The organism is Kitasatospora sp. NPDC003701 (assembly GCF_053587085.1).
This window is the reverse complement of sequence record NZ_JBSFNM010000069.1, coordinates 8,629-50,865: the sequence shown is the minus strand read 5'-3', so window position 1 is coordinate 50,865 and position 42,237 is coordinate 8,629. Positions and strand designations below refer to the sequence as shown.

Here is a 42,237-nt window from a genome sequence, read left to right as displayed (position 1 = left end):
GGGGGGGGGGGGGGGGGGGGGGGGGGGGGGGGGGGGGGGGGGGGGGGGGGGGGGGGGGGGGGGGGGGGGGGGGGGCGCCCGCCCGCGGGGGGGCCACCCGGGGGACGGGCGATCAGTTGGGCTGGTTGACGGCCTTGGCGTACGGGGTGGCGAGGTAGGGGAACGCGGTGCCGAACGGCTTGTCGGCGGTGTTGACCTTGTCGCCGGCGGCGAGCGCCGGGATGAGGTGGCCGGGCGTGGCGCCCTCCATCACCTGGAGGGCGATGTCGACGACGTCGTCGGTCAGGCGGCGGCCGTTGGGGAAGCCCTGGAAGTCGCCGTTGAGGACGCCGAGCCGGTCGGGCTTGGCGGTGACCGGAGTCGACATGTTGAGCCGGAGCTCCTCGGCGGGCACGAACCTCGACACGTCGATGTCCTGGTTCATCAGCTGGGAGTTGAGGTCCACCGCGAGCGGGCCGTTCGCGGCCTTGGCGATGCCGGTGAGGAAGATCTCCTGCAGGTCGGTGCGCGGGGTGGCGGGCGCCGGCAGGCCGTAGATCGCCTGGATCAGCTGCGGCACCTCGGGGTTCAGGACCTTGGCGACCACGGCGGGCTGGTTGTGGTCCTCGGACGGCGGGAGGGAGTTGAAGGCGTCCTTGAGGCCGGCGGGCAGCACGACCTCGTTGACCAGCGGGTTGCCGAGCCGGGAGACCTGCACGTAGGGGCCGGTGGGCTTCTGGGCGGCGGGGGTGAGCTTCAGGCTCTGCTTCTCGGTGCTGGACCAGACGCCGATGACGGGGTTGCGGCCGGGGTCGCCCTTGTAGGCGAGGCGGCTCTTGGGCACCTGGATGGACAGCGAGTTGACGTTGTACCCGGCGAGGGTGTTCTGGCCCACCTCGGAGAGGTTGCCGCCGTAGAGCAGGTCGAAGACGCGCAGGTCGAGGAAGAACGGGTCGGCGGCCTGGGTGGCCACCGTCCTCCCGCCGCCCGGGAGTTGGACGGTGGCCTGGTCCCGGAGCCGGCCGTAGTCCGGCATGGAGGCCTGGCCCGTGTCGGAGGGCGCGGCGGTGCCGTGCGCGACGAGGGTGACCGGGTCGCAGTCGGGGCGCAGCTCCTGCAGCGTGTAGTACTGCCGGAAGAGCAGCGTCTTGTCGGTCAGGTTGTTCACGACGCCGTTGTTGTAGAGGAAGGTGTTGGTGCCGCGCAGGTCCTCGGTGTGGAAGGTCCAGCGGTAGGTGACGTCGGGGCGGCCGGTGCCCTGGGAGTCGATGTTGATGTCGTAGTGCGCGCCGTCGGCCCAGGGGTAGAAGTTGGGGCCCCCGTTGGGCTCCTGGAAGGGCAGCCAGTTGGCGACCAGGGTGACGGTGTCGGGGTTGTCGGGGCTGGTGAAGGCGTAGACGTCGGTGTTGTCGACCTGGGGGTCGGCGGCGATCAGGGGAGCCTCGCGGTGGCTGGACGCGGTGCTGACGCCGGCACCGGCGCCGAGGAGCGCGGTCGAGGCCAGGGCGAGGCTCATGGCCGTGAGGATCGCCGCGTTGCGGGCGGTGGAGCGCTTGCGGGCAGGTGGGCGGGTGGTGTTGTTCATCTGGCGGGTGTCTCGCTTTCGTGGGGACGGCATCCGCCCCGGGCCGTCTGGGCCTTCGGGGGAGGGGTCCGGTGGGCAGCCGCATGGGCACTGTGAACCGGATCCCGTCGTGCCTTCGCGAGCCGGGCGGGGGTGGCTTGCTCCGCTCACCCGCACGGCGCAGGGGTACCACCCGGCCGGGGGTACCCCCCGCGTCCCCTCCACGGTGCCGGACCCGGCGCGCCACAAGTCATTGCTGGGGATGTGTAGTTGCGCATCCTGTGCAACAAGGGCCCAGTGGTGCGGGCACACCGGGAGCGCGGGGAGGGGTGAGGCCCGTGCCACCCGACGGGACGGCACAACGGGTCAGCCGGGGACGGCCGGTGCGGTCGGTGCGAACGTGCGTCCCAGGCCGATGCCCCGTGCGGGTGATGCCACGACCCGGGCCGGAGTGGTGAACCGCCGCTCGCCGCAGCGGCCGCCAGGGTTACCCGTCGGGCTCTCCGCCCTCAACTCCCCGTCCGGCCGTCTGTCTTCCATGGCTTCTCCCATGGCCACGGCCGACCCGTGATCCCTCCGGAGGACATGACGTGCTGCTCCCGCGATTCCTGATTCGGACGGGCACGGGGGTGGCCGGCGCGCTCTGCCTGCTCGGCCTCGCGGCCCCCGCCGAGGCACACCCGTTGGGGAACTTCTCGCTCAACCACTACCTCGGCTTCACCGTCCGCCCCGACGGCATCGAGGTCCTCGCCGTCACCGACGCCGCCGAGATCCCGACGCTCCAGGAACAACCGCAGGTCGACCGCAACGGTGACGGCACGGCCGATGACGCCGAGCGGGCCTCCTGGGCGGCCGAGCAGTGCTCCCGGACCGCGCAGCGGCTGCAGGTGACCGCGGACCGGTCCGCGCCGGTGCGGTGGAACACGCGGTCGGCGCAGTTCCGCTACGAGGACGGGTCGGCGGGTCTGCGGACCGGCCGGCTGCAGTGCGTCCTCGACTCCGCACTCCGCGTCCCGCCCGGTGGCACCACCGTGCTGGTCGCCAGCGGGAGCGATCCCGGCCGGGTCGGCTGGAACGAGATCACCGCCCGGGGCGAGGGGACGACCCTCGACCCGTCGGACGTCCCGGCGCGGTCGGTCTCCGACGAGCTCCGGGACTACCCCCGCGACCTGCTGAACAGTCCCAGCGGAGTCACCCGGGCGCAGTTCCGGGTCCTCCCCGGCGGGGCTGCGGTGTCCGCGGCCGGGACCGGGGACCCGGGCGGCGCCGCCCGGGGGCCCACGGCCTGGCTCGTCGGCCTCGACTCCCGCCTGGCCGACCTCGGCGCGGCCCGGCACCTCACCCTGCCGGTCGGCCTGCTCGCCGTGCTGCTCTCGGTCGTACTGGGCGCCGGGCACGCGCTTCTGCCCGGGCACGGCAAGACGGTGATGGCCGCTTACCTGGCCGGGCGGCGTGGCCGGACCCGCGACGCGGTGACGGTCGGAGCCACCGTGACGCTGACGCACACGGCGGGTGTCCTGGTCATCGGGCTGTGCCTGACGGCGTTCTCCTCGCTGGCGGGTGACGTCCTGCTCGGCTGGCTGGGCGTCGTCAGCGGTGCCCTGGTCGCCCTCGTCGGTGCCGCCCTGCTGCGCGACGCGGTACGACGCGCCGGCGGCGGACCGGGGCCGGCCGCCGCCCGGGGGCACGCGCAGGAGGTGGCCGTGCCACCGAGGCAACGCGCACGCGCGGCCGTCGCGGCGGTGCCGGCACTCCGTCACGACCACGCGCACCCGCACCCGCACGGTCCTCACGACCATGACCACGACCACGACCACGCGCACCCGCATCCGCACGGCTCTCACGACGACCACCCCCACCCGCATCGCCACGACGAGCACGAGCACCACCACCACGACCACGGCGGCGGGTCCGCCGCCCGGCACCACGGCCAGGAACACGAACACACCCATCGGCACGGCCTCTTCGGGGGCCACCATCACCACCACCCGGCCCCCGGCCGACGTGGACTGATCGGTCTGGGCATCGCCGGCGGCCTGGTCCCGAGCCCGTCCGCGCTGGTGGTCCTGCTGGGCGCGATCGCCCTGGGTCGCACCCTCTTCGGAGCGGCCCTGGTGGTCGCCTACGGGCTGGGCATGGCCGCCACCCTCACCGCGGTCGGCCTGCTCCTGGTCCGCCTCGGCGACCGGATCGCGGGCGCGGCGGACGGCGCGGTGATCGGCCGGCTGCGCCGACTCGCCCCGCACACCGCCCTGTTGACCGCGCTGCTGATCCTCGGGGTGGGCGTCGGGCTGGTGGTCCGCAGCCTGCCCTCCACACTCTGAAACCCTCTCGTCCCCGGAGGTCGACCGACATGCACGCACCCAGCCCGCGCCGAGCCGCCCGTGGTGTCCTCCTCGCCGCCGTGACCACCGTGCTGGTGGCCGGTTGCGGCGCCGAGTCCGACGGAGGATTCGACTCCCAGGACGCCGCGCCGTCCGCCACCTGCATCCAGCACCAGCACCAGAGCCCCGGCCGCAGGTACACGGGCCGGGAGAACTCCGACCCGAGGTCGGTCCTGGAGATGATGCGCTTCTACACGGCCAACGGCACCAAGGCCTTCTGCGACGGCAAGCCGGCCACCGACACCGACCGCCGGTGGACGGAGCTGTACGTGGCGCTCGGCGGCGACCCGAGCCACGTCGCCGTCGCATAGCCCGTCTTGCGCCGCCGTCGGCCGGCGGCGGCGCCGGGAGAGATCCTCGGACCGACCCGTCCGAACGGGCGGGTGGTGGCGAATGACTGGTAGAAGCGTGCGACGGCCGGGCCGACGAAGCCCGAACCGGCGGCCCGATCGAAGGCCGCACGCGTGCACCGCCCCGGTGCCGTCGCGCTCGTCCCACTCCCAGAAGGGAGCGTCCCGATGCGGAAGCTCCTCGTTCCCGCCGCCCTCGCGGCACTCGTCCTGCCCTTCGGCGTGGCCACCACCGCCTTCGCCGACTCCGCCCACGGATCGGCCGCCGACCGCGATCAGCGCAACACCTTCACGTACGCCCTGCTGGTGCCCGTCGCCAACAACCGGGTCCAGGGCATCGGCACCGCCACCGTCGTCCTGCACGGACACCAGGCGAAGATCACCATCCATGTGCGGGGCCTGCTCAACCACGCCCCGCACGCCATGCACATTCACGTCAAGGGGTCGGGCGAGTGCCCCACCGCCGATGCCTCCCGGCTCCACAACGGCCACCTCGCCACCTCCACCACGGACGGTCTGGCGGCCTACGGCGCCATCGGCACCTCACTGACCACCACCGGTGACACCAGCCCGGGCAGCGCCCTGGCCGTCGACCGCTTCCCCTCCGCCGGCACCTACACCTACTCCCGCACCATCGCCATCACCGACGACGTCGCCCAACAGGTCCGCCGGGACAACGCCGTCGTCGTCGTCCACGGCATCGACTACAACAAGAACGGCAAGTACGACGCCGTCCTGGGCGCCAGCGAACTCAACCCGATGCTTCCCCAGGAGGCCACCGCACCGGCCCTCTGCGGTCCCCTCCACTGACTCCACTGACTCCTCTGACTCCTCTGACTCCACCGACCGGCCGGCACCCGGTGCGCGCGAGGCCCCTGCCACGGCGGGCAGGGGCCCCGCGCCGCGCACACCGGCGTCGCCCCGTACAAGTAGAACTCGCTGGACGGCGGCTGCCCGTTCTTCGCCGGCGCCGCCGAGCACGCCCACGTGGAGTTCCCGACACCGGTGGAGGCGGCGACCAAGGTCCGGGTGGCGCCCGCGTCGTTCGACGACCACTTCGGCCAACCGAGGCTGTTCTGGCTCAGCCTCAGCCCGGTGGAACGCGAACACGTCATCGCCGCCTACACCTTCGAACTCTCCAAGGTCTACGAGCAGACCGTCAAGGAGCGGGCGCTGACGGTACTGGCGAACATCGACGCGGCTCCGTGCGCCGAGGTCGCCACCGGCCTGGGCCTGCCCGCCCCCGAACCGGGAGCGTCCGCGCATGCCGACGTCACCCCGAGCCCCGCGCTCTCCCAGACCGGCGCGACCTGGCCGACCACCGGCCGCGTCGTCGGCATCGTCGCCGACGCCACGAGCGACCTCGACGCCGTCCGCCACGTCCGCGACGCCGCCCGCAGGGCCGGACTCCTCCCGCTGCTCGTCGCCCCCACCGGCGAGCCGCTCGCCGAGGACCTCGCCGTCCGGCGCACCCGGCCGCGCCGGTCGAGGCCCGGTCCACGGTCGGCGAAGCCGGCGAGACCATGGCAGGAACGAGCGCGCCGCCCGGTCGGGCGTGGTCCCGGGGGCGGCGCCGGACGGTGAGAGGTGACTCCGTAGCCGTCACCGTGAGAGCGTGCGGGCATGTTTGAGCCGACCGAAGCCGCCGACCGACCGGTCAGACTCCTCGGATTCTGGGGGACGCCGGAGAACCGGACGCTGCCGGACCCCGCCGGCCTCGTCGATCCCGACTGGGACGAGGCGCAGCGGCTGTGGGTCGCGGACTATCTGGCGCACGGGCTGGTCGCCGGGAACTGGATGGGCGCGTCGAGGTGCAGGCTGTGCTCGCGCGCCAATGGCTCCCGCGACCTCACCGACGGCCACTACCTCTGGCCGGAAGGTCTCGCCCACTACGTGCTCGACCACGGGGTCAGGCTGCCGGCCGAGTTCCTCGACCACATCGAACGGCGCTCCCGAGCGCTGGAAGAGCTCGAGAGGGACGGCTCGTGGTGGCAGCGCAACGCTGCCAGGACGTAGGCCGAGCGTCGCTCGCCGGGCCGCCCGGGGTCCGGGCTGCCCCCGGACCCCGGGCGCCACGCCGGTACGTGTGACGCGCGGGGTCCGGAGCGCCCCGGCGGGCTGCCGCGCGGCGGACCGTGCTGCGGTCAGGCGCGCAGCGTGCGCCAGGGGCGGGTGGTGTGCTCGGCCGGTGTGCCGTCCAGGACGCGGGCGGTGCGGGCGGCCGGGTCGAGGAGGACGGTGGCCAGGCTGGCCCAGCGCCGGCCCGTCGGGCCGGACATGTCGGGGAGACAGGTGACCGGGGGCTCCCCGGGGCCGGTCACCAGGTGTTCGACCAGGTCCTGCGCCCGCTCGGCGGGCCGACCCGCGATCCGGTCGCGGAGGAAGGCGTGGCGCTCGCCGGAGTCGGGCTGGTAGAGCCAGGTCTTCTCGTGCTCGGCGGGGACGGCGGTGAGGAAGTGGTTGGTGCGCAGGAGCGTCCCCGGGGAGACTTCGGGGGCCTCGAAGATCCCCGCCGGGCTGAGGTCGAGGAGGAGGGCGTCCTCCTGGTCGAGGAGGGTGAAGGATCCGGACGAGGTGAGGGGCGCGGCGCGCAGGATCTCCAGGGCGTGCCGGGTGTTCTCGGCCTCCTCGAGGACGAGTGCGGCGAGGACGTGGACGGGTATGCCGCCGGCGCGGTCGTCCCGGTGGCCGAGGATGTTGAAGTGCAGCGCGAGCCCGGCGCTGTTGACGCCGATCTTGGCGAGGATGCCGTGCTCGGTGATGCCGACGTACCGGTGGTCGCCGCCGGCGCTGTCGACGGTGTGCCAGGCGGAGCTGAGCTCGACGTGCCAGTCCCAGGTCTGCACGCCGACGGGGGTGGTGGCCCCGGTGGCGGTCGGCAGGCGCCGCACGATGGTGGAGCACTCGCCGGGCGGGACGACCCGGCTGCGGGCGAGGATCTCGGTGCGGGCGTTGAGCGCGGCGATCCGCCAGGGTTCGACGGCGGCTCCGTCGGCGATGCCCTCGATCTGTGCGCGCAGGGCCGGGCGGAAGGCGTCGATGGCGTCGAGGGAGCGGTCGGCGTCGTCGCGGACGGTCGTCGGCCGGATGCCGGCGAGGGTGAAGAGGCGGTCGTAGCCGTCGAGTGCCTCGTGCAGCCCCTCGGCGAGCCGGCGGCCCCGGGACCGTCCGCGCAGGTGGGGATCGGCGGCGTCGACGGTCACGTGCGGGCGGTGGGCGGGGCGGGGGAAGGGCACTGTGGTCACGGGGTCCGTTCCTGGGTGGTGCGCTGGGACTGCGCGGTCTGCTGGGGTGGGGTGCCGGGCCGGGGCGAGGTGGCGTGCCCGGGGTGGGAGGTGCGCTGCGGCCGGGTGGCGTGGTGCAGGACGGAGCCGTCGACGACGGTGGCGAGGACGGGGTTGGCGGCCTGCTGTTCGGGGGTCAGGTCGAGGGGGTTGCGGGCGAACACGGTGAGGTCGGCCAGGTAGCCCGGTGCGATCCGGCCGAGGGTTGCGGCGCTGCCCGCGGCCGCGGCCGGGGCGTGCGTCATTCCGGCGTAGGCCTCCCGGGCGGTGATCCGCTGCCCGGGCTGCACGGGGGCGGTGTCCGGCTCGTCGACCGGTCGGCGCAGCTGGGCGTCGGCGAGGCCGGCGCGCGGGTCGGCCACGCCGATCGGCCAGTCCGATCCGAGTGCGACCACGGCACCGTGGTCGAGCAGGTCCCGGGTGCGCCAGCCGTGGGCGACCCGCTGCGGGCCGATCCGCCGGGACCAGTTGTCGCTCTGGTCGGCGCTGGTCATCCGGGTGGCGTGGGCGGGCTGGAGGCCGGCGACGACGCCGAGGGCGGCGAAGCGCGGGAGCAGGTCGTCGGGGATCGACTCGAGGTGTTCGATCCGGTGCGGGGCGGACGGGGCGTGGCCGGTCTCCTCGATCACGTCGAGCGCGGTGCGCACGGCCTGGTCGCCGATGGCGTGGGTGGCGGTGGGGATGTCGCGCTCGGTGAAGAACCGGACGGCCTCGCGGTAGCCCTCCACGTTCGTCCAGAGCGGTCGGCGGTTCTGCCCGAGGAGGTCCGGGTGTTCGAACCAGGCGGAGCCGTTGTCGGCGGTGCCGTCCAGCATGAACTTGGCGCCCGCCACGTGCCAGCGGCGTCCGGCGAGGGCCTGTTGGGCGGCGACGCCCTCCCAGACGGCGCGGGTGGAGTCGGCCGGTACGAGCGGTGAGCAGCGCACCCGCAGGGGAAGGTCGCCGTCGGCCTCGATCAGCCGGTAGACCTCCTCGGAGGGCGCGGTGAAGTCCAGTGCGTGCAGGCCGGTGAGGCCGGTCGCGGCGAACTCGCGCAGGCGGGCGGCGACGTGCCCGGCCGCCACGGGGAGCGGGACGGCGGGGTAGTGGGCGAAGACGAGGTCCATGGCCTGGAGTTCGACGATGAAGCCGGTGGGCCGCCCGTCCGGTCCGGTGGCGACCCGGGAGTTGTCGTCGAAGGTCTCGGCGCCGGTGAGGCCGACGAGGTCGATCACGGCCGGGCTGACGACGAGGGAGTGCGCGTCGCGGGTCATGAGCGAGACCGGCACGCCGGGGAAGTGCTGCCCCAGGCGGTGGCCGGTGGGTTCGCCGTCGAAGACGTTGATGTCGAGGTTGAACCCGGTGACCCAGCCGGCGTGGTCCCCGTGCGTGCGGTGGCGGTCCGCGAGCCGGGCCGCGATGTGGGCGTGCACCGCGTCGGCGGTGGTGAGGCCGTCGAGGTCCAGGCCGGTGCCGGTCTCGATCGCCCCCCATACCGGGTGGGCGTGGGCGTCGGTCAGCCCCGGGGTCAGGGTCGCGCCGGGGAAGTCCAGCACCTCGGTGCCGGCGCCCGACCACCGGGACGGGATTTCGTCGCCGCCGACGGCGACGATCCTGCCGTCGCGGACGGCGACCACGGTGTCGGTGGCCGGGCCGGGCGCGGGGTCGAAGTTCTCGATCCGTGCCACGTGCAGGATGAGGTCGGCGTTCATGGTCGGTCCTTCAGTGCTGGGCGGTGGTGGGGGGCAGGGTGCCGAGGGCGCGGGACAGGGCCCAGTACAGGGCCGCCGCGCCGACGACGCCGACGGGTACGGCGAGGTTGAGACCGTCCATGGCCGAGGAGAGCGGGCCGGCCCAGGAGGTGGAGCTCGCGCACAGCGTCGCGGCGACGCCGCCGCCGAGCGTGGCGAGCACGCCGGCCCAGTTGACGCCGGCGCGGTACCAGAAGGGGCTGGTGCGGCTCTGGTCGTGGAGCTGTTCGCCGTCGTAGCGGTTGCGCCGCAGGACGATGTCGGTGGCGTAGACGGCCATGCACGGGCCGGTGATCACCACGACCAGTTCCATCATGGTGTTGACGGCGGTGAGGAAGTCGAAGACCAGGAGGGCGAAGAGCGTCATGGCGGTGCCGATGACACCGACGACCAGCACGGCGACCACGCGGTGCAGCCGCACGCCGATGGACTGCATCGACAGCCCGGAGCTGTAGGCGGTGATGCCGTTGTTGGCGACGGTGTTCAGCACCACGGCGGTGACGAAGACGGGGACGAACCACGACGGCATGATGCTCTCCAGCGCGGTCTGCGGGTCGTTCATGTCGAGCGTGGTGGCCGCGAGGGTGCCGATCGCGGTGAACAGGACGCTCGGCAGGAACCCGCCGGCCGCCGTCCACAGCGTGACGGCCCTCCGGCCGGTGGTGCGCGGCAGGTAGCGGGAGAGGTCGGGGCTGTTGGCGTAGGACAGCGGCGCGGAGGCGACGATGGTGAAGCCCGACGCCAGGACGACGAGGTGTCCGAACCCGGTGGGCGGGTCGGCCGGCGCGTACGACCAGTCCGTGTGCGCGAGGACCAGCAGGCTCAGGGCGACGAACACCACCGTGAGCAGGATGCTCAGTGCGCCGTACAGGCGGACGATGGTCGCGTGCCCGAAGATCGCGACGAGGATGGTCGCGCCGGCGATCAGGCAGACCACCACGGCGTCCAGGCCGGGGGAGTCGGGCAGGCCGAGGCGGCTCGTCAGGCCGAGGCCGGCCACGGAGGCCGCCGACCAGTTCAGCGCGAGGTAGAGCGAGGCGATCAGCCACCCGGTGACCGCGACGATCACCCTGTTGCCGACGACGCCGTACATGGCGCGGGAGATCACGGAGCCGGAGGTGCCGGCGGCGGGGCCGCTGACGGCGATGAACCCGGTCAGCAGCCAGAAGAGGTTGCCGGCGACGGTGACGGCCAGCGCCTCGGCCGGCGTCAGGCCCATCAGGACCAGCGTCCCCCCGACCACGAAGCTGAGGTAGCTCACGTTCGGCGCGGCCCAGAGGGCGAAGAGTTCCCGGGCCCTGCCGTGCCGCTCGGCGTCGGGCACGCAGTCGATGCCGCGGCTCTCGGGGGAGCCGACGCGGTCCTGTCCGGGTGGGGTCGCGGCCACGACGGGGTCGGTCGTAGAACACTCCATGGCGGGTTCCTTCGGTGGGGGAGACGGCGGCACCGGCCCCGGTGACCGAGCGGACCGGGAGGGTGCGACCAAGGAGACCCAGTCTTATTGATGTCGACACCAATAGGCTGTTGGTGCGACATCCAATAGTGTGTTCCGCATGACGTCAACCCCTCGGGCCGCACGGACCCGCAAGACCCCGGAGGAGCGGCGGACCGAGATCCTGCAGGCCGCCGCCCGGCTCGCCCTGGAGCGCGGACTGGAGCGCACCACGATGCAGCTCGTCGCCGACGAGCTCGGGGTGCGACCCGGGCTGATCGGCCACTACTTCGCGACCGTGGACGACCTGCTGTGCGAGGCCTTCGCCCGGGCGGTCAGCGGTGAGCGTGACGCCCTCCTCCCGCCGGCCGAGGCCGGCCTGCCGCCCGTCCGGCGGCTGAGCCGCCTGCTGCACCGCCTCGACGGCGAGGACTTCGTCGACCTCGGCAGGTTGTGGCTCAACGCCCGGCACCTCTCCCGCTACCGCCCGAACCTGCGGCGCGTGGTCGCCGAGCAGGAGGCGATCATGCGCGACACCCTGACCGCGGTGATCGAGGACGGCGTGCGCGCCGGCGACTTCGTCTCCGACGACGCGCTCGGCGCGTGCCTGGTCATCCTGGTGGCGATCGACGGGCTCGGCGCCTACGCGAACGACGAGCCGCTGTTCACCCACCCCGCGCTCGAAGCACTCGTCTTCACCACGGCGGAACGCGAACTCGGCCTCGCCCCGGGCACCTTGCGCGACAGCGAGAGTGACAGCGACAGCGACTGACGGGTGCGGGTGGGGGGGCTCGGGGCCGGCATGGGTGCGGGTGGGGGCGCGGAGAAGTACGGTCCCCAGGGCCCTCGGCATGGCGGGGCGCACTCCCCTCCGCCGAGGCGAAATCCCTTTGCCCGGTCGTGTCGCGTGGTTCGACACTGAGGCCATGCTCGGATTCGTCAGGACCGACAACGAAGCCCTCGTCTCGTGCTTGGGTGACCCGCACCGCACCGTGGCGGCCTACTGGGAGCTGCTGCGGCGCAAGGAGGATGCGCTCGGCGCCGTCCGCGCCGGCCTGTCCCACGAAGACGCGGCCGTCCGCGAGGGCTGCTGCCGACTTCTGGACCACCTGGTCGACACGGAGTCCATGGGCCTGCTCATCACCATGGCCGACGATCCCGACGCCCGGGTCAGGATCGCGGCGTTCCACGCCCTGGCCTGCGATCGGTGCAAGGGCGACACCTGCGCACCGGACGCGGACCGGGTGCTCGGACCCGCACTGCGGCACCTGGCCTCCGACCCCGACCCGGGGGTCCGGGCACGGGCCGCCGAGCTCGTCGGCAAGTTCGCCCATGCCGATGCCCGAGCCATCGCCGCTCTGCGGGCGTCCTGCGCCCAGGACCCGAGCCCGGCCGTCCGGAAGAAGGCCAGCTGGTTCATCCCCGGAGGGGCCATCTACGACCGGACCGCCCCACACGCGCCCGGGTAGCGGGACAGCCCTCAGCCTGCGGGGTTCACCTGCGGGAGTCGCCGGATCGTGATCGGAAACACGAAAGTGCCTTCCTCGCCGGGGTGATGGGGCTTCTCCAAGGTCTCCATCGGCTCAGCAGGACGGCACTTTCCACAACACGGTGTCGCATCGGAGCCGGTCCTGCACGGCATTCTCCAGGTGGTGGGCGGTCCTCTTTAATGTCAGATGGACGATAACAATTATCGTCGGAAGGACGATAATCGGGAACGGGCCGGAAGGGTGGGCGAGGAGCCGGGTTGCTGCTCCGATCGGTCGCGGGGGTGTTGCCCCGGCCGGGTGACGGCTCCGGCCGGTCGGCGGTGCCCCGGGTGCGGCAGGTGATGCGGTGGGGCGGGCGGTGCCCGTACCGCCCCACCCGCCGGCCCCGCCCCCAGGAGCTCCCCATGCCGCTGACACGTTCGCGCCTCCGCCCGCTGCTCGCCGTGCTGACCGCCGCCTCCGTGTTCACCCTCGCGCCCGGCACCGTCCCCGCGCAGGCCGGCCAGGCGCACGACGACGCCCGGCTGCAAAGGCGTCTGCAGGAGCTGGTCGCCCGGGCGGACGGCCCGCCCGGGGTCATCGCCGTGCTCCGGCACGGGTCGCACCAGGAGGTGCTCCGGGCGGGCGTGGCCGAGGTGGGGACCGGCCGGCCGCCGCGGTCGACCGACCACATGCGCATCGCCAGTGCGGCCAAGGCCTTCAGCGGAGCGGTGGCGCTCGGCCTGGTCGACCAGGGCCTGCTCGGACTGGACGACACGCTGGCCGAGCGCCTGCCGACGCTGCCCGCCGCCTGGGGTGCGGTGACGCTGCGCCAGTTGCTCAACCACACCAGCGGGCTGCCGGACTACAGCGGCTCGACGGAGTTCCGCGAGATCCTCCAGGCCGACCCGCACCACCAGTTCGACCCCCACTGCCTGCTCGACTTCGTCGCCGGGCAGGCACTGGAGTTCACCCCGGGCTCCCGCTACGCGTACTCCAACTCGGACAACATCGCGGTCGCCCTGATGGCCGAGGCCGCCTCCGGCCGCAGCTACGAGGAGCTGCTGCGCACGGTGGTCTACCGTCCGCTCGACCTGCGGGAGACCAGCCTTCCGTCGGGCTACCGCCTGCCCCGGCCGTATCTGCACGGCTACGCCGTCCAGCCCCCCGCCGCGCCCGAGGACGTCAGCACGCTGTTCGGCGCCTCCGGGGCATGGGCCTCCGGCGGGATCGTCTCCACGCCGGACGACCTGGCGAGGTTCATCGGCGGGTACGCCGGCGGCCGGCTGATCGCGCCGGCCGTCCGACAGCAGCAGCTCACCTTCGTCGACGGCGCCTCCGAGCCCGCCGGACCCGGCCGCAACGAAGCCGGGCTGGCGATCTTCCGCTACACGACCCGGTGCGGCGTGGTCTACGGCCACACCGGCAACACGGCCGGCTACACCCAGCTGGCGGTCGGCACCCCGGACGGCAGCCGCTCGCTGGCCTTCTCGGTCACCACGCAGGTGAACCAGACCAACACCCCGGACCTGCTGGCCGAACTCCGGGACGTCCAGGAGGACTTCGTCTGCGCGCTGCTGGCTGACTGAGGCGACGGCCCGGGCCGCCGGGACCCGCCGGGACTCGCCGGAACCCGCCGGGGCCGGCAGTCCGGTGGCCGCCGGTCGGGGATGCCCGGGTCGGACCGCCGGCGTCCTCCGGTTGCACCGCCACAGCGGGCAACCGGAGGGTTCGCGCCCGCACCCGGCTCACCCCGGCCGGCGCGCGCCCGTCCCCGGTGTGTCCGGCACCGGGCCGGCCGGCGGATCCCGAAGCGGCGGCGCTCGCCGGTGACCCCGTGTGACCCCAGTTGCAGGGAGAGTCCGCGAGCGGAAGCCTGGAACTGCGGGACCGTTCACGAGTGCGGGGTGATCAACCATGGCCAAGTTCGTGCCCAGGTACCAGGAGGAGGACCACCAGATCGAGTTCTGGGAGGTCGAGTTCACCAAGGAGGACTGGGACGAGTTCCACAAGGCACCGCGTGAGTTCCTCCAGCGCATCACCGAGGCCGAGGGGCGGGACGTCAATCGTCTCCTCGTCGACGCGAGGCTGTTGGAGGTCAAGCCCGACGGCAGCATCTGCCACGGGCACATCACGAGCTTCCACATCAGAACCGGGCCGGAGAGGTCGACCACCGGCTACAGCTGCTCCGGGGTCTGGGAGTAGCGCCGGACGTCCCCGGAGCGCGCGATCCGCTCGCGGGCGGCACGACCGAACGGGCAGGCGCGGAGCGCCGGTTGACCCCCGGCGCGCCGCCCCGACCGCTGTCCCCCTCCCACGTTCGGGCGGAGCCGCGAGGGGCCGCGGCGGGCTCAGCCCCGCCGGGGGCGCACCCACGGGGGCGGCTGGGCCGAGTAGCGGGCGTGTCCGGTGTCGGAGCCGGACAGGTGGTAGACCGCGCCCTCGTGCTCCAGCTCCAAGGGCGGGGGGTCGAGGACCGGAGGGACCCAGCGCAGCCGTCCGCCGATCTCGACCCGGGTCTCCAGTCTCGGAGTGCCCCAGAACCGTGCGAACTCCTCGGCCACGTCGGCGTTCCAGCCGCCGCCGAGCTTGGCCAGCAGCGTCGGGCTGTAGACGCCGCGGACCCGCAGGTCCTCCAGGAAGCGGCGCTGGACGACGACCGCGACGTAGCGGCGGTGGTTGCCCCGGTGACGGCCGACCACGGTCACACCCGGGTCCCACGGGTCCCAGCGTGGAGGTGCGATCCAGACCTTGGCGCCCGGGGCGAAGTGCCTCAGACCGACCCGGAGTTCGCGGCCACCGTCGCCGTGGGTGGTCACCCGCGCCACGTTGGCCACCACGCAGAGGCCCAGGGGTTCGGGGCCCGTCCCGTCGTTCGTCATGATCACCATAATGCCCGGGCGCTCCCGCCCACGCACCGGAGTTCCGGGCGGGTGCGGCCGGGTGCCGGTCGCGAGCGTCCCGGTGGCAGCTGGGACGTCGACGTGAGGGCAGCGGGCGCGAGGAGGCGCGACCGGCGTTCTGACACGGCCTCAGAAGTGTTCTGAGGTACCTGCAACCCGTCCTACGTCCCGCTGTCGGCCGACTCCGCGGTGGCGTTCCAGAACTCCGCGACGGGCAAGTGCCTGGGGGTCGTGGACTTCCGCATCGACGACGGTGCGCCGGTGCGTCAGTCCGCGTGGTGCGGTGACACGGCCCAGCAGGGGCGGGTCAGTGACGGTTTCGTCGTCAACGTGTACAGCGGCAAGTGCCTGGAGGTGCCGGGCTGGAGCACCGCGCAGGGGGTGGCGGTCGGCCAGTGGACCTGTCACGGCGGCGCCAACCAGCGCTGGGGGAAGGTCAATGTCGACGGCACCACCATGGCCGTCGTGAACTTCAACAGCGGCCTCGTCCTCGACGTCGCCGGCGGGAACCCGGACGACGAGACCCCGGTGGTCCAGTGGTCCTCGGGTGGTCAGGCGAACCAGCGGTGGGCCCTCGACCCCGCCGGCTGACCCGCACTCGGTCCCCCGGCCCTCACCGGGCCGGGGGACCGACGTGCTCACCGGGCATCGCGGCCGGCCCGGGTTGCCGGCCGGGCAGGTCAAGCCCGTACCGGCCTTCGCCGGGCGCTCGCCCTGGTGGGGGGACGGTGCCCCCTGCGCGGACCGGTCGTCTACGACGTGTTGACGGTCTGTCTACCCGTGCTGCCTAGCGTCCTCCCCATACCCCGGCCCGACCCCGGGCCGTCGCCGAAAGGGAGAACCCGCGTGCTGCGCAAGACCCGTGCCCTGCTGACCGGTTCGGTCGCCGTGCTGGCCTTCAGTCTCATCTCGCCCACCTTCACCGCCAACGCCGCCGGCGACCAGAGCGGCATCGACGCCTGTGCCCGCGAGGCCAAGCTGGCGGGCTTCGCGAAGGACAAGTCCGGCGAGGGCCGCAACGACGACGCGATCTACGCCGTGGCGATCGCCATGGCCGAGTCCGGCTGCAACCGTCTGGCCGTCCACACCAACCTCCCCACCGACCCCGACCCGGGCACCAAGGACCTCGGTGCCTGGCAGATCAACGAGCGCTGGTACCCCGACGTCCACGGCCACGACGCCGGGATCGTCACCGCCGAGAACTGGCAGGACATGGGCTGGTCGGCCCGCAAGGCCTACGCGATCGACAACGACGGCACCGGCCGCGGCTGGGCCTCCTGGGCGGCCTGGCACCTGGGCACCTACCAGCAGTACCTCGGCGACGCGCGCGCCGCGGTCAACCGCGCCTGGCAGTAACGCCCCGCCGCGGGTGACCGCCTGGAGTACCCGCACCCGCCCCGCCGCCCCCGGTGCCCACCCGGCACCGGGGGCGGCGTGCGTCAGCGGACCCGCGCCCGCTCGTGGACCCGCCGCGGCGGGCACGCCGCCATGCCCGCGGGGGCTCTCGGACGACGACCACGACCGGCTCCGCGTGCACTGCGCGGCCGTGCTCGGGGCGATCGGCGGCGAGCCCGAGGCATCGGCCGTCCTCGGCGCCCCGCTTCCGGTCCCGGGGAAGAACGCCTCGCGGTGCGCGCCGCCGGGAACGCAGGGGCCCGCCGCCGGCCCGGCCGCTCCGGTGTCTCATGCCTCTACCGACCCCTAGTTGAACGTGTTCAAAGTCGTGCGCCATGATGATGCCGAACGGGAGCCCCTCGACCCTGACCACGGGATTCGGGCGGCCCCGCCGTGCCCCGCCCTGCCCCGGCGCGCCCACGCCCCGGCAGCGGCAGAAAGGACCGTCCGCCGTGCTGACACCCTGGCAGACCCGGCTCGCCGCCTCCGCGGTCGCCCTGATGTGGGGCTACGAGGGCCTCTGGTGCAAGATCTTCCCCGGCCGCGCCGACCAGCGCGCCATCGTGGAGGGCCTGCCGCTCCTGCCCGAGAGCGCCGTGACGGCGCTGCTGATCGCCATCGGCCTGGCCGAGCTGGCCCTCGGCGCCTGGGTGCTCACCGGGCGCCGGCCCCGGCTCGCCGCGCTCGTCCAGACCCTGCTGGTCGTCGGGTTCAACACCGGCGGCCTGCTGTTCGGCGCCGACCGCATCCCCGAACCGGGCCGCCTCGTCGTCCAGGACCTCGCCTTCCTGGCCCTCGTCTGGACCCTCGCCGCGGCACACGGTCACCGCGCCCGCCCGACCGCGCTCGCCGCGTGAACGCCGCCACCCCCTGGACCGAAGGCCGGCTGCTCAGCCTCCAGACCCGCCGCCCCCGCGTCCTGTTCGGCCGCATGTACGAGGACCCGGCCGTCGAGCTCGCCGCCTTCCCCCCGCCCGGCGCCCGCGTGCTCTGCATCGCCTCGGCCGGTGACACCGCCGCCGCCCTGGCCGCCGCCGGGTACGACGTCACCGCCATCGACCTCAACCCCGTCCAACTCGAGTACGCCCGCGCCCGGCTCACCGCGGGCGCGCCCGCCACCACCGGCTCCGCGGAACACCTGCTCGCGGCCGGCCGGACCGCGGCCGCCGTCCTCCCGGCCTGGCGACCGGCCGCCCTGGAACGCTTCCTGCGGCTGGACGACCCGGCCGCCCAGGCCCGCCACTGGCACCGCCACCTCGACGGCCCCGGCCTGCGGCTGCTGCTCGCCGCGACCCTGCGCCCGGCCGGTACGCTCGCCGCCGCCGTCCGGCCCGCCTTCCGGGACGTCCTGCCCCGCCGCTTCGACACCGCCCTGCACGCCCGCCTGGCCCGCGGCTTCGCCCGCCACCCCAACGCCGACAACCCGTTCGCCTGGCGTCTGCTCCTCGGCCGCGAACTCCCCGGCACGCCCACCGCACCCACCGCGGCCCCGGTCCGGCTGCTGGCCGGCGACGTCCTCGACCACCTCGAACGCTCGCCGGCCGGCCACTACGACGCCGTCACCCTCTCCAACGTCCTGGACGGCCCCGGCCCGGCCTTCGCCCGCCGCCTCCGCGCCGCCGTGCGCCACGCCGTACGCCCCGCCGGCACCGTCGTCCTGCGCAGCATCCGCGAACCGGGCCCCGCCGGCCCCGGCGCCGCCTCCCAGGACCGCTCCCTGCTCTGGGGCGTCATCCGGGTGCTCCGGCTCTGACGACCGCCGGGCCCTGAACGCCACCGACCACCGAACACCACGCGAGCCCACCACCGGAGTCGACCGTGCGACACCTGCTCCAACGCCATCCCGTCCCGATCCGCACCCACTTCGCGCACTCCCTCGTCCTCACCTACGCCCTCCCGCCCCGCCTCCTCGCGCCCCTCGTCCCGCCCGGCCTCACCCTCGACACCTACACCGACCCGACCGGCACCCACCACGGCTTCGTCGCCGCCGCCGTCGTCGACACCCGCGCCCTGCGCCCGGCCGTCCTGCCCGCCCGCCTCGGCCGCGACTTCCTCCTGACCGGCTACCGCGTCTTCACCCGCTTCCCCACCCCGGGCGGACGGACCATGCGCGGACTGCGGATCCTGCGCTCCGACACCGACAACCGGCTGATGGCCACCGGCGGCAACGTCTTCTCCCGCTACCACTACCGCCACGCCAGGATCGGCACCCGGACGCTCGGCACCACCCTGGAGTTCAAGGTGCTCAGCTCCGACGGCCAGGCCGACCTGCACGTACGCGCCGACCTGGCGAGCACGCCGGCACCCCTGCCGCCGGGCAGCCCGTTCGCCGACGCCCGCGCCGCCCGCAGGTTCGCCGGCCCGCTGCCCTACACCTTCGAGTACGAGCCCCGGACCCGCTCCATGATCGTCGTCAAGGCCACCCGCACCCACTGGGACCCCGTCCCGGTGACCGTCGAGGTGCCCCGGCTGACCTTCTTCGACCACGGGCCCCTCGCCGGCAGCCGACCCGTCCTCGCCAACGCCTTCCACGTCGCCGACGTCGACTACGGCTGGGAGGCCGGCCGCCGCCGCGCCCTCGACGGAGCCCCGCGATGACCGCCCGACCCGCCGGGCCCGCGGACCGGTCCGCCACACCCGCGACGCGCCCCGTGACGTCCCCGGGCGGGCCCGCCGGTCCCGCGCAACGCCCCTCCGGCGTCCGCGAGGTGATCCGCTACAACTGGCCGATGTATGCCGCCGGCGCGGCCACCGGCGTCGCCGGCCGGCTCCTGGCCCGCCACCTCCCCGCCCGGCCCGCCGCCGTCGCCCGCGCGGTGTCGAGCGTCGCCGCCGCACTCCTCACCACCAGCACCCTCGCCACCTGGCACGTCTACGACCGCTCCGCACTCCACACCTACGACTGGTTGCCCGACCTGCTCCCCGCCGGCCCCGGCGACCACCTCGTCGTCTGCACCGGACTCGACGAGGCCAGCCGCCCCGTCGCGGCCCGCCACCCCGGTGCCCGGCAACGCGTGGCCGACCTCTACGACCCCGACCTGACCACCGAGGGCTCCATCCGGCGCGCCCGCCGCCACGCCCCGCCCGCGCCCGGCACCCTCCCCGCCCGCCCCGGCGCCCTGCCCGCCGCCACCGGCTCGCTCGACACCGTGCTCGCCGTCCTCGCCGCCCACGAACTGCGCCGACCCGCCGACCGCACCGCCCTGTTCACCGAAGCCGCCCGCGTCCTGCGGCCCGGCGGCACGCTCCTGCTGGTCGAGCACCTGCGCGACCTCGCCAACACCGCCGTCTACGGCCCCGGCGCCTGGCACTTCCAGCCGCGCGCCACCTGGCTGCGCCACGCCGCCGAGGCCGGGCTGCACCCGGCCGCCGAACGGCGGATCGCCACGCTGATCACCGCCTTCGCCTTCCGGAGCCCCGTCGCATGAATCAACTGTTCACCCTGGAAGCCCAGTTGAGACTGGTCGGCGCGGCCCTGGTCGGGATGGGCCTGTTCCACGCCGTGCTGCCGCGCATCGTCCGGTGGCCCGCCGACCTGACCGGCACCAGCCTGCTGACCCGCCAGATCTCCTACGTCCACCTCTTCTTCGTCGCGCTGACCTGTGCCCTGCTCGGCCTGCTCCCGCTCTGCCTGGCGCCCGATCTCCTCGCCGGCACCCGCCTGGGCACCGCCCTCCTGGCCGGCCAGACGCTCTTCTGGGGCCTGCGCTGGCTGTTCGAGTTCGCCGTCTTCTCCCCGAAGCTCTGGCGGGGCGACCCCGCGCGCACCGCCGCGCACCTCGGCCTCTCCGTCCTGTGGACCTGGGTGGCCGCGGTCTTCGCGCTCGCCCTGTGGCGGGTGCTCTAGGGTCCGTCGGGCGCCCGGCGGACGCTCCACGGCCGACGGCCGGGCGACGTCCGGTGGTTCCTCGCGCGGGCCGCGGCCTCGCCGGCCGTGCCCGACCGGCCCGGCTCGGTAGCATGCACCGCATGGCCATCAAGCTTGAGAACGTCGGCATCGCCGTTCGCGACCTCGAAGCAACGATCTCGTTCTTCACCGACCTCGGCCTCACGCTCGTCGGCCGTGACACGGTCAGTGGCGAGTGGACCGACACCGCCGTCGGCCTCGACGGCAATCACGCCAGGATCGCGATGCTCCAGACGCCGGACGGACACGGTCGCCTCGAGCTCTTCGAGTACATCCACCCCGAAGCGATCGAGTCGGATCCCACGCGTCCCAACGAGATCGGCATGCACCGCGTCGCCTTCTCGGTCGACAACCTGGACGAAGCCCTCGCGGTGGCCGCGAAGCACGGCTGCCGTCCGCTTCGCGGGGTGGCGACCTACGAGGACGTCTACAAGCTCACGTACGTCCGCGGTCCCAGCGGCATCATCGTGATGCTCGCCGAGGAGCTGAAGAAGAACTGACGGCCGATCGGCCCAGCCGGCCGCGCGCCCGCACGAGGAGCCCCTCGCCGACCGGACCGGTCAATGCCGGGGGTGCCCGGTGACCTGCCTGCGGCATCGAGGGGCCGAGCACCAGGGCCTCGACCAATCCGGCGGATGTCCGAGGGGCGCGGGGCCGACAAGGGGCTCGGCCGCTGTCCCGCCGGCCGGAGGCTCCGCCCGGCATGGGAGCGTCGAGTGCCCATGCCGGGGCGGTCCCCGGGTGGTGCGGTCAGATGGTGACGCAGATGCCGTCCTCGATGGTGCGGCCGTCCCGTTCCAGGCCGCCGCAGACGAGTTTGGCCCCGGCCTGCTCGTAGCCCACGGTCCACCGGTGGGAGGCGGCGTTGACCCTCGGGGAGCGGTAGTCGCCCCAGTAGGCGCGCAAGGTTCCGGGCAGGCCGTCCCTGGTGCTGACGGTGATGTCCTGGACGAACCTGTTGTGGTGGGCGGTCATGACGCAGATGTACTTGCCGCACTGGGAGTCGACCCCGCGTGTGGTCGCGGCCGCGGGCAGCGTGGCCACGGCGCTCAGGGCGAGGGCCGCCGGCAGGGCGGTCGCGAAGAGGATACGAACGTTCGTCATGCCGTGGTCAACGACGTCGAAGCGGTGCGGACACCTGCCTCGCCGAGGTTTCCCCGGTGCCCGGGGGCGGTGGCGGTCAGGGCTGCGGGGCCGACCGGCCCGCTCGCCCGGCTTCCGTGCGCAGGGTGCGGGCCCGTTCGGCCGGGTCGTAGTCCGGCCCGACGCCCTCGATCAGCAGCAGGTCACCCTCGATGTGGTCGGTGCGCAGACGCAGGATGGCCCGGTAGGCGGGGGAGTCGTACCAGGCGCGGGCTTCGGCCAGGCCGGGGAACTCGATCAGCACCATGGAGCCGGGCCACGTCCCCTCCACGACCTCGGCCGGCGGACCGTGGATGACGAAGCGGCCCGCGAAGGGGTCGAGGGTCGCCTGGATGCGCTCCAGGTACTCGATGATGTCCGAGTGATGGCGGCGGCTGCGGAGATGGGCGAAGCCGTAAGCGGGTGCCACGGGGGGCTCCTTCGTTCCGGTGGGCGAGGACCAGACCGTAGCCGGGAAAGGCCGGGCGGTGCGATTACCTCAGAAGTAATGGCCGCCGCGCCGGCGAAGTGCAGCAGGGCCGTCGCCCGCCCCGAGCCCGGGCCCGCCGGTCCGTGTGAGCCGTTGCCCGTTGGGACCTCCCGAGCGGTGCCGGTGCCGGTGCCGGTGCCGGCCGGACGGGGGCACTCCTCACCGGTGCCGGCCCGTCCTGCGGCGGCGGAGCAGGAAGGTGCCGACGACGACGGCGACGCTGCCTGCGGCGAGCGCGATGTCCGTACCCGCCCCCGTGCCGGACAACTCGGAGGCGACGGCGGGCGAGGCCGCGCCGGACCCGGCCGACGGCTCGCCTTGGGCCGTGGTCGCCGCTCCCGGGGCGGAGGTGCTCGCCGAGGGCAAGGCGGACGTGGCCCCGGAGGCGGTGGAGACGGTGGAGACGGTCGGCGCCGGCCCGGCGGTGGTGGCCGCGACGGCGGTGGCCGTGACCGTGGGCGCGGCGGGAGCGGCCCCGGCGGCCCCGGCGGCCCTGGCGGCGGTGGCGTTCGGGCTCGCGGTGCCGGGTGCCGGAGCCGACTGCGCCGGTGTCGCGGGGGCCGGCGCGCCCGCCGGCCCCGCGGTGATGGCGATGTCGTCGACGAACAGCACGATGTCCGGCCCACCGGAGGGGTGTCTCGCCTTCTCCGGTCGCCAGGCCGGACGGTAGACGCCGGTTCTGAAGTGCGGCGGCTCACCGCGGTGGTAGTTGTTGTCGCCGCGGTGGGCGCCGACCTGGACTCCGTCGCGGATCACGGTGATCGAACCGGGCGTGGACGGGGTGGACCAGGTGATGTCCAGGGCCCACCGGTTCCAGTGCCCGACCTGCACCGCGCCGAGCGGGATCCGGGACTCGTACTCCTCGAAGGTGGCCAGGTCCTTGAGCCAGTGCACCTTGAGCCGCCATTCGCCGCCGTGCACCGCCAGCGCGACGACCGGCTTGACGCCCTCGCCGTCCGGCTGCGTGCTGAACCACTGGGCGACGATGATGTCGTCGTCGACCTGCTTCCAGTCGCCCGGCAGGTAGGTGGAGAAGGCGAAGCGGTGGGTTCCCACGTTCAGGCCCTTGAGAGCGAGCTCGGAGCGGAACGAGTGCCCGTCGTCGGGCACGTTGAACCTCGCCGCGGTGCCGGACCGCCCGGGCGCGGGAGCGGTGTTCACGCGACCGGCACCGTTGATGGCCCTGAACGGCCATTCCTTGGCCGCGACGGCCTCGAAGTCGTACGACCGGGAGTCGTCGGCGGCAGCCGGAGCCGTGGTCACGCCGAAGGTGAGGAGCACGACGGACGTCGCGCCGGCCATGCGTCCGGCGCTGCGGGCGCTGCGGGTGGTCGTCGCACTCGTGCGGAGCGGCATGCTGTTCCTTAGGGGACGGTCGACGGGTTCCGCGGCCCGGCTGCTCTGCCGGCTCGCCGATCACGCGCGGTTCCCGCAGCACCCCGGCCCCCGCGAGGACGGCGACCCGGTCCCACGGCGCCGGACCGGGCGGGCGGTGGCATCGCGTGCGCCTGGGCGCGAACCGCTTCCCCGAGAAGGAGTGCGGAACCGGCGCCGGCTCCCGACGTGTTGCACAACCGTGATCCGGTCGGCCGGGCTCCGCGAACGCCAGCGGCCCGCACCCCGGGCTGCGGTTCGTCACCCTGCCTGCCGGGCCGGGGTGCCGCCTCCGCCGCGGTGGAGCGGAGTTCAGCCCAGGGGCTCGTTCGTTCGGACGAGCTCGGCGCGGGTGGTGGAGAGTTTCGCCAGCACGCGGGCCACGTGGTTCTCGACGGTGCGGGGGGAGAGGAACAGGATGCCGGCCATCTCCTTGTTGGTGGCGCCGGAGGCGATCAGGTCGCGGATCTGTTCCTCGCGCGGCGACAGCCGGTCGCCGTAGCCGGCCCGGCCGCGCGGATTGGGGGTCGTTCGGCCGCGTTCGCGCAGCAGGCGGTGGCAGCGGGCGAGGTCGGAGGTCGCGCCGAGGCGTTCGAAGGTGGCGATCGGCCCGGCCAGGCGGGCGGCGGCCGCATCGAGGTCGGTGCGGGTGCGGGCGGCGTGTTCGGCGGCGAGGGCGGCCCGGTAGGGGCGGCCGATGGCGGTCCAGCGCGCGGCCGCGAGGTCGAAGGCCGCCAGCGCGGCGTCGGGGTCGGTGGTGCGCAGCAGCAGGCCCCGGCAGTGGTGGTGCTCGGCGACGGCGCCGGGTGCGTCGCGGCCCTCGGTGGCGGTGGCGTGGCGTGCGGTCAGGGCCTCGGCCTCGTCGGTGCGGTCCAGGGCGAGGAGGGTCTCGACGGCGGTGGGGACGAGGTCCCAGGCGTGGGCCCAGGCCTCCTTGCGGTCGAGGAATCCCAGGAAGTCGAGCGGGTCGGTCAGGGCGCGCCAGGCGGCCTGCGGGTCGTTGCGGGCGAGGTGGAGGCGGGCCGCGCCGGCGGCGACGCCGAGCGAGTCCAGGTGCAGGCCCCGGGCCAGGACCTCGTCGAACTCGGCGGCGGCCTGCGTGGTGAGGCCGCGGGCGACGGCGGTGAGGCCGTGTACGGCGGCCGACAGTCCACCGGAGCCCACCCGGCTGTGGGGGTAGCGCTCCTGGAAGGCCGCCAGGCCCCGCTCGGCCTCGTCCCAGCGGCCGGCCTGCCAGTCGAGCATGATCTGGTGGCAGTCCAGGTAGAACTCCAGCACGGGCAACCGGATGTGCGGTGCCATGGCCCGCGTCCCGGTGATGGCGGCCGCCGCCCGCGCGTCGTTCCCGACGGCGAGCGAGCGGCTGATGGTGCCGCAGACGATGATCGCCGTGCTCTGGAGCACGGACGGGTCGGCGCCCTCGCGGGGCAACGCCGTCAGCAGCCCGGGGACGGCGGGGTCCGCGGCAACGCTCAGCAGGGACACCCGGGCGAGCTCGAGCATCGCCCGGACCTGGGGGTCCTCGTGCGCTGCCAGCAGGGCGTGGCCGCGCTCGACCATCGCCTGCTGCTCGGCGAGGGCGAATCGCCCCGTCTCCGACAGGGCCAGCAGGGCGAGCAGCCTGGCGGCGGCGAGCGGATCGTCGTCCCCCACTTCCGTCAGCGCGGTCAGCAGTTCCTCCTCACCCGAGAAGTCACCGGCCCGGTAGATCAGGATGACTCCCAGGGTGGTCCTGATCGTTGCGTGAAGCGGAGCGGGTAGTCCGGGCAGCCGCAGGATCCTGCGCAGGGCGGCGGCCGTGGCGGTGTACTGCGTGCCGACCGAGACCGCGTACGCCAAGGCCCTCGCCGCACGGCTGAGCTGGTCGGGGGAGAGGTCGGGCTGTTCGACGAGGTCGCCCAGCAGCGCGGCCGCGGTGCCGTGGTCGCCGACCGCGACGGCCTGGTCGGCCGCCTCCTGGGCATGGAGCAGCCAGGCCGCCCGGTCGCCCAGGGCGCGGGAGTGGTGGGCGATCTGCACCAGTGGCGGCGGGTCCAGTGACTGCAGCACCTCCAGGACCCGCCGGTGGGTGCGGTTGCGCACCGGCCCGGGGAGGGCGGTGTAGACCGCCTCCTGGGCGAGGACGTGCGCGAAGGCGTAGGTGTCCGGACCGGTCTGCCGCAGGACCGCCCCGGCCGTCGCCTCCTGCAGGGCCGCGGCGGCGCGCTCCTCGTCCAGGCCCGCCGAGCGCGCCAGCAGCGCCTCCCCGGCCGGCACCGCCAGGACCGCCGCGGCGTCCACCAGCGCGGCCGCGTCCGGCCCCAGCCGCGCTCTGCGTTCGGCCAGTACCTCGCCCAGGCTCCGCGGTACCCGCAGCACGCCCGCGCCGGGGCCGGTCGGCGAGCCCGCGATCGTGATCAGGTCCCGGCGGCCCGGCCCGGCCACCCGCTCCAGCCGGGACGAACCCGCGAGCGTGAGCAGGTCCTCCTCGATCACCAGGGGCAGGCCCCCGCTGCGCTCCAGCAGGACCCGCGCCAGCTCCGGTGCCGGCTCACCGCCGAGCACGTCCCGGGCCATCGTCCGCAGCTCCGCCGGGCCGAGGGGGCCGAGCCGGATCTCGACGCCGCCCGTGCCCGGCGAACGCCGGAACGGCGCCCCCAGGACCGGCCGGCCGGCGGGAAGGTCCTCGGCCCGGTAGGTCAGCACCAGCGCGGAGTCGGCCGGCATGTCCATCGCCAGCAGGAGCAGCAGTTCGCGGGTGGCCTCGTCCGCCCAGTGGACGTCCTCCACCACCAGTACGGCCGGTGCCACCGCCTCCAGCAGGGTCCGCACCCCCGACACCACCCGGAACCGCTGTACGCCGGATCCGGAGGTCCCCGCCTCGGCCCGGGGCGGCTCCTCCGGCAGTGCGCCGGCCAGGTCCGGCAGCAGCGGAGCCAGGGCCCCTGCCGAGGCGCCCAGTTCCTCCACCGCCGGCAGCCACGGTCCGATCCGGCGCAGGGCGTCGATCACCGGTCCGTACGCCAGGGGCTCACGCAGCGGGTGGCAGCCGCCCACCAGGACCCGAAGGCCGTGCCCGGACAGGACCGCGGTCGCCTCGGTGACCAGCCGTGACTTGCCGATCCCGGCCTCGCCCTCCACCAGGACCACCGCCGGGCGCGCCTCGGACACCGCGGTCAGCAGCGCCCGCAGCTCCACGGCGCGTCCCGCGAAGGAGCACCCCCGAGCCTCGCCGAGGACCGCTCCAGCACCGAAGTCGTCCACACTCAGCTCCCCTCGGACCCGTGGTTTCCACGGCGGACGGGACGGGCTGCCGTGCCCCCGTCCATCCACCCTAGCGCCGCCCGGGCAGGGCGAAGGATCAAGGTGTGGACGGGCTCGCGACCGGCGCTGTCCGGGGCGGCGGTCGGCCCCGGGCGAGGACGAGCCACCCGGTGGCCCCGGTCAGCACCGTCTGCGCGGCGTGGCCCGGCCGACCGTCGGTGACGCAGCAGTCGATCTCCGACAGCTCGGCGAAGGCGCTGAGGCCGACGGAGTTCCACGTGCCGTGGTCGGCCGCGACGATCAGCTGCCGGGTCGAGGCGATCAGCGCCCGGTCGGTCCGCGCCTTCGCGAGGTTGGGGTGGCCGGTCCGGCGCGTTCGGAGACGCCGTGCGCGCCACCCCCGGCGAACGCGCGGTGCTCGGCGGGCGGGGAGACCTGCAGGGGCGTCGGGTCCGGGCGCGGTGCGGGTTCGGGCGCGGTGCGGGGTCGGCGGGCGGCGGCCGGACCCGTAACGCTTCGATAAACGGGCGGGACGGCGCGGGCCCGGGCACCTCGTATGTCAGCGACCGCGCGCGGCCCGGCGCATGTCAAGGGAGTGTCCGGCCCGGAGCCCGAGGAGAGCAGTGAGAGAGCCCGCATCGTCCTGGAGCGCCTTCGTGCCCCGTGGTGAACAGCCCCGGTGTGGCGACCCTGACGCCGTGGCCCGGACGGAGGACGGGCGGTCGGACGCGGCGGGATGGTTCGGGCCCGGCCCGGGGGATCCGGAACCCACGATCGTCGTCCGCCGCCCGCCCGCCACGGCCCGTGTCGCGCGGCCGCTCCCGCCGGACACCCCCGATGCCGCTCGGCGGCGGGTGCCCTCCCGCAGTGTCCCCCGGTGGACGTTGGCGGTCTCGGCCACGGCCCTGGCGGGTGGCACCGGTGCCGCCGTCCGGTTCGACGCCCCGAAGGGCAGGGCGCCCCAGCCGGGGGTCACCGTCACGGTGGGCCCGGCGGCCTGGCCGGCCCCACCGACGGTCGGGGCCTCCACGGGTGCGGCCGGCCGCACGGTCGCCCCCCCTCCCGTCCGGAGGACCGTCGGCGTCGAAGGGCAGGCCCGCCGCCGCTACGCCGACCCGCCACGACACGGTGACGCCGGGTTCCGCCGGGCCGTCCCCGCCGGTCGCCGCTCCCCCCGCCGCCGAGGGCGGCGGGCCGTCGCCCGCCGGGCCGGCCGGTCCGGCGCCGGCCCCGACCACCGCCGAGACGGGCCGGCCGCCCTCCGAGCCACCCGGCGGGCGGCCGCGCGATGCCGCGTCGGAGAGCCCGGCCGAGCCCCCCGCGGAATCCGGTCCGTCGCCGACCACGAGCGCCTCCGACCCGGGCGGGCCCACCTCACCGGCCCCGAACGGATCCGCGGCGGGCGGTCCGGCCCCGAATCCGGCGCCCGTCGGCCGGGGCGGCTGACAACACCCGCGCACGTTTGCCCCCAAGGTCCACTGCTTCCCTCCGGGAAGCCGAATGGTACGGAGCGGTTCGGATGGTCGAGAGCGTCACCGGTCGGCACGACCAGCACGACGCCCACGCGGCCCAGTGCCCCTGCCGGGCGATGCTCGACCTGCTGGCCAACAAGTGGTCGGCCTTGGCCATCGGCGCGCTCGAAGCGGGCCCCCAGCGCTTCGGGGCGATCCAGCGCCGCCTGCAAGGCGTCAGCTCCAAGGTGCTCACCCAGACACTGCGCCGCCTGGAGGACGCGGCCCTGCTGACCCGCACCGTCTACCCGGTGGTCCCCCTGCACGTGGAGTACGCCCTCACGGAGCTGGGCCGCGGCGCGTCCGTCCCGCTCGGCCTCCTGCGCGCCTGGGTCGAGGAGACGGTCGACGGCGCTCGTTCTCAGGTGTCGCCCGAGCCACAGCCGTGACCAATGCGCACAGGCACGGGACGGACGCGTCGATCCCACCTCCCCAAGCGGCAGGTACCGGGACGGTGCCGACAACTCCTCCTCGCCGGAAGGTGATCCACGTGTCCACCTCCCGCAACCTGATCCTCGGGGGTGCCACCGCACTCGTTCTGTCGACGCTGCCCGTCGGTGTGGCAGGCGCCACCGCCGATGTCCTGCTGCGGCGCCGCAGGACGGCGCGGCACGAGTGATGAGAGGGGCGGGACCGGGCCCGCCCCCGCCCTGTCCCGTGCTGTCGGGCGCGGACTTCTTGCGTGGTGCGCGGGCCCGGTGGCCGGCCGGAACGGTCCGCCGGCCCGGGGCCCGGTGATCGCCGCTGGGTGTCGCCCTCCCTCAGGCCGCCCGGTGCCGGTGTACCCGGCACCGCCCCGGTGCGCCCACCCGCCGCGGGAGGGTGCACCGGGGCGACGGAAGACAACACCGGGCCCGTCGCGCTCAGGCGGTGGTGCTTCCCGAGCCGCCGGAGAAGAGCCCGGAAGCCGGGGGCGTCGCGGAGCGGCTCGGCGAGGAAGGCTGCCGGAGGGCGACGGGGGAGTCGTCCTCAGGGCCGGGTGCCGGTGCGCTCGGCCGGCCCGTGCCGGGGGATTCACCCGTCGCACCGGGGGTGGGGACGGTGGGCCGGACGGTCCCGGGCGATTCGCTCCCAGCACCGGGTGTGGGTGCGCTCGGGCGGCCGGTCGGCGGCTGAGCCGACGGCCTCCGTGTCCCCGTGGCGTTCGGTGCAGGAGAGGTCCGTGCCGCCGGTGGAGCTTCGGCCGATCCGTTCGGAGCCGCCTCGGAGGCGGCTCCCGGGCCGGGTGCCCGTGTCCCCGTGGTCGGCGGGGCGGAGACCGCCGGGAGCCGCGCGGTGGACGAGGGACGCGCGCTCCCGCCCGGCGATCGGGAACCGGCCGGCGCGCCCCGTACGGGCGGCGGCGTCCCGGCCGAGTCGGTGGCCGTAGCCTCGCCCGCTCCCTCGGTACGGCCGACCGTAGGAGTGGGTGAGGACGTCGCGGTGCGGGGCGGGACGTCGACCGTGGTCGCCCCCGGCCGGGGTGAGCCACCCGCCGGGTTGTCGTGCAGGAGGGCCGCGAGGCCCCCGAGGACAGCGCTCGCCGACAGTGCCAGCGACCACCACACGACGCCGCGCGCACCCCGCCTAGGGGTGGCGGGGTGGTCGGGGCCCGGCGGCAGGGCACGTGCGGCCGGCGGGGCCGCAGTCCCGTTGTGGACCACGACGGCAGGTTCCCGCTCCGGGCGGATGACGGCGATCTCCACCGTCGGGGCCTCGGAGGAGCAGGAGCCGCAGAACGGGGCGAGCTGCTCGACCGGGGGCGTCCGACCGGGCGAACGGTTGCCGGGGGAGGACTGCAGGGCGGCGACGTAGCGGCACGTCCGGCCGGCGATCGCGGCTGCGTTGGCACGCCAGGCGCCGTCGGGGTCGGCCTGGTCGTCCTTGCCGCACTGGTCGCCCTGGTCGGTCGGGGCGGCGTCCGAGGCGGCGATCTGGCGTCGCCCGGCGGCCTGGACCAGGGCCCGCAGGATCTCCCGCCGACACCTCTCGGGCACCGAGGTGAGGGGCGGCGGTCCGCCGGGTCCGCGCGGTGAGGCGTGTGCCGCCGACAGGACGACCGCACCCGCCGCCGGGCGACGGTCGGGTAAGGCACCCGCGACGGCGGGCAGCGGGCCCTGCGGCGGCTGCACCGAGGGGGTTGCGCCGCCCTGCGCGGGACCGAACCACCCCTGCGGCAGCCCGTCCGTCCGGGTGACTCCGGTCGACGGGGTGCGGCCGTCGTCGTCGGGACGGGAACCGGTCTCCGGCCCGTCCGGTGGTCGTAGGTCGCCACGGCGTCTGAAGGCGGTCCAGGACGTCGAGGGCTCTCTCATCGTTCTCCCTTGAGCGTGGGATCGGCAGGAGGTGGTTCCTGTGCGCAGGTCGTCAGCAGGGGAGTCCTGCGATCCGGCCCAACCGGCGGCGGACCGCGAGGACCAGGGAGTTGGACTCCGGGTGCGGGGCGACGGTGAGCAGGGTGGCCAGGAGGGCGGCTCCGACGGCGGCCGCCTCGTCGTCGGGGACCTCCCGCCAGGACGCGGCTGCCTGCCGCGCGCCGAAACGGGCCGGCCGGCTCGCCGGGCCTTCGAGCCGGGCCCACCCGTCGGAGATCAGCGTCCAGAGCTTCGCCGCGCACCAGGCGTCGCCCGACAACCAGGCCAGGTCGGCGCGGACCTGGGCCGCGGTGAGGGTGAACCGGTGACGGGCGCCGTACGACGCCGCCAGGGTGATGAGCAGGTGGTCGGTCCGCTGGACGGCCAGGGCGAGGTCGTGGCGGCGCGCCGCGCCGAAGGCCTGTTCCAGGACGTGGCGGTGTTCGGCGGGCAGGTCGATGTCCCCGGTCCTGACGGTGTCGTCCTTCGTCGTACGCGGGGGTGGGGGCGGGGGCGCCGGGAGCGGGAAGCGCAGGACGCACCGTTCACCGGGGCCGATGTGCAGCCGAAGCCGGTGGCGCTCGCGGGCGTCCTGGCGCTCCTGTTCATCCGGGTCGGGGGTGAACCGGTCGGTGACGACGAGGCTGAGCCCGGGACGCGCCGCCGCGTCCGCGCCGGAGGCGTGGCCGCCTCGCGGGCCACCCCAGGCCGCGCCCCGGCCGAAGGCGGTGGCCGTCGGCTCGCCCGGCGTCCTGCCCACGGTCACGACACCCGTCCTCGGCCGACCGCGACGAGGACGGTGGGGACGAGGACGGTGGCGACCGCCCCGGTTTCCGGAACGGGGCGTCGGCGGCCGGCCGGCCACAGTGGGCCGGTGCCGGTGCCGGTGCCGGTGCCGGTGCCGGTGTCGTACGTCGGCCGGCGCGAGAGGCGGCAGGACAACATGCGGATGGTCTCCTTCGGGCGTGCTCGGTTCGTCCGGCCCCGGGGCCGGAGGAGCGCGGATCATGAAGGAGGAGGCCTGATGCGTACGACAATCCCGTGCCGTTATCGAACGGTTGTCATCGATCGCCGCGCGGGAGGCGATGCCGTCGGCGGGCGTCGGCGGGCACCCGTCACGGAGAGTTCCGCACGCGAAGGCCGGCGGGACCGTCGGGGTCGCCTCGGAGCGCCTGATCGCCCACTCCTTGCCAGCACTGTGACAAACCAGGGTAAATAGGGACTATGAACCCTGGTGCGGGTGGTGGAGACAAGATCCCCCCGACCGGCCCCCGTGCCGGCCGCGGTGCCGGGGCGTCCGGGTCCGGCACCGGTCGCAGGCCGCCCGGGGAGGACGGCGCCGACGCGCGGGGCGACCCGCCGCCGCAGCCGCCGCACCCGCCGGGCAGCTCGGCCGACCGCAGTTTCGCCCGGGAGGTCTTCCTCCTCCAGCTGGTGTTGGTGGTGCTCCTGGTCACCGGCGCCGTGGTGGCCCTCGTGGTGCAGTCACAGCGCGCCACGCTGGCCGACGCCCGGCACCGCACCCTCGCCGCCGCCGAGTCCTTCGCCCACGCGCCCGGGCTGGTGGCGACCCTGGAGGGCGACGCCCCCTCCGCGACCCTCCAGCCGCTGGCCGAGGAGGCCCGGACGGCCGCCGGCATCGACGCGCTCATCGTGTACCGGCTCGACGGGACGGCCCTCACGCACAGCGAGACCTCGCAGGTCGGCAAGTACGTCATCGGCCCGTACGCCCAGGCCGCCGAGGGCAAGGCCTTCACCAGCACCTTCGACGGGGCCCTGGGCCGCTCGGTGGTCTCCGCCGTCCCCGTCAAGGACGCGGACGGGCACGTGGTGGGCATCGTCGCCGCCCCCGTCACGGTCGAGGCCATCCACAAGTCGGTGCACCACGAGCTGCCCGTCATCCTGATCGGAGCGGCGGCCGCCGTCGCCCTCGCCGCCGGCTGCGCGGCCCTGCTGAGCCGCCGGCTGCGACGCCAGACACGGGGGCTGGGCGCGGCCGAGATGACCCGGATGTACGAACACCACGACGCCGTCCTGCACGCGGTGCGGGAGGGCGTCCTGATCACCGACAACGGCGGCCGGCTGCTCCTGGCCAACGACGAGGCCCGCCGCCTCCTCGACCTCCCCGCCGACGCGGAAGGGCGCCGCGTCGACGCCATCGGGCTCGACCCCGGCACCGCCGAGCTCCTGGCCTCGGACCGGATCGCCGACGACGAGGTCCACCGCACGGCGGGCCGCCTGCTCTCCCTCAACAAACGGCCCACCACGCCCACCGGAGTGCACGGGACCAGCGTCGTCACCCTGCGTGACACCACGGAGCTGAACGCGCTGGCGGGCCGGGCCGAGCTGGCCAGGGCGCGGCTGAAGCTGCTCTACGACGCCGGGATGCTGATCGGATCGACACTGGACGTGGTGCGGACCGCCGAGGAGCTGGCGCAGGCCGCCGTCCCGGGCTTCGCCGACATCGCCACCGTCGAGTTGCAGGACCCGGTGCTGCACGGCGACGCTCCGGCCGGCGCCTCCACCGAGCTGCGCCGCTGCGCCGTCGCGGGCCTCGCGGAGGACCACCCGCTCTACCCCGTCGGGCGGCTGATCGACTTCGCGCCGGGCACGCCGATGGCGGCCGGCGTGCGCGAGGGCCGGTCCGTCATCGAAGCCGATCTCGCCGCCTCCACCGGCTGGCGGACCCAGGACCTCGAACGCGCCCAGCAGATCCTCGACTACGGGATCCACTCACTGATGGCCGTGCCCCTCCAGGCACGCGGAGTGACGCTGGGGCTGGTGAACTTCTGGCGCACGCACGACTCCCCGCCGTTCGACGAGGAGGACCTCGCCTTCGCCAAGGAGGTCGGCGGCCGGGCCGCGGTCTGCATCGACAACGCCCGGCGCTACAGCCGCGAGCACGCCATGGCGGAGACCCTCCAGCGCAGCCTGATGCCCCGGGAGCTGCCCGCCCAGGAAAGCCTGGACGTGGCACACCGGTACCTGCCCGCCCAGGCCGGCGTGGGGGGCGACTGGTTCGACGTGCTTCCGCTGCCCGGTGCCCGGGTCGCCCTGGTGGTCGGCGATGTGGTCGGCCACGGCCTGCACGCCGCGGTCACCATGGGCCGGCTCAGGATCGCCGTCCACAACTTCTCGGCCCTGGACCTCGCGCCGGACGAACTGCTGAGCCACCTCGACGACCTGGTGGCACGCATCGACGACCAGGAGGGCGAGGGCCCGGACAGCGCCCAGGCGATGACGGGCGCCACCTGCTTCTACGCCGTCTACGACGCGGTCGCCGGGCGGGTCAGCGCCGCCACCGCGGGCCACCCCCCGATGGCGGTGGTCCGTCCCGACGGCACCGTCGCGTTCCTGCGCCCGCCGGTGTCCCCTCCGCTGGGCCTGGGCGCGGGCCTGCCCGTGGAGGCCGTCGACCTGGCCGTGCCCGAGGGCTCCCGGCTGGTCCTCTACACCGACGGGTTGCTCGCGGCCCGGGACCGCGACGTGGACGTGGCCCTGGACGCGCTGGGCGAGGCGCTCGGCGGTCCGTTCCGTCTCCCCGAGGCGACCTGCGACGACGTGCTCGGGTCGATGGTGGTGGAACGGCCCGGCGACGACATCGCCCTCGTGGTGGCCCGCACCCGGCTCCTCGCCCGGGACCGCGTCGCCGAGTGGGAGGTGGCGAACGACCCCGAGGCCGTGAGCCCGGTGCGCCGGGCCTGCGCCCGCCAACTGGCCCGCTGGGACCTGGAGCACCTCGCCTTCGGCACCGAACTCATCCTCAGCGAACTGATCACCAACGCCGTCCGGTACGGCGTGCCGCCCATCCGCGTCCGGCTGCTTCTCACCCAGTCCCTGGTCTGCGAGGTGTCCGACGGGAGCAGCACCGCCCCGCACATCCGCCGGGCCGCCGACACCGACGAGGGCGGCCGGGGCCTCTTCCTCGTCGCCCGCTACGCCGAGCACTGGGGCACCCGCTACTCGGCCCGCGGCAAGACCATCTGGACCTCCCAGTCGCTCAGCGGAGCGGAGGGGCCGGCCGACGAGGCGTCGGAGGACGACCTGCTCGGCGAGTGGGACGACCTGGCGCTCTGAACCGTGACGACCCCCGGGGTGCTCCACGGCCGCAGGCTTGTCCAGCGTTTTCAAGCCGGCAGCAGAGGCCAAGAGTCACCCCCGAGCGGCCGGCCGGCCTCCTCGACGGCGGCTGACCCACCGGTCGGAGCGGCCCGGGCTGCCGATCGGCCGGCGGGCGGGCGCAGCGGGGCCGCGGCACGCCGGCCGGGCGCTCCCGTTTTCGGCGCCGGGACGGGAGCGCGCCGGCGCTCACAATCGGAGGGCGGCGGTCGGCCGGCACATCGGGTCCGAGGTGCAGTCGGCGGAACGCAGTTGCAGGATCTCGTTCTCCTGCCCGTTGCCCGAGGACGCGAGGAGCAGCCCGGAGGCACGGTGGCGAAGTGCGCTCTCCCCGCCCGTGAGGTCGACGACCTGCCAGGACTGACGGCTGTTCCCGTCGCACACCTGCTGGGTGACGGTGGTCCCGGAGGCCCCGTTCGAGTCCAGGCAGCCGTTGTTCGCGGCATTGACGATCTGGACGCCGCCGGAGCGGTCGGCGCGCAGGATCCACGACTGAACGGTCAAAGGCTCGCACTTCACGAGGTACGGGGTGCCGGCCGTCGACTCGAAGTCCTCCGTCTCGCCGCAGTTCCCCGTTGCGGCGAGACGCAGCTGGATACGACGGTCCCCGGGCAGCGCGGCGGCGGGGGTGGAGAGCGATTGGACGCCGGCCGTCAACCGTCCGTCCTGTCCGGTGGTCGCACGGGGTGAGGGAGGGGGCGGGGGAAGCGATGGGGGTCCGACTCGGGTGCTGGGGCTGGGCGGTGTGACCTCGGCGGGGGACACGGGGGCGCCCGGTGTTCCCGTGGCCGGGTCGGGGGCCGGCGACGACGTCAGAGCCTCCAGGAGGGTGGCGGGGGCGGTCGGACCGCCCGGAACACCGTCCGCCGGGGTGGACAGCGGGCCCGGCGGCCGCGCATCCGCGGGCTGTCCCGGAGGCGACGGCGCGAGGAACGGCGTCAGCGCGATCGCCGCGACGACGACGGCGCCGGCGGTGAGCGCGCCGGCCATCGTCTTCGAGGTGCCCGGGGGCGGACCGGAGGGCGGCGGCGCGTGCTGCGGATTCGGGGCGGGCGGGGGGCCGGATCCGGCGTGCGCCGCGAGCGCGGGGGCGGCCGGTTCGCCGCTGGGCCACGGTCCGAGGAACGCCACCGCGGCCAGGCGCAACCGCCGGTTGACGTCCCGCAGTTCCTCGTCGCAGCGCCGGCAGCGCGGACACTCGTCGAGGTGCCGGGCCAGCGCCTTGGACCTCCGCCTCGACGAGCCGGGGAGGTGCGCGGTGAGCCGGGCAGCGTAGGCCTGGCACTCGGCCGACTGCGTCCTGGACAGGTGCGCCGTCAGGTAGGCGGTGCGCAGGCCCGCGCGCGCTCGCGCGGCGAGCGAGGACACCCCGCTCGCCGAGAGGCCGAGCAGGGGGGCCACCTCCTCCGCCGGGCGGCGTTCGACCACCGAGTGCCACAGGACCGACCGCCACCGTTCGGGGAGGGAACGGAACGCCGTGACGATCAGGTCGTGCTCGGCGGACGCGGCGACGATCTGGTCGGGGGAGAGGGCGTGGTCGGCCCGGTCCGCCCAGTCCTGGACGTCATCGGTGGGGATGGAGCGCCGCTCGCTCGCCGCCCACGCCACCGCGGTGTTGCGGACGACGGTGAAGAGGTAGGGGCGCCAGTGGTCGGTCGGACCTTTGCCGGCCCGCACGGCTGCCAGGGTACGGACGAAGGCCTCGCTCGCCAGGTCCTCGGCGCGCTGGTTCATGCCGCCGAGCGAGCGCGCGTAGCCGAGCGCGGCACGGTGGTGACGCTCGAACAGCGTCCCCACCACCTCGTCGTCCCCGGCCCGCAGACGGGCGATCAGGGCGGCATCGGACACGGCGTCCGACACGGCGTCCGACACGGCGTCGGACACGGTGCGGGAGTCGGCGGCGAGGCCGTGCCGGGACGGGCCGGGCTCGCCGGCCGTCCCCTTGCGCGGGGTGGGCCCGGAAGCGTCGTCGGCCGGGTGCGGCGGTTGGGGCATGGTGGTCCTTGAGGAGGGTACGGACGTTCGGCGGATCGCGGAGCGGGTTGATCAGGGCCCGCTCTGATGGCCGGAGTGCCGACGAGGTGTACAGGCACCGGTGCCCCGTGGGTGTGCGGCCGCATCCGGACCGGCTCCGGTCGGCGATGGTGGCGCGGCCAGGGGCCGCGTAACCCGGCACGGACCGGCGGTGGTCCGCCGTCCGGCGCCTCGGGGTGACCCGCGGTCGTCGGCATGGGGACGAGCGCCGGGTCGCAGCGCGTCACAGTGCCTCTGACGTCGACAACACGGCGGGCCGGCACGGCACACTCCTCGGATCGGGGGACTCGAACAGGTGGAGTCGGGGCCGCCGCCCTCGTCCCGCTGCGTTGCGAGAGCGTTACCCGGAGGGCGGAGGCCCCCGGGCTCGCCGCGACGACGGAGAGTGGCCGGAAAGGATGAACGCAAAACAACATCAGCGAACACAATAGAACGGTCGGAAGCCATGACACCGTCGGCCCGGCGCCGCCGTCAAGGGCGCCGAGGCTCGGGAGGGATGCCCCGCGGCGACCTCGCCCTGCCGGAGGTCCGCACTACGCAGGACTACGGCGGGGACTACCTACGGTTCGGTGAACCCGTGCGAACTTGGGTGGCCGCACTGCTGGACCGGGCTCGCCCGCGCGGGCTTTGCTGGAAGCAGGAACACCGCCCGAGATGACCGGGTGCCGCCCGAGGAGAAGAGCCATGGCCACCAGAGTCCGGCCCGTCGTGAGTCGCCCCACCGCCATCTATCTGCGGTGTTACCCGTATGACGCGGTGCGGATGCTCGACTGCTGGCAGACCCTTGAGCGTTACTCCGTCGGATCCGGGCTGGGTGAGGCGACGCTGTTCCTGGACAACGGCCGACGGTCGACCGAGCAGCTGGCGGCGCTGGCCGACCTGATCCGTGCCGTCGAGGCGGGCGTGTGCGACACCGTCCTCGTCCCCGGTCCGTTCGTCTTCTCCCTGAACGACGCGGAGGCCGCGGCGACCGTGCGGAAGCTGGAGGAGGCGGGCGGCCGGGTCGTCGAGATGCCGCGGTCGCCGCAGCCCTTCGGGGCGCTGGTCGCGGCCCGTTGACCGTAGGGCCGGCCGCCGCGGCCCGGATCCCCGCCGCAGGCCCGTTCTCCCTGCCACCCTGCTGTTCGCCACGGTCGACGCGCTGGTCGTCGCGCTCTACTTCCTGTTGCTCGCCTGGTTCGCCGCGCTGGTCGGCAACTGGCTGCGCCGCCCCCGCACCCTTCGGTTCCAACTTGGACGCGACAACCGGCTACGTCGAGAAGAGCGTCGACCTGTCCTCGTACGCGGGGCAGTACATCGACGTGCGGTTCGTGGGCCAGGAGGACCTCTCGGCCCGGACCACCTTCCTGATCGACGACACCGCACTCACCCTCGGCAACTGACCCACTCGCCGGACCGGTGGGAGTCGCGGTCCCCGTCCGTCGGTAGTCCGGCGGCGCCGGCGCGAGAACCGCGGCTCCTTCCCCAGGTGTCCGTCGCCCACCGGGCGGCGGGCACCTCGGCGTACCGGGCACCTCGACGTACCGGGTACCCGGTACGCCCGGCACCGGAGGCCGGCGCGGCCGGGTGGGGGCGGAGCCGTCGCGTGCCCCGCCCCCACCCGCGGGACATCGGTGAGCAGCCGTGCCCGGCGCCGAGCCCCCGGTCTACCGGACCCCGGTCCCGGGGATGCCGTCGACGGCCGGATCGGTGATGCTCTCGGCCCCGTGCTCCACGTGGCCGGCGAACCGGCGCAGGAAGTCGTCGTCGGTGTCGGCGGTGGCGGTGAGGTCGTACCACCAGCCGCTGTCCGTGATCGTCCAGGAGTTCCGCACGGTGGCGGAGGCGGGCAGCTCGAACGTCCAGGGGCCGTCCGTGCGGTAGGCGCCGGCCGTGACCGTGACGGTGCACGGGGCCGTGCCGCTGTTGACCATCGTCAGCGTGAGGCGGCCGTTCGGGACATCGGCTGCCGCGGTGACCTCCGGGTTGGCGCTCCCGGCGGTGGTGGCGGTGATCCGGTTGCCGCGGAAGCGCCGGTGCAGGCCGTTCGGACCGTAGAGGGAGAGGTCGTAGGAGCCGGCCGGAGTGCCGCTCACGAAGTAGTCGGTCAGGCGCTTGCCGGCCTCGACCGTGTGCCGCCACGGGCCGTCGGTCCGGAAGGCGTTGGCGTGGAGGTGGACGCACTGCCCGGCGGTGCCGCTGTTCACCATGTCGATGTAGAAGGTCTCGGGGGTGACGCGACCGGAGGCCTCGAAGGCGTACGGCAGGGCCCGGGCCTTGCGGTGCCCGACCTCCTGCACCGGGAGCGTCTGGACGCTGGGCACGGTGGCTTGGGGGAGGTTACGGCACTGCGCCTTGGCCCGCGCGGGGTAGTCGCCGGTGTCCGGGAGCTCCGGCCAGCCGTGGTTCGCGGAGGTGAAGTCGAAGACGGACAGCAGGTCCCCGGTGACCGCCCTGCGCCACGGGCTGATGTTCGGCTCGGCCACACCGAACACCTGGGAGCAGAAGCGGAGGACGGAGGTGTGGTCGAAGACCTCGGAGCAGACGTACCCGCCGCGGCTCCACGGGGAGACGGCGATCAGTGGCACGCGGAAGCCCAGCCCGATCGGCTTGCCGTCGCTGATCTCCCCGGCGGTGGAGACGGTGGACAACCCGTCGGACTCGGAGGTCGGCGGCATCGGCGGGGGCACGTGGTCGAAGAAGCCGCCGTTCTCGTCGTAGTTGAGGATGAACACGGTCTTGGACCAGACGGCCTGGTTCGCGGCGAGTGCGGCGAGCAGCCGCGCGGTGAGGTTCGCGCCGTCGGCCGGGGGGTGCTCGGCGTGCTCGGACAGGGGCTCCGGAGCGACGATCCAGCTGACCTGCGGAAGCGTGTCCGATGCGACGTCGTCGGCGAAGGCCGAGACGATGTCCGCGACCCTGGCCATGCCCTTGTCGTGGAGGGGCCGGCCGGGCCGGGACTGCTTGAAGGGGGCGAACCAGGCGAGCGCGTTGTCGTCGAAGTTGTCCCGTTCCTGGTAGACCCTCCAGCTGATGCCGGCCGACTCCAGGCGTTCGGCATAGGTGGTCCAGCCGAACCCCTTGTCCGGCACGTCGTTGGTCATGACCGCGGCCCCTCCCACGGACAGCCCGTTGCTGCCGGTGAAGGCGTGCAGCCGGTTGGGGTTGGTCTGCGTCAGCGTGGACTGGAAGTAGTGGTCGCAGATGGTGAAGTTGTCGGCGAGCTGGTAGTAGAAGTCCAGGTCCGGCCTGGCGAAGTAGCCCATTCCGACGTGCGGGTCCCTGCCCTTGTGCCATCCGTCGAACCGCCCGCCGTTCCAGTTGGTGAGGTCGATCGGCCAGCTCATGCCCGGTGCCTCGGCGCACGTGGCGGCGGTGGTCGTGGTGTCCATCCGGAAGGGCAGGATGTAGCCGTCGGCATGGGGCGCGGGCTGGCGCCACACCGGCTTGCCGCCCGGGAGGTTGATCGCGTTGCGGTCGCCGAAGCCTCGGACGCCGTTCAGGGACCCGAAGTAGTGGTCGAAGGCCCGGTTCTCCTGCATGAAGATCACCACGTGCTTGACGTCGGCGATCGTGCCCGTCCCGGCCGGGACCGGGGCGGCCATCGCCCTGCGCAGCGCATCCGGCAGCGCGGCCGCGGCGGCCACGGCGGCCGCGCTGCCGAGGAGGGTGCGCCGACTCACGCCGGGTCTGGGTTCGTTGTTCATCTGGGGGAACTCCTGTGCGGGTGACAACGGTGTGGGGGAGGTGGAGCAGTGGGGGGATCCCCGGTCGACGTGACCGGGGGTGCCCCGGGGGTGGTCACTCCCCGGGGAAGGCGACGCCCAGGTCGCGGCGCACGGTGTCCAGGACGTGCATGATCCTCAGCGTCTCGGCGAGCGGCATCAGATCGGATTCCAGCCGTCCGGCACTGATGCACCGGGCCGCTTCGGCCGCCTGGTAGCAGAGGCCGCCGTCCCGCTGCAGCGGGACGAACCTGTCGATCGGCTGGTTGTCCCGGCCGATGAGACGGACCCAGGCAGGGCCGTAGAAGGAACCCTCGATCTCCAGGCGGCCCCGCGTACCCGAGATCGACGCCGTGGTCGGGGTGCGGGCGAAGAGCGTCGTGTTGAGCACGCCGTGCGCTCCGGACTCGGCGGTGACGACGATCGAAGCCTGGCCGTCGACGCCGGTGAAGGCCTTCGTCCCGACCGCGGTGACCGAGGCGAACGGTCCGAGCACCATCGAGGCGAAGGAGACCGGGTAGACGCCGAGGTCCAGGAGCGCCCCGCCGGCGAGCTCGGGCGCGAACAGGCGGTGCGCCGCGTCGGGTTCCATCGCCTGCCCGTGGTCGGCCATGACGGTGTGCACCTCGCCGAGCAACCCGCGGTCGAGCACCTGGCGGACCACGTCGATGTGCGGCAGGAAGCGTGTCCACATCGCCTCCATGAGGAAGACGCCGCGCTTGCGGGCCGCTTCGATCAGTTGCTCGGCCTCGCGGGCGTTGCGGGTGAACGCCTTCTCCACGAGGACGTGCCGGCCCGCTTCGATCGCTTGCAGGGCCTGCTCGAAGTGACCTGAGTGCGGCGAGGCGATGTAGACGATGTCGACCCGGCCGTCCTGGACGAGCTCGGTGTAACTGCCGTAGGCCGTAGGGATGGTGAAGCGGTCGGCGAACGCGCGGGCGCGCTCGGGGTCGCGCGAGCCGACGGCCACGACCTTTTGCGCGGTGTACTTCTGCAGCGCCTCGACGAATTGGGTCGCGATCGAGCCCGGGGCCACCACCCCCCAGTTCAGGGTCGGTGCCTCACGGGGGGAGGGGGTCCGCGGCGGGGGCAGCACGATGGGTGCCGCCCCCGCCGCGACGAACGGCCGGCTCTGCGTCATGCGGGTCCTTTCGGTCGAGGTGCGAGTACCACAGGATCGGGGCGCGACGGTGGAGTGGGGGCTCGCCGTACGCGTCCGGGAGGTGGACAGGCGTCAGTCCTACGGAAGTTGACGGACTCGCACAACAACGGAAGTAATAACACGTCTTCAAACATGCGATCTCCTCATGACATCCGAAGGCAAAGGAAGTGTCAAGCCTGTGTGTGCGCCGTTCACGAACCGGGTGTCCATGGCCCCCCGATCCGCCGCGGCGGATCGGGGGCGTGGGGGTGGACTCCCGGGGGCGGGGCCGCAGGCCTTGGTCCGTGTGCGGTCGGGTGATCGGCTGCCGTGCGCACGCGGCTTGAAGGGTGCGGGTCTTGACGGGCGCCATCGGATCCCCGAAACTCTGCTGCAACCTGATGTTTACGTCAACATGCACCAGACGTGAACATGCGCCACGGTGCTGCGGCACGGGCCGGGCCCTCCACCGGGCTGGCACCTGCGCACGCCGACCGCACGGGCCGGGGCGGTCCACCGGCCGGCGTTCAGCGCGAACATGCCGGTCCTCCAGCCGTTTTGCGCCAGCCGGGCGCGGGCGGTCGGGCTTCGTGCCCGCGTCCGGACCGACCCCCCGCCCGATTCCCGGGCCGCTCTTCCGCCGCCCGGTCTTTCGCTACCCGCTCTTCCCCTGCCCGGTCTTTCGCTACCCGCTCTTCCCCTGCCCGGTCTTTCGCTACCCGCTCTTCCCCTGCCCGGTCTTTCGCTACCCGCTCTTCCCCCGCCCGGT

36 protein-coding genes are annotated in these 42,237 nt (G+C 74.3%); 22 read left to right on the top strand and 14 right to left on the bottom strand.

All coding sequences use genetic code 11. The features are described from left to right. Positions 1 to 112: 112 nt before the first annotated feature. On the bottom strand, positions 113 to 1,564 hold the full coding sequence (locus ACWDRR_RS38125) for a DUF4331 domain-containing protein (protein ID WP_449776868.1): 1,452 nt from the start codon (positions 1,562 to 1,564) through the stop codon (positions 113 to 115). A 569-nt stretch (positions 1,565 to 2,133) separates the two neighbouring features. On the opposite strand from ACWDRR_RS38125, the gene ACWDRR_RS38120 reads away from it, so the two are divergent. The 5 genes from ACWDRR_RS38120 to ACWDRR_RS38100 all read left to right on the top strand — a co-directional run bounded on the left by ACWDRR_RS38120 (position 2,134) and on the right by ACWDRR_RS38100 (position 6,293). After that, complete coding sequence (locus tag ACWDRR_RS38120) at positions 2,134 to 3,867, top strand: nickel/cobalt transporter (RefSeq protein ID WP_449776867.1); 1,734 nt, start codon at positions 2,134 to 2,136, stop codon at positions 3,865 to 3,867. Positions 3,868 to 3,896: 29 nt separating this feature from the next. Further along, entirely contained in the window at positions 3,897 to 4,238 is a 342-nt protein-coding gene (locus tag ACWDRR_RS38115; protein ID WP_449776866.1) for a hypothetical protein, read from the top strand. A gap of 207 nt (positions 4,239 to 4,445) precedes the next feature. Continuing rightward, complete coding sequence (locus ACWDRR_RS38110; protein WP_449776865.1) at positions 4,446 to 5,087, top strand: hypothetical protein; 642 nt, start codon at positions 4,446 to 4,448, stop codon at positions 5,085 to 5,087. Between the two features lie 177 nt (positions 5,088 to 5,264). Beyond that, entirely contained in the window at positions 5,265 to 5,861 is a 597-nt protein-coding gene (locus ACWDRR_RS38105) for a catalase-related domain-containing protein (RefSeq protein WP_449776864.1), read from the top strand. A gap of 39 nt (positions 5,862 to 5,900) precedes the next feature. Further along, complete coding sequence (locus ACWDRR_RS38100) at positions 5,901 to 6,293, top strand: hypothetical protein (protein WP_449776863.1); 393 nt, start codon at positions 5,901 to 5,903, stop codon at positions 6,291 to 6,293. 128 nt (positions 6,294 to 6,421) lie between these two features. Here ACWDRR_RS38100 and ACWDRR_RS38095 read toward each other — a convergent pair whose 3' ends face one another. Genes ACWDRR_RS38095 through ACWDRR_RS38085 form a run of 3 tightly spaced genes read right to left on the bottom strand, consistent with a single transcriptional unit; the run spans position 6,422 to position 10,705 of the window. Further along, positions 6,422 to 7,522 (bottom strand): C45 family autoproteolytic acyltransferase/hydolase, encoded by a 1,101-nt coding sequence (locus ACWDRR_RS38095; RefSeq protein WP_449776862.1) that lies wholly within the window; start codon positions 7,520 to 7,522, stop codon positions 6,422 to 6,424. Beyond that, entirely contained in the window at positions 7,519 to 9,252 is a 1,734-nt protein-coding gene (locus ACWDRR_RS38090; protein ID WP_449776861.1) for an amidohydrolase, read from the bottom strand. The genes ACWDRR_RS38095 and ACWDRR_RS38090 overlap by 4 nt, the downstream gene beginning before the upstream one ends. 10 nt (positions 9,253 to 9,262) lie before the next feature. After that, positions 9,263 to 10,705: a purine-cytosine permease family protein gene (locus tag ACWDRR_RS38085; RefSeq protein ID WP_449776860.1), complete on the bottom strand. Its 1,443-nt coding sequence runs from the start codon at positions 10,703 to 10,705 to the stop codon at positions 9,263 to 9,265. Positions 10,706 to 10,844: 139 nt separating this feature from the next. Between ACWDRR_RS38085 and ACWDRR_RS38080 the strand changes: the two genes are divergently transcribed. The 4 genes from ACWDRR_RS38080 (at position 10,845) to ACWDRR_RS38065 (ending at position 14,397) form a co-directional block, all read left to right on the top strand. Continuing rightward, complete coding sequence (locus tag ACWDRR_RS38080; RefSeq protein ID WP_449776859.1) at positions 10,845 to 11,495, top strand: TetR/AcrR family transcriptional regulator; 651 nt, start codon at positions 10,845 to 10,847, stop codon at positions 11,493 to 11,495. A 154-nt stretch (positions 11,496 to 11,649) separates the two neighbouring features. Then, positions 11,650 to 12,192 carry a HEAT repeat domain-containing protein gene (locus ACWDRR_RS38075; protein ID WP_449776858.1) on the top strand — a complete coding sequence of 181 codons (543 nt, stop codon included), beginning with the start codon at positions 11,650 to 11,652 and terminating at the stop codon, positions 12,190 to 12,192. A gap of 425 nt (positions 12,193 to 12,617) precedes the next feature. Further along, the gene (locus ACWDRR_RS38070; RefSeq protein WP_449776857.1) at positions 12,618 to 13,781 is read left to right on the top strand and encodes a serine hydrolase domain-containing protein; all 1,164 of its coding nucleotides are present in this window, start codon (positions 12,618 to 12,620) and stop codon (positions 13,779 to 13,781) included. A gap of 328 nt (positions 13,782 to 14,109) precedes the next feature. After that, the gene (locus ACWDRR_RS38065; protein ID WP_449776856.1) at positions 14,110 to 14,397 is read left to right on the top strand and encodes a hypothetical protein; all 288 of its coding nucleotides are present in this window, start codon (positions 14,110 to 14,112) and stop codon (positions 14,395 to 14,397) included. Positions 14,398 to 14,543: 146 nt separating this feature from the next. Here ACWDRR_RS38065 and ACWDRR_RS38060 read toward each other — a convergent pair whose 3' ends face one another. After that, on the bottom strand, positions 14,544 to 15,074 hold the full coding sequence (locus tag ACWDRR_RS38060; protein WP_449776855.1) for a hypothetical protein: 531 nt from the start codon (positions 15,072 to 15,074) through the stop codon (positions 14,544 to 14,546). 210 nt (positions 15,075 to 15,284) lie between these two features. On the opposite strand from ACWDRR_RS38060, the gene ACWDRR_RS38055 reads away from it, so the two are divergent. The 8 genes from ACWDRR_RS38055 to ACWDRR_RS38020 all read left to right on the top strand — a co-directional run bounded on the left by ACWDRR_RS38055 (position 15,285) and on the right by ACWDRR_RS38020 (position 20,897). Beyond that, positions 15,285 to 15,686: an RICIN domain-containing protein gene (locus ACWDRR_RS38055; protein WP_449776854.1), complete on the top strand. Its 402-nt coding sequence runs from the start codon at positions 15,285 to 15,287 to the stop codon at positions 15,684 to 15,686. Between the two features lie 255 nt (positions 15,687 to 15,941). Next, complete coding sequence (locus ACWDRR_RS38050; RefSeq protein WP_449776853.1) at positions 15,942 to 16,451, top strand: hypothetical protein; 510 nt, start codon at positions 15,942 to 15,944, stop codon at positions 16,449 to 16,451. A gap of 491 nt (positions 16,452 to 16,942) precedes the next feature. Then, positions 16,943 to 17,347 carry a DoxX-like family protein gene (locus ACWDRR_RS38045; RefSeq protein WP_449776852.1) on the top strand — a complete coding sequence of 135 codons (405 nt, stop codon included), beginning with the start codon at positions 16,943 to 16,945 and terminating at the stop codon, positions 17,345 to 17,347. Continuing rightward, complete coding sequence (locus ACWDRR_RS38040) at positions 17,344 to 18,243, top strand: DUF3419 family protein (RefSeq protein ID WP_449776851.1); 900 nt, start codon at positions 17,344 to 17,346, stop codon at positions 18,241 to 18,243. The genes ACWDRR_RS38045 and ACWDRR_RS38040 overlap by 4 nt, the downstream gene beginning before the upstream one ends. Positions 18,244 to 18,308: 65 nt before the next feature. Further along, complete coding sequence (locus ACWDRR_RS38035) at positions 18,309 to 19,088, top strand: DUF2071 domain-containing protein (protein WP_449776850.1); 780 nt, start codon at positions 18,309 to 18,311, stop codon at positions 19,086 to 19,088. Beyond that, positions 19,085 to 19,918, top strand: a complete 834-nt coding sequence (locus ACWDRR_RS38030; RefSeq protein ID WP_449776849.1) for a class I SAM-dependent methyltransferase — start codon at positions 19,085 to 19,087, stop codon at positions 19,916 to 19,918. The genes ACWDRR_RS38035 and ACWDRR_RS38030 overlap by 4 nt, the downstream gene beginning before the upstream one ends. Continuing rightward, positions 19,915 to 20,337, top strand: coding sequence for a hypothetical protein (locus tag ACWDRR_RS38025; RefSeq protein ID WP_449776848.1), 423 nt, complete (start codon positions 19,915 to 19,917; stop codon positions 20,335 to 20,337). Before ACWDRR_RS38030 ends, ACWDRR_RS38025 begins: the two co-directional genes overlap by 4 nt. A gap of 122 nt (positions 20,338 to 20,459) precedes the next feature. Beyond that, the gene (locus ACWDRR_RS38020; RefSeq protein WP_449776847.1) at positions 20,460 to 20,897 is read left to right on the top strand and encodes a VOC family protein; all 438 of its coding nucleotides are present in this window, start codon (positions 20,460 to 20,462) and stop codon (positions 20,895 to 20,897) included. A gap of 250 nt (positions 20,898 to 21,147) precedes the next feature. Here ACWDRR_RS38020 and ACWDRR_RS38015 read toward each other — a convergent pair whose 3' ends face one another. The 4 genes from ACWDRR_RS38015 to ACWDRR_RS38000 form a co-directional block, all read right to left on the bottom strand. Continuing rightward, positions 21,148 to 21,501, bottom strand: coding sequence for a hypothetical protein (locus ACWDRR_RS38015; protein WP_449776846.1), 354 nt, complete (start codon positions 21,499 to 21,501; stop codon positions 21,148 to 21,150). Positions 21,502 to 21,577: 76 nt separating this feature from the next. Continuing rightward, a complete protein-coding gene (locus tag ACWDRR_RS38010; protein WP_449776845.1) occupies positions 21,578 to 21,949 on the bottom strand; it encodes a DUF1330 domain-containing protein in 372 nt (123 codons plus the stop codon). 219 nt (positions 21,950 to 22,168) lie between these two features. Next, positions 22,169 to 23,365: a polysaccharide lyase gene (locus tag ACWDRR_RS38005; RefSeq protein WP_449776844.1), complete on the bottom strand. Its 1,197-nt coding sequence runs from the start codon at positions 23,363 to 23,365 to the stop codon at positions 22,169 to 22,171. A 330-nt stretch (positions 23,366 to 23,695) separates the two neighbouring features. Beyond that, positions 23,696 to 26,626 (bottom strand): ATP-binding protein, encoded by a 2,931-nt coding sequence (locus ACWDRR_RS38000; RefSeq protein WP_449776843.1) that lies wholly within the window; start codon positions 26,624 to 26,626, stop codon positions 23,696 to 23,698. A 1,519-nt stretch (positions 26,627 to 28,145) separates the two neighbouring features. Here ACWDRR_RS38000 and ACWDRR_RS37995 point away from each other — a divergent pair. After that, on the top strand, positions 28,146 to 28,526 hold the full coding sequence (locus ACWDRR_RS37995; RefSeq protein ID WP_449776842.1) for a winged helix-turn-helix transcriptional regulator: 381 nt from the start codon (positions 28,146 to 28,148) through the stop codon (positions 28,524 to 28,526). Positions 28,527 to 28,627: 101 nt separating this feature from the next. After that, the gene (locus tag ACWDRR_RS37990; protein WP_449776841.1) at positions 28,628 to 28,756 is read left to right on the top strand and encodes a hypothetical protein; all 129 of its coding nucleotides are present in this window, start codon (positions 28,628 to 28,630) and stop codon (positions 28,754 to 28,756) included. Between the two features lie 1,727 nt (positions 28,757 to 30,483). Here ACWDRR_RS37990 and ACWDRR_RS37985 read toward each other — a convergent pair. Together ACWDRR_RS37985 and ACWDRR_RS37980 are read right to left on the bottom strand one after the other, a co-directional pair. Then, entirely contained in the window at positions 30,484 to 31,236 is a 753-nt protein-coding gene (locus ACWDRR_RS37985) for a hypothetical protein (protein WP_449776840.1), read from the bottom strand. Next, positions 31,233 to 31,415: a hypothetical protein gene (locus ACWDRR_RS37980; protein WP_449776839.1), complete on the bottom strand. Its 183-nt coding sequence runs from the start codon at positions 31,413 to 31,415 to the stop codon at positions 31,233 to 31,235. Before ACWDRR_RS37980 ends, ACWDRR_RS37985 begins: the two co-directional genes overlap by 4 nt. Positions 31,416 to 31,694: 279 nt before the next feature. Between ACWDRR_RS37980 and ACWDRR_RS37975 the strand changes: the two genes are divergently transcribed. Then, positions 31,695 to 34,547 (top strand): SpoIIE family protein phosphatase, encoded by a 2,853-nt coding sequence (locus tag ACWDRR_RS37975; protein WP_449776838.1) that lies wholly within the window; start codon positions 31,695 to 31,697, stop codon positions 34,545 to 34,547. 231 nt (positions 34,548 to 34,778) lie between these two features. Here the strand turns inward: ACWDRR_RS37975 and ACWDRR_RS37970 are convergent, their stop codons facing one another. After that, positions 34,779 to 36,584 carry a sigma-70 family RNA polymerase sigma factor gene (locus ACWDRR_RS37970; RefSeq protein WP_449776837.1) on the bottom strand — a complete coding sequence of 602 codons (1,806 nt, stop codon included), beginning with the start codon at positions 36,582 to 36,584 and terminating at the stop codon, positions 34,779 to 34,781. A 723-nt stretch (positions 36,585 to 37,307) separates the two neighbouring features. Here ACWDRR_RS37970 and ACWDRR_RS37965 point away from each other — a divergent pair. Then, the gene (locus tag ACWDRR_RS37965) at positions 37,308 to 37,682 is read left to right on the top strand and encodes a hypothetical protein (RefSeq protein ID WP_449776836.1); all 375 of its coding nucleotides are present in this window, start codon (positions 37,308 to 37,310) and stop codon (positions 37,680 to 37,682) included. Positions 37,683 to 37,855: 173 nt separating this feature from the next. Then, entirely contained in the window at positions 37,856 to 38,005 is a 150-nt protein-coding gene (locus ACWDRR_RS37960; RefSeq protein ID WP_449776835.1) for a hypothetical protein, read from the top strand. 264 nt (positions 38,006 to 38,269) lie between these two features. Here ACWDRR_RS37960 and ACWDRR_RS37955 read toward each other — a convergent pair whose 3' ends face one another. Both ACWDRR_RS37955 and ACWDRR_RS37950 read right to left on the bottom strand, forming a co-directional pair. Next, positions 38,270 to 40,309 (bottom strand): phosphocholine-specific phospholipase C, encoded by a 2,040-nt coding sequence (locus ACWDRR_RS37955; RefSeq protein WP_449776834.1) that lies wholly within the window; start codon positions 40,307 to 40,309, stop codon positions 38,270 to 38,272. Positions 40,310 to 40,403: 94 nt separating this feature from the next. Further along, positions 40,404 to 41,468, bottom strand: a complete 1,065-nt coding sequence (locus ACWDRR_RS37950; protein ID WP_449776833.1) for a Gfo/Idh/MocA family protein — start codon at positions 41,466 to 41,468, stop codon at positions 40,404 to 40,406. Positions 41,469 to 42,237 lie beyond the last annotated feature (769 nt).

Coding starts and splice junctions, on each gene's coding strand:
- ACWDRR_RS38125 (WP_449776868.1), bottom strand. CDS start 1,564: ATGAACAACACCACCCGCCCACCTGCCCGCAAGCGCTCCACCGCCCGC.
- ACWDRR_RS38065 (WP_449776856.1), top strand. CDS start 14,110: ATGGCCAAGTTCGTGCCCAGGTACCAGGAGGAGGACCACCAGATCGAG.
- ACWDRR_RS38015 (WP_449776846.1), bottom strand. CDS start 21,501: ATGACGAACGTTCGTATCCTCTTCGCGACCGCCCTGCCGGCGGCCCTC.
- ACWDRR_RS38110 (WP_449776865.1), top strand. CDS start 4,446: ATGCGGAAGCTCCTCGTTCCCGCCGCCCTCGCGGCACTCGTCCTGCCC.
- ACWDRR_RS38100 (WP_449776863.1), top strand. CDS start 5,901: ATGTTTGAGCCGACCGAAGCCGCCGACCGACCGGTCAGACTCCTCGGA.
- ACWDRR_RS38075 (WP_449776858.1), top strand. CDS start 11,650: ATGCTCGGATTCGTCAGGACCGACAACGAAGCCCTCGTCTCGTGCTTG.
- ACWDRR_RS38030 (WP_449776849.1), top strand. CDS start 19,085: ATGACCGCCCGACCCGCCGGGCCCGCGGACCGGTCCGCCACACCCGCG.
- ACWDRR_RS37970 (WP_449776837.1), bottom strand. CDS start 36,584: ATGCCCCAACCGCCGCACCCGGCCGACGACGCTTCCGGGCCCACCCCG.
- ACWDRR_RS37995 (WP_449776842.1), top strand. CDS start 28,146: ATGGTCGAGAGCGTCACCGGTCGGCACGACCAGCACGACGCCCACGCG.
- ACWDRR_RS37975 (WP_449776838.1), top strand. CDS start 31,695: ATGAACCCTGGTGCGGGTGGTGGAGACAAGATCCCCCCGACCGGCCCC.
- ACWDRR_RS38115 (WP_449776866.1), top strand. CDS start 3,897: ATGCACGCACCCAGCCCGCGCCGAGCCGCCCGTGGTGTCCTCCTCGCC.
- ACWDRR_RS37980 (WP_449776839.1), bottom strand. CDS start 31,415: ATGTTGTCCTGCCGCCTCTCGCGCCGGCCGACGTACGACACCGGCACC.
- ACWDRR_RS38025 (WP_449776848.1), top strand. CDS start 19,915: ATGAATCAACTGTTCACCCTGGAAGCCCAGTTGAGACTGGTCGGCGCG.
- ACWDRR_RS38085 (WP_449776860.1), bottom strand. CDS start 10,705: ATGGAGTGTTCTACGACCGACCCCGTCGTGGCCGCGACCCCACCCGGA.
- ACWDRR_RS38005 (WP_449776844.1), bottom strand. CDS start 23,365: ATGCCGCTCCGCACGAGTGCGACGACCACCCGCAGCGCCCGCAGCGCC.
- ACWDRR_RS37965 (WP_449776836.1), top strand. CDS start 37,308: ATGGCCACCAGAGTCCGGCCCGTCGTGAGTCGCCCCACCGCCATCTAT.
- ACWDRR_RS38080 (WP_449776859.1), top strand. CDS start 10,845: ATGACGTCAACCCCTCGGGCCGCACGGACCCGCAAGACCCCGGAGGAG.
- ACWDRR_RS38020 (WP_449776847.1), top strand. CDS start 20,460: ATGGCCATCAAGCTTGAGAACGTCGGCATCGCCGTTCGCGACCTCGAA.
- ACWDRR_RS37950 (WP_449776833.1), bottom strand. CDS start 41,468: ATGACGCAGAGCCGGCCGTTCGTCGCGGCGGGGGCGGCACCCATCGTG.
- ACWDRR_RS38070 (WP_449776857.1), top strand. CDS start 12,618: ATGCCGCTGACACGTTCGCGCCTCCGCCCGCTGCTCGCCGTGCTGACC.
- ACWDRR_RS38090 (WP_449776861.1), bottom strand. CDS start 9,252: ATGAACGCCGACCTCATCCTGCACGTGGCACGGATCGAGAACTTCGAC.
- ACWDRR_RS38060 (WP_449776855.1), bottom strand. CDS start 15,074: ATGACGAACGACGGGACGGGCCCCGAACCCCTGGGCCTCTGCGTGGTG.
- ACWDRR_RS37955 (WP_449776834.1), bottom strand. CDS start 40,309: ATGAACAACGAACCCAGACCCGGCGTGAGTCGGCGCACCCTCCTCGGC.